Source organism: Paenibacillus selenitireducens (genome assembly GCF_002021565.1).
GTDB lineage: Bacteria > Bacillota > Bacilli > Paenibacillales > Paenibacillaceae > Paenibacillus_K > Paenibacillus_K selenitireducens.
In genome coordinates this window covers 230687-288357 of record NZ_MSZX01000007.1, presented here as the reverse complement: position 1 = coordinate 288357, position 57671 = coordinate 230687, and the positions used below count along the sequence as shown (strand labels likewise).

Annotated in this window: 49 protein-coding genes and 2 pseudogenes (2 of these 51 running past the window's edge); 30 read left to right on the top strand and 21 right to left on the bottom strand. The window is 44.7% G+C overall.

The window, feature by feature from the left end; genetic code table 11:
• On the top strand, positions 1-322 hold the 3' portion of the coding sequence (locus tag BVG16_RS18995; RefSeq protein WP_144027420.1) for a hypothetical protein. Its footprint begins 50 nt before the window's first position; 322 of the gene's 372 nt are visible here — the last part of the coding sequence; its start codon lies off the left edge, out of view; the stop codon is at positions 320-322.
• 478 nt (positions 323-800) lie between these two features.
• Here the strand turns inward: BVG16_RS18995 and BVG16_RS18990 are convergent, their stop codons facing one another.
• Positions 801-1790 carry a zinc-binding dehydrogenase gene (locus BVG16_RS18990; RefSeq protein ID WP_078500554.1) on the bottom strand — a complete coding sequence of 330 codons (990 nt, stop codon included), beginning with the start codon at positions 1788-1790 and terminating at the stop codon, positions 801-803.
• A gap of 129 nt (positions 1791-1919) precedes the next feature.
• Between BVG16_RS18990 and BVG16_RS18985 the strand changes: the two genes are divergently transcribed.
• From BVG16_RS18985 to BVG16_RS18965, 5 genes are all read left to right on the top strand, one after another.
• A complete protein-coding gene (locus BVG16_RS18985) occupies positions 1920-2777 on the top strand; it encodes a LysR family transcriptional regulator (RefSeq protein WP_078500553.1) in 858 nt (285 codons plus the stop codon).
• Between the two features lie 291 nt (positions 2778-3068).
• On the top strand, positions 3069-3767 hold the full coding sequence (locus BVG16_RS18980) for a PspA/IM30 family protein (RefSeq protein ID WP_078500552.1): 699 nt from the start codon (positions 3069-3071) through the stop codon (positions 3765-3767).
• 37 nt (positions 3768-3804) lie between these two features.
• Entirely contained in the window at positions 3805-4836 is a 1032-nt protein-coding gene (locus BVG16_RS18975; protein WP_078500551.1) for a TFIIB-type zinc ribbon-containing protein, read from the top strand.
• On the top strand, positions 4833-5621 hold the full coding sequence (locus BVG16_RS18970) for a TPM domain-containing protein (RefSeq protein WP_078500550.1): 789 nt from the start codon (positions 4833-4835) through the stop codon (positions 5619-5621). The genes BVG16_RS18975 and BVG16_RS18970 overlap by 4 nt, the downstream gene beginning before the upstream one ends.
• A 41-nt stretch (positions 5622-5662) precedes the next feature.
• Positions 5663-6658 carry an SPFH domain-containing protein gene (locus tag BVG16_RS18965; protein ID WP_078500549.1) on the top strand — a complete coding sequence of 332 codons (996 nt, stop codon included), beginning with the start codon at positions 5663-5665 and terminating at the stop codon, positions 6656-6658.
• Positions 6659-7145: 487 nt separating this feature from the next.
• On the opposite strand, the gene BVG16_RS18960 is transcribed toward BVG16_RS18965, so the two are convergent.
• Positions 7146-7763, bottom strand: a complete 618-nt coding sequence (locus BVG16_RS18960; RefSeq protein ID WP_078500548.1) for a TetR/AcrR family transcriptional regulator — start codon at positions 7761-7763, stop codon at positions 7146-7148.
• 190 nt (positions 7764-7953) lie between these two features.
• On the opposite strand from BVG16_RS18960, the gene BVG16_RS18955 reads away from it, so the two are divergent.
• Positions 7954-9498 (top strand): MDR family MFS transporter, encoded by a 1545-nt coding sequence (locus BVG16_RS18955; protein WP_078500547.1) that lies wholly within the window; start codon positions 7954-7956, stop codon positions 9496-9498.
• A 171-nt stretch (positions 9499-9669) separates the two neighbouring features.
• Here the strand turns inward: BVG16_RS18955 and BVG16_RS18950 are convergent.
• Together BVG16_RS18950 and BVG16_RS18945 are read right to left on the bottom strand one after the other, a co-directional pair.
• A pseudogene (locus BVG16_RS18950) lies at positions 9670-10131 on the bottom strand (YfbR-like 5'-deoxynucleotidase); the annotation flags it as partial.
• A 17-nt stretch (positions 10132-10148) separates the two neighbouring features.
• The gene (locus BVG16_RS18945) at positions 10149-10793 is read right to left on the bottom strand and encodes an SGNH/GDSL hydrolase family protein (RefSeq protein WP_078500546.1); all 645 of its coding nucleotides are present in this window, start codon (positions 10791-10793) and stop codon (positions 10149-10151) included.
• A gap of 309 nt (positions 10794-11102) precedes the next feature.
• Between BVG16_RS18945 and BVG16_RS18940 the strand changes: the two genes are divergently transcribed.
• Entirely contained in the window at positions 11103-13889 is a 2787-nt protein-coding gene (locus BVG16_RS18940) for a glycoside hydrolase family 3 C-terminal domain-containing protein (RefSeq protein ID WP_078500545.1), read from the top strand.
• Positions 13890-14125: 236 nt separating this feature from the next.
• On the opposite strand, the gene BVG16_RS18935 is transcribed toward BVG16_RS18940, so the two are convergent.
• Positions 14126-14755 (bottom strand): HD domain-containing protein, encoded by a 630-nt coding sequence (locus tag BVG16_RS18935; protein ID WP_078500544.1) that lies wholly within the window; start codon positions 14753-14755, stop codon positions 14126-14128.
• Between the two features lie 279 nt (positions 14756-15034).
• Here BVG16_RS18935 and BVG16_RS18930 point away from each other — a divergent pair, with 279 nt between their 5' ends.
• Positions 15035-15451, top strand: a complete 417-nt coding sequence (locus BVG16_RS18930; protein ID WP_078500543.1) for a hypothetical protein — start codon at positions 15035-15037, stop codon at positions 15449-15451.
• An 83-nt stretch (positions 15452-15534) separates the two neighbouring features.
• Positions 15535-16050, top strand: a complete 516-nt coding sequence (locus BVG16_RS18925) for a GNAT family N-acetyltransferase (RefSeq protein ID WP_078500542.1) — start codon at positions 15535-15537, stop codon at positions 16048-16050.
• A 51-nt stretch (positions 16051-16101) separates the two neighbouring features.
• Here BVG16_RS18925 and BVG16_RS18920 read toward each other — a convergent pair whose 3' ends face one another.
• The 3 genes and pseudogenes from BVG16_RS18920 to BVG16_RS18910 all read right to left on the bottom strand — a co-directional run bounded on the left by BVG16_RS18920 (position 16102) and on the right by BVG16_RS18910 (position 17679).
• Complete coding sequence (locus tag BVG16_RS18920) at positions 16102-16551, bottom strand: hypothetical protein (RefSeq protein ID WP_078500541.1); 450 nt, start codon at positions 16549-16551, stop codon at positions 16102-16104.
• A 471-nt stretch (positions 16552-17022) separates the two neighbouring features.
• Positions 17023-17415: pseudogene (locus BVG16_RS18915) on the bottom strand (type II toxin-antitoxin system death-on-curing family toxin); the annotation flags it as partial.
• A 9-nt stretch (positions 17416-17424) separates the two neighbouring features.
• Positions 17425-17679 carry an AbrB/MazE/SpoVT family DNA-binding domain-containing protein gene (locus BVG16_RS18910; RefSeq protein WP_198957500.1) on the bottom strand — a complete coding sequence of 85 codons (255 nt, stop codon included), beginning with the start codon at positions 17677-17679 and terminating at the stop codon, positions 17425-17427.
• A gap of 218 nt (positions 17680-17897) precedes the next feature.
• On the opposite strand from BVG16_RS18910, the gene BVG16_RS18905 reads away from it, so the two are divergent.
• Both BVG16_RS18905 and BVG16_RS18900 read left to right on the top strand, forming a co-directional pair.
• Positions 17898-18197 (top strand): AraC family ligand binding domain-containing protein, encoded by a 300-nt coding sequence (locus BVG16_RS18905; RefSeq protein WP_078500538.1) that lies wholly within the window; start codon positions 17898-17900, stop codon positions 18195-18197.
• Positions 18197-18982 (top strand): Crp/Fnr family transcriptional regulator, encoded by a 786-nt coding sequence (locus BVG16_RS18900; protein WP_078500537.1) that lies wholly within the window; start codon positions 18197-18199, stop codon positions 18980-18982. Before BVG16_RS18905 ends, BVG16_RS18900 begins: the two co-directional genes overlap by 1 nt.
• A 169-nt stretch (positions 18983-19151) precedes the next feature.
• Here BVG16_RS18900 and BVG16_RS18895 read toward each other — a convergent pair whose 3' ends face one another.
• The 4 genes from BVG16_RS18895 to BVG16_RS18880 all read right to left on the bottom strand — a co-directional run bounded on the left by BVG16_RS18895 (position 19152) and on the right by BVG16_RS18880 (position 22776).
• Complete coding sequence (locus tag BVG16_RS18895) at positions 19152-19871, bottom strand: Crp/Fnr family transcriptional regulator (RefSeq protein WP_078500536.1); 720 nt, start codon at positions 19869-19871, stop codon at positions 19152-19154.
• Positions 19872-20137: 266 nt separating this feature from the next.
• Entirely contained in the window at positions 20138-20302 is a 165-nt protein-coding gene (rd, locus tag BVG16_RS18890) for a rubredoxin (RefSeq protein WP_078500535.1), read from the bottom strand.
• A complete protein-coding gene (locus BVG16_RS18885) occupies positions 20302-21522 on the bottom strand; it encodes an NAD(P)/FAD-dependent oxidoreductase (protein ID WP_078500534.1) in 1221 nt (406 codons plus the stop codon). The genes rd and BVG16_RS18885 overlap by 1 nt, the downstream gene beginning before the upstream one ends.
• Positions 21523-21546: 24 nt before the next feature.
• Positions 21547-22776, bottom strand: coding sequence for an FprA family A-type flavoprotein (locus tag BVG16_RS18880; RefSeq protein WP_078500533.1), 1230 nt, complete (start codon positions 22774-22776; stop codon positions 21547-21549).
• 235 nt (positions 22777-23011) lie between these two features.
• Between BVG16_RS18880 and BVG16_RS18875 the strand changes: the two genes are divergently transcribed.
• Positions 23012-23218: a helix-turn-helix transcriptional regulator gene (locus BVG16_RS18875; protein WP_078500532.1), complete on the top strand. Its 207-nt coding sequence runs from the start codon at positions 23012-23014 to the stop codon at positions 23216-23218.
• Positions 23215-23646: a hypothetical protein gene (locus BVG16_RS18870; RefSeq protein ID WP_078500530.1), complete on the top strand. Its 432-nt coding sequence runs from the start codon at positions 23215-23217 to the stop codon at positions 23644-23646. The genes BVG16_RS18875 and BVG16_RS18870 overlap by 4 nt, the downstream gene beginning before the upstream one ends.
• A 190-nt stretch (positions 23647-23836) precedes the next feature.
• On the opposite strand, the gene BVG16_RS18865 is transcribed toward BVG16_RS18870, so the two are convergent.
• Positions 23837-24196: a group I truncated hemoglobin gene (locus tag BVG16_RS18865; RefSeq protein WP_078500528.1), complete on the bottom strand. Its 360-nt coding sequence runs from the start codon at positions 24194-24196 to the stop codon at positions 23837-23839.
• Positions 24197-24601: 405 nt separating this feature from the next.
• Here BVG16_RS18865 and BVG16_RS18860 point away from each other — a divergent pair, with 405 nt between their 5' ends.
• The 5 genes from BVG16_RS18860 to BVG16_RS33400 all read left to right on the top strand — a co-directional run bounded on the left by BVG16_RS18860 (position 24602) and on the right by BVG16_RS33400 (position 35343).
• Positions 24602-25156, top strand: coding sequence for a TetR/AcrR family transcriptional regulator (locus tag BVG16_RS18860; protein ID WP_078500526.1), 555 nt, complete (start codon positions 24602-24604; stop codon positions 25154-25156).
• Between the two features lie 11 nt (positions 25157-25167).
• The gene (locus BVG16_RS18855; protein ID WP_078500524.1) at positions 25168-25596 is read left to right on the top strand and encodes a DUF3995 domain-containing protein; all 429 of its coding nucleotides are present in this window, start codon (positions 25168-25170) and stop codon (positions 25594-25596) included.
• A gap of 421 nt (positions 25597-26017) precedes the next feature.
• Positions 26018-26527, top strand: coding sequence for a hypothetical protein (locus tag BVG16_RS18845; RefSeq protein ID WP_078500520.1), 510 nt, complete (start codon positions 26018-26020; stop codon positions 26525-26527).
• 2 nt (positions 26528-26529) lie between these two features.
• Positions 26530-27549 carry a carcinine hydrolase/isopenicillin-N N-acyltransferase family protein gene (locus BVG16_RS18840; RefSeq protein WP_078500518.1) on the top strand — a complete coding sequence of 340 codons (1020 nt, stop codon included), beginning with the start codon at positions 26530-26532 and terminating at the stop codon, positions 27547-27549.
• A gap of 438 nt (positions 27550-27987) precedes the next feature.
• A complete protein-coding gene (locus BVG16_RS33400) occupies positions 27988-35343 on the top strand; it encodes a DUF4855 domain-containing protein (protein ID WP_233147092.1) in 7356 nt (2451 codons plus the stop codon).
• Positions 35344-35513: 170 nt separating this feature from the next.
• On the opposite strand, the gene BVG16_RS18815 is transcribed toward BVG16_RS33400, so the two are convergent.
• From BVG16_RS18815 to BVG16_RS18790, 7 genes are all read right to left on the bottom strand, one after another.
• Entirely contained in the window at positions 35514-36302 is a 789-nt protein-coding gene (locus BVG16_RS18815; protein ID WP_078500516.1) for a response regulator transcription factor, read from the bottom strand.
• The gene (locus BVG16_RS18810) at positions 36295-37995 is read right to left on the bottom strand and encodes a cache domain-containing sensor histidine kinase (RefSeq protein WP_078500686.1); all 1701 of its coding nucleotides are present in this window, start codon (positions 37993-37995) and stop codon (positions 36295-36297) included. The genes BVG16_RS18815 and BVG16_RS18810 overlap by 8 nt, the downstream gene beginning before the upstream one ends.
• Positions 37996-38148: 153 nt before the next feature.
• The gene (locus BVG16_RS18805) at positions 38149-39804 is read right to left on the bottom strand and encodes an ABC transporter permease (protein WP_078500514.1); all 1656 of its coding nucleotides are present in this window, start codon (positions 39802-39804) and stop codon (positions 38149-38151) included.
• Positions 39801-40907, bottom strand: a complete 1107-nt coding sequence (locus tag BVG16_RS18800) for an ABC transporter ATP-binding protein (RefSeq protein ID WP_078500512.1) — start codon at positions 40905-40907, stop codon at positions 39801-39803. Before BVG16_RS18800 ends, BVG16_RS18805 begins: the two co-directional genes overlap by 4 nt.
• 24 nt (positions 40908-40931) lie before the next feature.
• Complete coding sequence (locus BVG16_RS18795) at positions 40932-41954, bottom strand: ABC transporter substrate-binding protein (RefSeq protein WP_078500510.1); 1023 nt, start codon at positions 41952-41954, stop codon at positions 40932-40934.
• A gap of 522 nt (positions 41955-42476) precedes the next feature.
• Positions 42477-42605: a hypothetical protein gene (locus BVG16_RS33745; protein WP_269845607.1), complete on the bottom strand. Its 129-nt coding sequence runs from the start codon at positions 42603-42605 to the stop codon at positions 42477-42479.
• A 73-nt stretch (positions 42606-42678) separates the two neighbouring features.
• On the bottom strand, positions 42679-43413 hold the full coding sequence (locus BVG16_RS18790; RefSeq protein ID WP_078500508.1) for an ArsR/SmtB family transcription factor: 735 nt from the start codon (positions 43411-43413) through the stop codon (positions 42679-42681).
• 73 nt (positions 43414-43486) lie between these two features.
• Between BVG16_RS18790 and BVG16_RS18785 the strand changes: the two genes are divergently transcribed.
• From BVG16_RS18785 to BVG16_RS18765, 5 genes are all read left to right on the top strand, one after another.
• A complete protein-coding gene (locus BVG16_RS18785; RefSeq protein ID WP_078500507.1) occupies positions 43487-43960 on the top strand; it encodes a DinB family protein in 474 nt (157 codons plus the stop codon).
• A 109-nt stretch (positions 43961-44069) separates the two neighbouring features.
• Positions 44070-45665, top strand: coding sequence for a spore germination protein (locus BVG16_RS18780; protein ID WP_078500505.1), 1596 nt, complete (start codon positions 44070-44072; stop codon positions 45663-45665).
• Positions 45666-45693: 28 nt separating this feature from the next.
• On the top strand, positions 45694-46887 hold the full coding sequence (locus tag BVG16_RS18775; RefSeq protein WP_078500502.1) for a Ger(x)C family spore germination protein: 1194 nt from the start codon (positions 45694-45696) through the stop codon (positions 46885-46887).
• A 7-nt stretch (positions 46888-46894) separates the two neighbouring features.
• Positions 46895-47128, top strand: a complete 234-nt coding sequence (locus tag BVG16_RS18770) for a hypothetical protein (RefSeq protein WP_078500500.1) — start codon at positions 46895-46897, stop codon at positions 47126-47128.
• A 13-nt stretch (positions 47129-47141) separates the two neighbouring features.
• Positions 47142-48254: a GerAB/ArcD/ProY family transporter gene (locus tag BVG16_RS18765; protein ID WP_078500498.1), complete on the top strand. Its 1113-nt coding sequence runs from the start codon at positions 47142-47144 to the stop codon at positions 48252-48254.
• Between the two features lie 463 nt (positions 48255-48717).
• On the opposite strand, the gene BVG16_RS18760 is transcribed toward BVG16_RS18765, so the two are convergent.
• On the bottom strand, positions 48718-50484 hold the full coding sequence (locus tag BVG16_RS18760; protein ID WP_078500497.1) for a sulfatase-like hydrolase/transferase: 1767 nt from the start codon (positions 50482-50484) through the stop codon (positions 48718-48720).
• Between the two features lie 258 nt (positions 50485-50742).
• On the opposite strand from BVG16_RS18760, the gene BVG16_RS18755 reads away from it, so the two are divergent.
• The 6 genes from BVG16_RS18755 to BVG16_RS18730 form a co-directional block, all read left to right on the top strand.
• On the top strand, positions 50743-52056 hold the full coding sequence (locus tag BVG16_RS18755) for a globin-coupled sensor protein (protein WP_078500495.1): 1314 nt from the start codon (positions 50743-50745) through the stop codon (positions 52054-52056).
• Positions 52057-52176: 120 nt separating this feature from the next.
• Positions 52177-53124, top strand: a complete 948-nt coding sequence (locus tag BVG16_RS18750) for a radical SAM protein (protein ID WP_078500493.1) — start codon at positions 52177-52179, stop codon at positions 53122-53124.
• A gap of 72 nt (positions 53125-53196) precedes the next feature.
• Complete coding sequence (locus BVG16_RS18745) at positions 53197-54294, top strand: threonine aldolase family protein (protein WP_078500491.1); 1098 nt, start codon at positions 53197-53199, stop codon at positions 54292-54294.
• A 696-nt stretch (positions 54295-54990) separates the two neighbouring features.
• On the top strand, positions 54991-56739 hold the full coding sequence (locus BVG16_RS18740) for a fibronectin type III domain-containing protein (protein WP_078500489.1): 1749 nt from the start codon (positions 54991-54993) through the stop codon (positions 56737-56739).
• A 133-nt stretch (positions 56740-56872) separates the two neighbouring features.
• Positions 56873-57316, top strand: coding sequence for a MarR family winged helix-turn-helix transcriptional regulator (locus BVG16_RS18735; RefSeq protein WP_078500487.1), 444 nt, complete (start codon positions 56873-56875; stop codon positions 57314-57316).
• A gap of 28 nt (positions 57317-57344) precedes the next feature.
• Positions 57345-57671 carry the 5' end (the start) of a class I SAM-dependent methyltransferase gene (locus tag BVG16_RS18730; RefSeq protein WP_078500485.1) on the top strand. 492 nt of this gene lie beyond the right edge of the window, so only the first 327 of its 819 coding nucleotides appear in the window; it begins with the start codon at positions 57345-57347; its stop codon lies off the right edge, out of view.

The following is a 57671-nucleotide window of genomic DNA, read 5'->3' as shown; positions in this document are numbered from 1 at the left end:
TCCGGGAGGACCGATTGAGAATAGGGATTTTTCAGAGTTAAAAGGAGTTGTATTTTGGGGGTTTAATCTGTTTCTTATCTTACTTGGAATTACGTCGTTTATCGCGTGTTATCTCTTGTTGATATCACATCCTCATGCCATTTTCATCACACAAATCATCGCTGTTTTATACTTTATCGTGTACATTATCGACTTAGCTGGTATTTTTCCAAAATCACCGACTAAAATGTCTAAGCCGCTTATGCTTTTCGAAGTAATTAACACATCCATGGCTGTATTCCTCTTCCTCTTTGTGACGGCGATTGGGCATGTCGTTTCGTGAGGACGAGAGTATATTATCAGATGTGCTTATTCAAGCCCAAATGCTTCAACATTTTATTCGACTGCGAACAAGTAGTTAGTATAGACGGTTACGGGGCGATACTAGGGTGACATCAAAACCGTGACTACACCCGTAGACACCGATGTGGTGTTGCCTTCGGACAGGGGTTTGTCCCCCCTCGCCTCTATACATAAAATCCACAACCGAATGAGGTTGTGGATTTTTGCTTTTATAGAAGATAGAAGAACAAGCTTACCCAAACGAAAGTGGAGATACATACCGTTACCTTCATGGGATTAAACTACGGAGTGTGTATTCAAGAAATTGGTGAACAATTTCCCGGAATGAATATCACACTCGATAAGTTCCATGTGATGAAGCTGTTGATGAAGTTCAGGTTCAGTTCCATCAGAGGCCTATCCACATTGCCTGTTTTGCAAATGAGGTTTAGAGATCAGCGATTACTACTCTCAGAGTCTCAATCTATTCTTATTCCAATATTCCCAGATTGCTCCCCCTGTTGCATTCGCTGAAAGGCTTGAAGGGTGTCTTGTAAAGGATACACACGATCAATGATAGGGCGGAGTGAATGGAGTTCCATAAATTCAAGCATAGCCGTAAACTCTTCACTGCTTCCCATTGAGGTGCCGATGATACTGATTTGGGGGTAAAATATGGATCGTGCCGCTAGTTCCATTCGATCTCCTGAGCTTGCTCCATACGTGACGATACGGCCATTCGGTTTAATGACATCAAAGTAGTGTTGGAACGTCGCTGGCCCGATACTGTCTAGGATGAGATCCACTGTTTCTCCTTTCATACTTTCCTTCCAATCGCTATGACTGTCAAAGGCATGATCTGCCCCATGTGCAAGAGCAGCTTGCCTTTTTGTTTCACTGCGTGATGTGACACTGACTCGTGCACCCGCTGCTGAAGCCATAAGCATGGCATAAGTCGCCACACCCCCACCAATACCAGGAATAAGGATATGTTCACCTTGCTTTAAGCTACCTCTCGTGAACAAAGCCCGATAAGCTGTCAAGGCAGACAAGGGCAACACGCCTGCTTCTTCCCAAGACAGGTAAGCTGGCTTGCTGACGGCATTTTGCGCAGGGATGATGATAGACTCGGCGAATGTACCATCCGAAGGGCCGCCCACTATGGCTGGAACGGTCGGGACATCGTGGGTGGTTTCCCATCCGATACACGGATTAATGATGACATCGGTACCTACTGTAAGGTTTGTTACGCCTTCACCTACCGCTTCAATTCTACCCGCGCCGTCAGAACCCATAATCAGGGGAGCATCCTTATTTGTTCGATCCGCCATGAGAAATAAGTCTCGATGATTCAACCCTGCAGTTTTCAGCCTTACTTTTACTTCGCCGAAGCCCGGCTGTTTGTCAATAACGTCTTCATATGTCAAGCCCTTCAAGCCGTTCATCCCAGCATGTACGATTGCTTTCATCCTAACTCCTCCAGTAATTCGTATTTCGATGAATCTATTGTGAATTGTACAGAGTGGGAATCATACAGTAAAATGAACAAAACCGAATGTGAGTATCATAAATGATCATACCAAGCAGGTGACTTAGAAATGGAAAGCGGAGATTTAAGAATATTTCAAGCTGTAGCTCGAGAGGGGAGCATTACCAGGGCTGCGCAAATGTTGAACTATGTACAGTCTAATGTGACGAACCGAATTCAGTATCTTGAGGCGCAGTTGAAAACCCCCCTTTTTCGGCGATCCAATCGAGGGATGACGCTAACTCCGGCTGGCGAGAATTTACTGGGATATGCGGATAAAATACTGATTCTGATAGACGAGGCAGTAAAATCTACACAATACTCGGACCATCCTTCAGGGCCTCTTAGGATAGGTTCCATTGAAACGACTGCGGTCATTCATCTGACGCCTCTATTGGCCGAATATCAATCACGATATCCAGATGTTAATGTATCCCTCATTACGGGTGTGACACATGCCCTCTTACAAAAGGTGCTGGATTACGAGCTTGATGGGGCTTTTGTCTATGGACCAATTGACCATCCAGACATAGAACATGTCGCGGCTTTTGAAGAGGAGTTGGTGCTGATCTCGGAGCCGGGAAAAAGCGACATGCACGAGTTGCTTTCGAAGCCGATGTTGTTTTTCGATGTTGGATGTACGCATCGGGCAAAAGCGGAGAGTTTTCTGAGAAGAACTGGCCTGACCACATATCAGATTATGGAATTTGGCACATTAGCCGTTATTCTAGATGGGGTTTCCGCTGGGCTCGGTGTGTCTATGCTACCACGATCATCGATTGCCAAGTCGGAAGAGAAGGGCATAATCGCTTCTCACCGCTTGCCTGAAGAGTACCGAGATTTGCAGGTATGGTTTGTGTATAGACATGACTCAATTTACTCAAGTGCGTTGACAAGGCTAATACAATTAGTTGAAGCTAAGCAATAATAGTTAGCCCGCAACGATCGATAGCGTCGAGTGTTAGTGCTAGACCATGTCAACAAACAATCTAAGCAACACGCGGCGGCGAATTGTGGATTTGCTCATCCGCGGTTCGCGACCATATGTAGGATTAAAAAGGGCACCTTGAGAGGTGTCCTTTTTGCGTTGAGTGAGAAAGGGGATCCTGTCAGGGGTAATATTCGAATCAAATAACAATTATCTATTTCAACGAAACCTTTTGCCAGAAATTAATGTATTATTAGGATAAAAGAACTAACGCGAAGGGAGTGGCACAGTATGGGAATCTTATCAAGATTGAGGGATATAATGAAGGTCAATGTTAACTCTTTAGTGGAGCGGAACGACGATCCAGAGAAGACGATTGATGAATATATGCGGATATTGAACAGTCACCTTGGGAAGGTAAAAGCCGAAACGGCTTCAGTGCTCGCGGATGAGCAAAGAGCAAAGACGCTGCTCGATGAGTGCAGTACCGAGATCAAGAAGCTGCAGCGATATGCAGAGAAATCTGTAGAAGCGGGTAATGAGGATGACGCCTTAAAATTCCTGGAGAGGAAAGCGAATTTTGGCGAGAAGTTAAGCGAATTACAAGCTGCTTATGATCTTGCTTCCTCAAATGCTGCCAGCATGAAACAAATGCAGGATAAGCTTGTATCGGACTTGGGGCAGCTGGAGGCTCGGAGGATTGAGCTTAAGGGGAAGCTTGCCGCTGCGAAGCTGCAGCAGGGATTGAACTCGGGCCGCTCCTCTTCGGGCGATGTTCAGGCTTCTTTTCAAGCGATGGAGGAACTGGCGGATCGGGCGTTGAATGAAGCTGAGGCACTGGCTGAACTGAGGGCTGGAGTGAAGGAAGATGATCTGGACACGCTGATTGCACAATTGGAGAAGAACTCGGAGGTACATGCAAATACGGCTAGTCCGTCGAATCCCGAGGATGAACTGGCGGCAATCCAAGCAAAAATAAAAAAGGAATAGAGTTCTTTGCTATTTATTATGTCATAGAGGTGAGCAGATGAACGTTATTGAATATAAATGTCCGAACTGTGGCAGCGGCATGGTCTTTGATTCAGAGACGGGGACGTTATCGTGTCATAGCTGTGGAAGAAAGGATAATATAGAGCAGATCCCTGATCCTCTTGGCCAGCAAGCCTTTTCAGCGGATGAGGTGCAGGAATATCACTGCACAAGCTGCGGATCTGTCATTATTGTCGAAGCGGAAACTACGGCAACCGTTTGCAGTTTTTGTGAGTCGGCCGTTGTTCTCGGCGATCGCTTGAGCGGGAGTCTGGCCCCAGGCTTAGTCATTCCTTTCTCAATCAGCAAGGAGAAGGCGATGAAGGCCTTTCGAAAATGGTGCAAAAACGGTCTTCTTACGCCGAGCGGGTTCATGACTGCGGATCGTATCAAAGGTATAACCGGAATGTATATACCCTTCTGGTTGTATGAATTGCATAACAAAGTGGAGGCATATGGTCATGCCACGAAAGTGAGAGCCTACACAAAAGGCGATTACCGGTATACTGAAACACAGCATTTTGACATATATCGCAAGCTTCAGCTGAATTATTTGAGGGTGCCGATTGACTCGTCGGAGAAGATGAATGATAAGCTGATGGATAAGCTGGAGCCTTTTCCTTATGATCTACTCAAGAGCTTTAGAACCCCTTATCTGGCAGGTTATGTTGCGGAGAAATACAGTTATACGGATACGGAGATGCTGCCGCGGGCGAAGGATAAAATCAGAGAGTATATTGAATCTGCTATTTCGTCAGCGGTGTCAGGATATTCTACTGTTAATTTTACGAATAAGGAAATTGATACTAGAGTAAAAAACGTAGACTATTGCTTGCTTCCGGTATGGGTGGTTCACTATGACTACAATAGATTAGAGTATACGTTTGCCATGAACGGCCAGACAGGCAAGGTCGTCGGCAAGCCTCCGATCAGCAAGGCGAAGGTGGCAGCGTGGTTTGCTGGTATTTCCAGCCTCTCTTTCCTGTCGCTCAAAATAATCTCATGGATGATGGGGGGAGGGTTCCTGTGAGAAGGCAAGGTGCGGTGCTGGCAGTTCTGTTCTTCTTCATGGTGTATCTTGTCGTTCCTGGCCAAATCATGGCAGCAGCAGTGGAAGAAAAAATATTGATCTATGATGAGGCGAAGCTGCTTACTCCCGAAGAATTCGATGAACTAAATACGATGGCTAATGAATACGGTGCTAAAAGAGAAACGGATATCATCATCATTACTTCTAAAAACGGCGAAAATGTAGATGTTCAGGATATGACGGAGGCATTTTATGATGAGCATGCACCCGGGTACGACAAGTCTCATGGCAATGCAGTCATTTTGACGATGGATATGAGAAATCGTGATGTGTATTTAGCCGGATTTTATAAGGCAGAGCAGTATCTGGATAATGGTAGGATTGATAAAATACGGGGCAAGATTACATCAGATCTATCAAGTGGCGATTACAAGCAGGCATTCGAAAAATATATTAAAACTTCCTATAAATATATGGGCTTCAAGCCTGGAGTGAATCCAGATAATATTTTGTTTAATATCTGGTTTCAATTGGGAGGAGCCTTGGCTATTGGAGGTATTGTCGTTGGTATGATGGTTTACCGCTCCGGCGGACGCGTCACAGTAAATCGGCAAACCTACGAGGATGCAAGCAATTCAGGGATTCTGGATCGGCAGGATCAGTACATTCGAACAACAGTAACGAAGCATAAAATTGAAAAGAGTTCTGGCAGCAGCAGCTCCGGCGGCGGTGGAGGTGTCACCGGAGGTGGGCATTCGCATAGCGGCAGTAGAGGAAAGTTTTAATCAAATGTTGGGTTTTAAAAATATAGGAATGGGGTATTCATATGGGATTTTTCAAAAATCAATTTTCGAACGTTGTGGAATGGGAAGAGTTTAGAGATGATATGATCTTTTGGAAGTGGAGCAATCGGGAGATTAAGAAAGGTAGTAAACTGATTATCCGCTCGGGTCAAGATGCCATTTTCGTAAATAATGGTAAGATTGAGGGGATTTTTCAGAATGACGGGGAATATAACATCGATTCTGACATCATTCCATTCTTATCCACTTTAAAAGGATTCAAATTTGGCTTCAACAGTGGCATGAGGGTGGAAGTTTTATTCGTGAACACAAAGGAGTTTACCGTCAAATGGGGGACGCAGAATCCTGTTCTGATCCCAACTCCGCAGCTTCCGGGCGGCATGCCGATACGTGCGAATGGAACGTTCAATTTTAAAGTGAATGATTATGTTATGCTGATCGATAAGATTGCCGGGATGAAAGACAGCTATCTTGTTGAGGATATTAAAATTCGTATCACTTCTGTGCTGGATCAGTTGTTAATGAAGTGGATCAGTAGAGAAGGAAAGGACATGTTCAATCTGCAGACGAATGCATCTGAAATTGCCAGAGGTATTCGCGAGGATCTGGATATGGAAGTATTGGATAAAGGGATGACAATTACGGGCTTTCAAGTGATGAGCTTTAATTATCCTCAAGAAATCCAGGATATGATCACGAAGACGGCTTCTCATGAAATGATAGGTAACTTGCAGAAATATCAACAGGTTAGTATGACCGATGCAATGGCTTCTGGCAAACTACATGGTGGTGGAACTGCTTCGGACATGGCGGGCATGATGATGGGGATGAATGTGGCTAATGAAATGATGAAAAATATGAATCAAAACCTGAATCAAAAGCCTGCGGTTGAGAGAGAGCCTGAGCCTGCTAATCCTTCTGCTTCTCAAGGGGGCAGCAAGCCTAAATTCTGCCCTAACTGTGGTACAAAAAACGAAGGAGCTAACTTCTGTCCGAATTGCGGCCAGAAGCTGAGCTAATTAGCTCGGATTAATGAATACAATTGAGGACTGAACATCCTACAGACTTGCAACCCCATCCGAATGAGGATGGGGTTGTAGTTCTTTATATCAGGGGGGCATCAAAACCGTGACTACACCCGTTAGAAGCTTACGTTGCGTTATCTTCGGACAGGGGATCGCCCCTGTCAGGGGTTCAGTCCGTGCGGAGGGAGCGAAAATATGGGGTCCCCGCAAAGTAATCGCAAATCGCAGCAAGACTAGGCTTCACTTTGTGGGGGTTAGCGAGTGAGCAAGGCGTTTATATCCTATCTCTAATATCGTTGGTAGAGGATGGGCATCGTGAGCAAGTAAGATGGAGATATGAACATTGCCCTCGCCTCCACTATGTAAATCCACAACCGCATGAGGTTGTGGATTTTTTTCATCTTCTCGGCATTAGTTGTCTCAGAATATCCTGTACAGTAGATGACTCATTTATTATTCACAAGTGAGAGAACGAGGTGGATCAAATATGTCCTTTAAAAAAATAAGTGGAGCCAAGCTCATGCAAACGGATCAGTTGCGTTGCCATATATTTAGGCGAATACTGCATATCATTTTCCAACCAATACATGATGATCCCTAGATGGGCTGACGTGACATAGCGAACAATAATATCTCTGGGCATCGTAACTTGATTGTCATTGGGCTGAGCAATAATCGAACGGTGGTATAAGGAATCTCGGATTATGTTTTCCATCCGTATGGACAAGCCAGGTAACCCATTCGGGCCAAGCATCACTCGATAAAATTGGGAATGTGCTGAGATATGCTCAAATTGGCGAATAAAAGAGTCAGGTGGTGTATCCGTATCCTTAACGAAGTCATTAACTTCAAACTCGGGAGGCAATTGAAACGCAGTTAAAAACTCATGCATCTCTTCATCAACTATTTTCTGTAAGAGATCGTGTTTGTCATGATAATGAAGGTAGAATGTGGCTCGATTGATTTCGGCACATTCAGTAATATCTCGAACAGTGATATGATCAAAGCCTTTCTTATCCATTAACGATATGAATGCATCTTTAATGAGATGAAGTGTTCGTTTAACACGCGGATCAAGCTGTGCATTCTTATTAGACATTTGAATCTCCTTTGTTTAATGTTGTGGCTTTGTGCAACAACATCTCGTCAGTTATCGATAATGCGACGCTTTCCCTACTATTGTTGGTTGCTGCTCTCCTTTCTTTATTTTAATATAAGCTACACATCAGCGTTAATACAACACTGTGTTGATTTGTGGTTATAAAATTATAAGATGGGAGTATGAAGGAATGCCAAGTGAGAAACCCAAAGTAGGATTAATTACGATTGCATTGTTACTGGGATTGTTTCTATCTTCATTAGACCAGACCATCGTTTCGACCGCCATGCCAACTGTAAGCAAAGAATTAGGCGGATTTTCTTTCTACAGCTGGATATTTACCGTCTATATGTTGGCTTCAACAGCGACCATGCCGATTTACGGGAAATTAGCAGATATCTTAGGTCGCAAGAAGGTCATCTTGAGTGGATTATCCTTGTTCCTTATAGGCTCCACTTTATGTGGGCTTGCGGGGAGTATGTCCGAACTAATCATTTTCAGAGGGATCCAAGGTCTGGGAGCGGGAGCGCTAATGCCAATATCCATGACAATCATTGCGGATATTTACCCTATTGACAAGCGCGGCAAATTCATGGGTTTGCTCGGGGCTGTGGTCGCTATCTCTAGCGTTTTCGGACCTACTTTAGGCGGAGTTATTGTAGAGCAATTGAACTGGGGATGGATTTTCTATGTAAATCTCCTCATCGGTATTCCTGCACTACTCTTACTAGCTGTGGCGATGAAAGAAAGTAAGAGTGCTGAGAAACGATCGATCGATTGGTTCGGAGCCATCACTTTGAGCCTTGCAATCGTATCTATCCTGCTTGCACTGGTGCTAGGCGGCGATGATACGGGAGTCGGAACGCGATATGCTTGGGCATCTCCTCAAATTGTTGGATTGCTTAGCATTGGAGCAGTTCTGCTTGTTCTATTCCTGTGGATAGAGACGAAGGTGAGGGAACCGATTATCCCCTTGTACCTCTTTAAAATTCGTACCATTGCCTCTGGAAACATCGTTGGATTTTTTATGAGTGCAGGCTTGTTCGGTGCGATTGTGTACATTCCGTTGTTCGTGCAGGGTGTTATCGGTGTAAAATCGTCCGTCGCTGGTTATGTATTAACGCCGCTCATGCTTTCTGTGACAATCACATCGATAGTTGGCGGACGTCTGATGAGCAAGCTTTCTTATCGTGCGATACTTGTCCCTAGCATGGCGCTTATGACCATCGGATTTTTTCTGCTTAGTCAAATAACGGTAGATACGACACAAACTCAAATGGTCATCTATATGATTGTTGCCGGACTCGGAATGGGCGCTGTCTATCCAACTGTCGGCACCGCTGCACAGAGCGCAGTCGGTAGCCAATCTCGCGGAGTCGCCACATCCTCATCCCAATTTTTCCGTTCTATTGGGGGGACAATTGGAGTTAGCGTATTAGGTAGTCTGCAATCCCAACAGATGTCATCAGGACTAATGGAACTCCAGAAGAAGGTGGATACATTTCCTGCAGACCTATTACAGCAATTTACCACTCCTCAAGTGCTCCTCGATTCCAGCGCCCGAGCTTCCTTGCCTCCTGAGGTGTTAAAAGGTCTTCAAAGCGTACTTAGCGATGCATTAGTACATGTATTCTTAGGCGGTATGGTCTTTGTCGTTATTGGTCTTATCGCGAGTTTCTTTATGGGTAATGCTCGATTGGTAGCGAAGGTTAAAGAGGTTCGCACGGTTGATTGAACTAATATACTCCGGCGAATTGTGGTTTTGTACAGCCACGGTTCGCCTCCACCAACACAAAAGCCAGCCGCAAGAGGCTGGCTTTTTAGCGTACAGAATAAAGGAAATAAGAGAAGGAATACTCGTTAAAATACTGGGGACTAACTTAGAGGTTGAGAGTCAGTGAAATAGCTATGACGCTAACGCTTCATTCGTAATGGTTTCAATATCGATCGGAGATCGTGATCCTTCGCTAACCAAATCGGGTAAAATATGTTGTAGAAAATAATCGACGCAATGAAGTTTGATTTGTTTAATTTTAATAAGAGCATTTCGATACATCACGATAAATTCTTTTTCTGTATTTCCTCGTTGCAGCTCCGCAAAGGCCTCATAGACCTGATCCATTTTATCAGCAACTTCTAAGATTTGTCCTTCTACGGAATCATCTTTGCCTTCGCGAAGTTGTCTGCGAAAGATGTGCTTGAATTCCTCTGGAATATGCTCACTAATGAAATGATCGACCATTCCTTCTTCTACTTGCTGCAGCATAGCTCGAAGTTCTAGGGAATAGTGCTTCACCGGTGTTTTAATATCTCCAATGAAAATTTCCCCGTAATCATGACTGCTTGTTATTTCATATAGCTTTTTCTGAGTTAATAGCTCCAGGTCTACTTGCGTGGGATCAGATATGGGGCCAATCCCGTTGCAATAACTCGATGTCCCCGATCATTTGGATGGATGGGCAGAGACCCGCTTAACGCATCTTCAATCTTTCCTTTTCGATATCCATATATAAGATCTGCCTGTTTTCCATCAAACCACCTATGAGCGGGAGCTACTGTTACACCATAACTATAGGCCAGTTCGTTTATCATATAATTTAATCGGCCTATCGACCCCACGGAAAGAGGGCTGTTCGGAAATGGATTGTATTGCGTGCAGCAAATGATCCGAGCACGGCTTTCTTTTTTTATTTGAGTAAAAATGGAACTTAAATTACGCCTATAGCCGGTTACAATTTGTTTTACAGCAAGTGTTTTCTTGGTTTTAATTGAAGCAAGTGCCGCGTTGGCTAAATCCACTCCTCCAATCCATACAGAAACAACAGAGGAATGACTAATTACGGAGGACCCTTGCCCTATCACGGCCTCCAATAGGTCATGGCTGGTCCAACCGGACCGAGCCAGAACAAACCCACGAACCTTGCGTGAGTCTGAATTTAAAATAGATACGGCCAATTGGGGATAAGCCCTTGCCAGAGAAGAGGCATTTTCCCCAAATGTAATGGAATCTCCAAGAGCTGTATAGATCATAAGAATATCACCAACTCCACTCTTAATCATATACATAACGTAAATAGTTCAAGAAAACCGATGTTAACGCACGACTCGACTGTTTGCTCGTGTATGTTCTCAAGTACATCTTAGAGATATTATATTGCACTTATGTACAGGTTGTGTGGACATTAACAACGAATGCTTCAATATGAGCGTTTATGGATACAAGCTAAGAAAAAATATTCCGGAAATTTTTCCATTTGTCTATAGATTTGTTACTATGATACTAGGACTAATGAAAGTAATCTAGAAACTGTAATGAACTAACATCGTGGAGGGAATATATTGAACACACAGAAAATAGGAGTTCCATTAGAAGGCTTTGCTGAATTCAGCAGAAAAGTGGCCGCAGAGGGCGCTGTACTGTTAAAGAACGATGGCCAAGTGCTTCCCATTGCAAAAAATAGAAACGTTTCGATTTTCGGCAGAACTCAGATTAACTATTACCGCAGCGGTACAGGTTCGGGCGGCAGCGTCCATGTATCCCATACAACGAATCTGTTAGACGGGCTTCGGAGTAAGAAGAATATCACAGTGAATGAAGAGTTAGCAGCGGTATATGAAAAATGGATCGAGCAAAACCCGTTTGATAATGGCGGGGGCGGTTGGGCGGCTGAGCCATGGCACCAGAAGGAAATGCCTTTAACCGATGCGTTGGTGAAGGAAGCAAGAACCAAATCCGACAAGGCGATCATTGTGATCGGACGTACAGCGGGAGAAGATCAGGATAATGCTGATGCGCCGGGAAGCTACCAGTTAACAGCAGAGGAAATAGCAATGCTGAAGCGGGTGACTACATATTTTGAACAAACTGCCGTTGTTCTAAACGTTTCGAATATTATTGATATGAGCTGGATGAACGATGAGAGCTACGTGCACCCGATTCCATGCGTGATTTACGCTTGGCATGGCGGCATGGAAGGCGGCAATGCCATTGCAGACGTGCTGGCTGGAGACGTGACACCGAGCGGTAAATTAACCGATACCATTGCCTATTCGATCGACGATTATCCTTCAACTCGCAATTACGGCAATGAGCTGAGAAGCGTTTATGAAGAAGATATCTATGTCGGTTACCGTTTTTTCGAAACGTTTCGACCGGATAAAGTCCAATTTGAATTCGGTTATGGTTTATCGTATACCCAATTTAGCATGGAATCTGAGGGAGCCAAACGGACTGTCAAAGAAGGAGAACCCTATGTTGAAATCGGTGTAACCGTAAAAAATACCGGAACAGACTTTGCAGGCAAAGAGGTCGTTCAAGTTTATTATGAAGCACCGCAAGGAAAGTTAGGCCAACCTGCTAAAGTTTTGGCAGCATTCGTGAAGACAAAAGAACTTCAGGCAGGTGAATCGCAACAACTCACGGTGAGCTTCCCTGTTCATTCTATGGCCTCATATGATGACGCCGGTGTGACAGGGCATCCTTACGCTTATGTCTTGGAAGCTGGAACGTACCGACTGTATGTAGGGAACAGTGTCAAAAATGTCGTGGAAATCGACGTTGAAGGACAAAAAGGTTACGTCGTGGAAACTCTTCAAGTCGTGGAGCAGCTGCAAGAGGCGATGGCGCCAACGGAAAGCTTTACACGTATGAAACCAGGCGCTCGGAAGGAAGATGGTACATACGAGCTTACCTCTGCAGAGGTGCCGACACGCAAGGTTTCGCTTGCAGAACGGATCGATAAGAACCTTCCTAGCACCCTGGAGCAAACAGGTAATCAGGGATATAAGTTAAGAGATGTATATGACCAAAAAGTTAGCATGGAAGCTTTTATTGCTCAGCTCAGCGATCAAGATCTGGCGGCGATTGTCAGAGGAGAAGGCATGAGCAGTCCGCTAGTTACTCCGGGTACGGCTTCGGCCTTCGGGGGTGTAAGCGATCCGTTGTTCAGTTACGGCATTCCGGTCGGTTGTACGGCGGATGGCCCGTCCGGTATTCGGATGGATAGCGGGCAGCAGGCAACTCAAGTGGCCATTGGGACCTTGCTTGCGGCAACATGGAACACCGAATTGGTCGAAGAACTTTACGTTATGGAAGGTCAGGAGTTATTAAGCAATAACATTGACGCCTTGCTTGGACCTGGGTTAAATATTCGGCGCAGTCCGCTTAATGGACGCAATTTTGAATATTTTTCGGAAGACCCGTTAATTTCCGGGATGTTCGCTGCAGCATGCACGCGCGGCATTATGAAAGGCGGCTCGAATGGCACGCTGAAGCATTTTGCTTGCAATAATCAGGAGAAACATCGCAGTAAGGTAAATGCTGTCGTGTCTGAGCGCGCCCTTCGGGAGATTTATCTGAAAGGATTTGAAATCGCGGTCAAACAGGGCGGTGCGAATTCGATTATGACCTCCTACAATCCCGTCAACGGGCATTGGGCGGCTTCGAATTATGATTTAAATACCACAATCCTTCGTGGGGAATGGGGCTTCAAAGGCATCGTGATGACGGACTGGTGGGCGATCATGAATGATGTTGTCCATGGGGGCCCTGCAGATCGGAAATATACGAACATGATGGTCCGTGCACAAAATGATCTTTATATGGTTGTGAGCAACTATGGGGCGGAAACCAATGTGTGGGGAGACAATACCATCGAATCCCTGGCTAACGGCTCCTTAACCCGCGGTGAGCTGCAGCGTTGTGCCATGAATATTTGTGAATTCTTGATGCAAGCACCGGTGTTCTCCAGAGAACAAGTGATTGAAGAAACGATCCTTACATTCAAGGCGAATCCATCTCTTTCAACGGAGCAAGTGCAAGCATTATCCCACAATGCGCAGGTTAAAATTTCCGCAGCCGGATCGACTTTTATGAACGTAGAACAGGCTGGCGTATACCGGATCTTTGCCCATGTGATGTCTCCAGATAACGAGTTGGCTCAGAGCGCATGTAATGTAACCTTCAATGACCAGACGGTGACGACGATTCAAACCAACGGAACAGAAGGCAATTGGATCCAGCTGAAGCTTGTGAAAATCGAACTGGAAGCAGGCCTTTATGAATTGAAGTTTGATTTTGTCAAACCGGGCATGCAGATCAATTGGATCGAATTTAAACAAGTGTAAAGGTAGACACGTAAATAAGACAGGCTATTGAGTTACTAGGCTGCCTCGCCATACAAATGAAGTCAACACGTGGAGGTGAACAGTGGATTTATCCCTACACTGTCCACCTCCACCTACACGAAAGCCAGCCGTAAGAGGCTGGCTCTTTGTGTACAAAATAACTGAAATAAGAGAGAGTTATACTGGGTAGGAAATATACTGGGGACAAACATAGAGGCTAAGAGTTAGCGAAATAGCTATGACGATAACGCTTCATTCGTAATGGTTTCAATATCAATCGGAGACCGCGTTCCTTCACGAACCAAATCGGGTAGAATGTGCTTCAGGAAATAATCCACGCAATGAAGCTTGATTTCTTTGATTTTAATCAGTGCAGTACGGTACATTACGATAAATTCTTTTTCGGTATTTCCTCGCTGCAGCTCCGCAAAGGCTTCATAGACCTGATCCATTTTATCGGCTACCTCTAGGATTAACCCTTCCACGGAATCGTCTTTGCCCTCACGCAGCTGTCTGCGGAAGATCGGCTTGAATTCATCCGGAATATGCTCGTCAATGAAATGCGCAACCATGCCTTCTTCCACTTGCTGCAGCATAGCCCGAAGCTCCAGGGAATGATGCTTTACAGGTGTTTTAATATCTCCAATGAAGATTTCTCCGTAATCATGACTGCTCGTGATTTCATACAGCTTTTTCCAATCGACAGTGACGCCGTTGCTCTCTTCAATATCCGCCAAGGTTTTGGCATATTGAACGACCTTCCAAGAATGCTCGGATACGCTATGCGCCTGAAACTTGAACTTACCCGGGCAGCGAATAATTCGCTCTAAATCCGTTAGTGATTGAAAATACGTATGAATCCCCATAGGGTGTGTTCCTTTCTTTGATGAATGAAGTGGATGTTGCTGTATGAATAGTATATCTCCCATTTGTTAATGGATGATTAAGTTGAGTAGGAAATTTCTGCATAATCAAATGTCAACTTCTTCTGTTCTTATATTTCTCGAAGAAACGCTTACCGTCCTTGAAAGGACGCCGTTGGCGTTTCTTCTTGATTCAAGAGGATATTTTTTACAAGATTAAGTACACTACATAGTGTACGTTGTGTACATATTCTTGTACAATGGAGGCGAGGAGGGGTGATTATGCAAACTGTTTTGAATGCAACGGATGTTCGAGCGAATTTTGGTGGATTCATTGATACCATTGTAAGAGAAAAACCGCAAGCTATTAAACGCAATAGAGATGTCATCATGGCGTTCTCCAAGCAGCAAATGAGAGAACTGTTGTCGGTATATGAATTGACATTTGAATATGAGCAGGACGAAGATGGACGGTATGCAGGATCCATAGAACAAATCGAGGACATTGTTGCAGACGGTGAGACAATCGATGAGCTTAGATTAGAATTAGCACGACAGTTAGTCGAATATGCAATCGATTACGAGAATAACTATTCCCGCTATTATAATACGCCCAATCGCCATAAACACGCGCCCTACATATTACGTGTCCTGCTGGAAGATGATATTGAATCGGTTGCACAAATGTTTCATACCTAGTTGGAGTGATCTGGACAATTTCTTAAGACGTGATGGATGGGTTATGGAAGAAGTAATAAACATTTGAATGGCGGTCATTGAACATGGATATATTCATAGAGATATTGCGTACCACAGATGCAGAAGCATTATTGAAGTTTGAACTTGAGAACAGAGCTTTTTTCGAAGAAATGGTACCCACTCGTGGAGATGACTACTATAATCCTGAGATTTTTAACAAAAGGCATGAAGCCTTACTTGAAGAGCAAGCTCAAGGAGGCTCCTATTTCTATTTAATCAAAGCTCAAGAAGGTTCTATTCTAGGAAGAATAAATCTAGTCGATATCGATAAATCTCAAAAAATCGGCCACCTCGGTTATAGAGTGGGGCAAGCGCATACGGGGAAAGGTATTGCTCATCAAGCATTAAAATTACTATTAGAAACCGTAACGGATAAAGACATTCTAAAGATCCATGCGCAAACAACAACGAATAACATCGCGTCCCAAAAAGTTCTAGAGAAAAATGGATTTAAGAGTACAGAGACCGCTGATGAAGAGTTCGAGATGAATGGTCAGAAGTTTAAATTTGTTTATTATACTTGGACGAACGGGTTTTGATAAAAGATAACGGATGGAGAGCACCTTACGAGGTGCTCTTTTCGCTAGTATCTATATGTTATCTATCTTCTCCCCTGTTTCTGCGGATACTTCTATGGCACTTATCAATCTATGCAAATATGAAGCATCATGGAAATCCGGGGTTTCGTTCGTATTCCATTGAATATCTTTAGCAAAGGATTGGTGTGCTCTAAATACATTTGTGAAAGGTGCCTCTTTATTGTCCTCCATTAGAACAGTGAAATCACTATTTTGACTCGAGAATATATGATGTGTTGAATCATAATTAGCTATCGATACGTTCATACCGCCATATTGCGGATGTCCGATGGATTGATTTTGATAGAGTCTGATGACCCCTTTTTCTCCTTGTATTTCCAAAAGAAATTGAGGATAAGCTCCACCTTGCAGATGGACGATAATGGGGATATTGTTATTGATTTTTCCATGAATCAAATATTGATCCTCTATGCTTTTGCTGATCGTACTATCGTTATCCAAAATACGAGCTTCTGTATAATGCGTGTGGTAATTGGCTTGAAGTTCAGTGAAATGTCCGAAATCAAAGATTAAGATGTGTCAGCTTGGAATGGGCGTAACTTTGATTCCAGAATCGGATACTGCTGCATTCGGCGTAAGAAAGTATAAAGTGATAGATCATAGGTATTGCGAAATTGAAAAATTCATCTGTTATCGAAAAAACCATACAATTACAGGGATCGAACAGCAATTAATGAATAGGATCGTAACTGCGAAAGATTAAAGTCGAGTCAATTGTTGCGACAAAGCTATTGGAAGCTTCTTCAATGAAAAATAAGCTGACGCTGGTTGAGGACCGACATCAGCTTGCTGTCTAATTTTTTTTTTTAGTGTTCACTAAATTAGGACTTTGACCACTGTATGAGATCGAATTTTTGCTACCACATAAGAAAGTATATGTTTTTCGGTATACAGGCCTCGATAGAGGTTTTCTCATGCCTTCCTATCTATACAATTCTCTTGGATAATTGAAGAGAGTTCTTGAAAAGAATATTTATGATTCACCATATGAACCGCCATGTCTTCGGCATCTTTCTGATTCATCACAAAGCTATATCCGTTCAACTGAAGGAAGATCACAAGGGCAGCAAAGGCCGTTCTTTTATTAGCATTTTGGAATGGATGGTTCTTTCCTAATGATTCAAAGAGAGCAGCGGCTTTTCCAAATATGAATGGATAGGCATCTTCACCAAAGGCGGATGAACGTGCACGCAGAACAGCGGATTCCAACAAGCCGCTATCTTTGACACCAATGTGTTCACCAGGACTATATTTTTGGATCATTGCTACATTAATCGCAATTACTTCTGGAACAGATAGATAGCGAACACCATACTAACGATCCTTTAGTCCTTTTAGAGTATCGTTATATTGTTCCATCACTTGTGAGAGGGTTTCTAAGAAATCGGGGCCGATACCATTAGGTACATTAGGTAATTCAACTTTATTTGCTTTGCGAATAATGATTTCTCCATCTAGTTCTTTTACGTCAATATGAACAGTATCACCAAGTTCAAGACCGATTTGTTTTAATGCTTCTGTCATTGTAATGCCGAGACTATTGCCGAACTTTGTAACCTTACGTTCCATCTCCATCACCCTTACCCATACGATTCACTCCTTATTATACTATTCAACTGTTACATATAATTTTACAAATGTACACGAACTCAATTTACTTGTGTTAGAAGTGATTCGAATCACAGGTCATGTATGATGGATTGGGTATACTTTTATCATTGATAATCATTATCATAATGAGATCCGAAATTATTCATAATTTTTCTGGATGAAAGGGAGTTATTTCAATGAAGTTATTCAACCTTGAAAGTCATTTGCATGAGAAAGACAAATACATGGCCCCACTCACCGCTTTTGAGAAAACAAAGGTTGTTCAGATTCAATTAACGGCGGGAAACGGTATCCCGGACCATATGGCGAATGCGGATCTGCTCATTGTTGTTCAGAAGGGAATCGTCGTCTTTGAGGTTGCAGGTGAACGCGTGGAATTGACGCCTAGTCAAATGCTATACATGGAGCCAAAGGAGCAGCACAGCCTTCAAGCTGTGGACGATGTTGAGCTGTTACTCATCCGAGTAGAAAGATAATGGAGATCGAAACCTCAATCATTACATTTTTGCGGTCGGTTAAATTATTCAGCAATCTGACAGAGGAAGAGCTTGAAGTTGTTGCGGGCATTTGTCACAAGGAGTATTTCGCCAAAGGAGACCCTCTCTTTCTTCAGTCGGAGAAGCTTGAGAACGTTTATATTATCGCCCAGGGCCGTGTTCGTCTGTACGGGATGAGTGAGACAGGTATGGAGCAGACGTTCCAACTGATTGATCGTGGTGAAATGTGCCCGCATGTCGGCTTTTTCCGCTCAGGTAACTATCCTCACCATGCAATGGCGGCAATGTTGGTGCAATGCATCGTGATTAAGGTGAAAGACTTTGAGCAGCTGTTGCTCACTTATCCAGATATAAGTTTGAAGATGATGCAATTATTAGCGGATAAAATCATAGATTTACAGCACCGGCTTGAGGTGAAAACGTTCTATCCGATTGAGGTTCAGTTCATTTCTTTGCTGCTTCGACTAAGCGAGGTGCATAGTGAGCAGCTTGATGACCAGTGGAGGCAGTTCACTACGATGTTCACAAATGCTGAACTAGCCGGCATGCTTGGTTCCACGCGTGAGACGATTAATCGCGTCATTAATAAGTTAAAGAAGCAGCAAATTGTCCATATCAATAATAGCGGACTTCTTCAGATTCAGACGGAGGGGCTGAGAAGTATGCTGTCGCCTGCGCTTATCAAATCGATGGATCAACCCAAAAAATACGTAGTTTCATCTCTGGCCAAGGTCTGCTGTATAAGGGGAGGGCATGAGGTATGAAGTATGAAGAGTCCAGGTGGGAAGCGAGGCGAGGAGCATACAGGGCTGCCCGATGCTACGGCTTCTGTTATCTATGGTGAAGCGACATTCCCCTTGCCTCCACCAACATGAAAAGGACACCTCAGAGGTGTCCTTTTTGCGCTGTATTACAAAACCTATTCCTATGAAATTATTGAATGTACTCTCTTAACGCATGTTGATTTTTAACTAAAAGCTGCTTATTGCCAGACAAGGAAATGAGGCCCATTCTTTCGAATTTGCTGAACTTCCGGCTGATAGTTTCTCGAGTAACTCCTACATAACTTGCTATCTCTTCTCGCGAGATTGGCAATTTTATTAGAATACCTTCCTGATGTTTGCTGCCAAACTTTCGACAAAATTCCAAAATCATATATGCTACACGAACATCCGGGTCTTTGGTGGCCAAATTTTGCGCTAAATTCTCTGTATGTGCTAATCGTTTGGTTAACGCTGCTAATAATTTCATTGAGATCCCAGGATTATTCTGCATAATCTGGTCTATTGCCTCTTTGGTTAGCAGGCATATCTCAGTATCTTCAATTGCATATACGCTGAAATTATGTGTTTCATCCGGATTGAACAGATGCAATTCCCCAAAGAATTCCCCGCTCGTAAGAAGATATAGAATTTGCTCTTTTCCATCCATTGTGAATTTAGAAACTTTAACCTGTCCACTATTGACAATAAACAATTTATCCGATTTCTCACCCTCGTTAAGCAGCATCTGCCCCTTATTGTACTGAATATGCCTTGTCATCCGGGATATCTTCACAATCTCTTCATCGGATAACGACTGAAAAATCGGAACCTTCTTCGGGCAGGGTACCTTAACCTGACCTTTATCATCGTTACAAGAATGTTCGTTCATAGATTCATCACCTAGTCAAAAATTATTCTATATCGCTTGACGTCAACGATAATGAATATCGATGAGAATAGTATAGCATGAGGGTTGGGCGAAACATTGTGTTTTCAAGCACAAACCTCGGTGTGAAGAACCCATCCAAACTAGATAAACCGCCTCCATACACCTGTTCAAGCATGAACAAGCGGGAGGCGGTTTGGGTGAGGGTATTAGAAAATTATTCATTTATTTGTAGTAATGCTAAGTTATGTTGTATAGGGTTCCTCTAACTATTCTGTTACTTTGGCAAATTGATCCTTGCCTTCACCGCATACTGGACAAAGCCAATCTTCAGGCAAATCCTCGAATGCAGTACCCGGTTCAATATCTTCATCCGGATCACCTACAGCAGGGTTGTAAATGTACCCGCATGGTATGCATATATATTTATCCATTACTCATTTCCTCCTTGTTTAACCGAGTCCATGACCTCCTGGATCGACAGTTCGTTCAGGTTAAGCTCGGCGACAGAAGCTTGGTTCTCGATAGCGGCTTTATAAGGTGCCGCAGCTATGACACTTTCTAATGAAATGACACCAACAATCTGATTATCTTTTAAAAATAATCTTGTATACTTTCCTGCACCGTCTTCTTCCGTCAGCGTAGTATCGCATTGAGCCTCATCCACAAGACCCATGGAGAACAAGGAAAGATCGAATGCATTAAATACGGTTAATGGGATCGTCTTCTGATATACCTCTGTTCCCATGGAGGCCATATTCTTACCGGCGATCTTTCCTTGATCCATGGCACGATCCCACAGACCTTCAACTACGCCATTCAACTCTGTAACATCTCCGGCAGCATAGACATCGGCAATGCTTGTCTCCATTCTATCGTTAACCACAATACCTCTGCATGTCTTCATGGCAGTGTTTTCTACAAGATCCATATTTGGAATTACACCGATGGCATAGGTGATACTGTCACACGGAATTGTATTATCATTCACTAGAATCCCTGTAACCTGATCTTCCCCAATAATTTGCTGAATGTTAGCCTGCAAATGAACCTGTACACCCGCGTCTTCGATCTTTTTTTTCAGCAGCTCGCTAGTATGCTCATCTAATTGTCTGGCCATTAATCGCGGAGCGACTTCAAGGATCGTCACCTTCTTGCCTGCCTTCACAAGGGACCATACGGTCTCTACGCCTTGAATCCCGCCGCCAATGTTGACAATACTTGATTTATCCTCGATATATGCCTTGAATTCTTCGGCTTCATGTCTTTCTCGAATGCTATATACGCCTTGTTTATCAATACCGTCAACCATCAGCTTTCGATTATTTGCCCCAGTACAAATCAGCAGCTTATCATAAGCAATACATTCGCCGGCTGAGGTCACTAGAGTATGTTGATCGAAATCGATGCGCTCGACTCTTGTATTCGGGAACGTCTGAATCTGCTGCTTCTCATACCATTTTTCCTTCTTGATTAATACTTTGTCACTGCGTAAATCAGAGAATAAATCCTTGGACAATTTAATTCGATTATAAGGTAAGGCATCCTCTGCACCGAATACCATTATGTTTCCTTCTGGATCCTGATCTCGAATGGCTTTCGCTGCGTTGACTGCCGCAACTCCAGTACCGATGATACAATAGTTCTTTTTCATGGCTTCACCTGCTTTATCAATGATTTAGATGGCGCTTTGCAATAAGTCGGCAACAAAGGCTGCTGCGTGTTCAATCTTCTTCAATTGTTCGTTCTTAGGAGCAAATCGAATGCGGACAGGGAATTCAACATGCAGCATACCCGTTGTCTTAATGACTTGTGATGTGCTTTGAACATTCATATTCGTCTGCATGAGATAATCTTGAATGACTTCAATCGCTTCCCCACTCCAACCATAGGAACCAAAGGCTGCCGCAATTTTTCCTTCCAGATTCATTTCCTTCAAGTCGATAAGCAGGTCTTCCAGATTCCCAATCATATCGGCATATTTGGTTGAGCTTCCGATCCATACCGCATCCGCTTCTTTAATGCTTGCGATAATCTCATCCTTATCTGTTTTATCCGCATTGAACACGGAGGCTTCAATCTGATTCTCCTCAAAGATACGTTTGATCTGCTCAGCTACTTTCTTGGTATTGTTCTTGATCGTGGTGTAGACAATCGTGACTCGTTTATCTTCAACCGTATTCGCGCTTAATTGGGCATAAAGATCAATGTACTTCTGAATATCCGTCCGCAGAATAAATCCGTGCGAAGGAGCAATCATCTGCACATCTAGTTCTTCTAAGGCTTTAAGCAACGTTCTTACATATCTGCGATGCGGATGAATAATGGCATTATAGTAGCCAATAAAATCCTCTGTAATATCAAAGCCTGCTTCATCTGCAAAGAAGGACTGTGCAGCCATATGCGTACTAAAAATATCGCAAGGGAACAAAATTTTATCTTCCACACAATAGGTAATCATTGTTTCCGCGGTATGCAGGTATGGAGTTTCTTTGAATTTTAAGGTTTTTCCGCCAATATCCAGCGTATCTCCATCCTTTACGACCAAGAAATTCCTCGAGTGAAGCTTATACATTTCTTTCAGATCATCAACGGCCAATTCCGTACATACGATCGTGGCATTTGGCGCTCTTCCTGCCAAGGCAGCTAAACCGCCGGAATGGTCCGGCTCGGTATGGTTAATTACGATATATTGAATCTCACTGGGATCAATAAGCTGACTTAAATATTCAACAAATTCTCTACCAAACTCCAAATCTACGGTATCGATTACAGTTGGTTTAGCCGTGTGCAGCAAGTATGCGTTGTACGTCGTTCCTTTTGCTAGAATTAAGCGGTGAAACGGTACCTCTCGATTATCAATCTTTCCTACCCAGTATGTGTCCTCGGCTAACTTAATTTTATTCATCTATCTTGTCCTCCTATCGAGTGTGTTGTTGTTTACTGATTGCCTTCATCCTATACGAAATTTTAAAATCCAATCAGGATTTGAATCACAATCGAGAAAAGTTCTCACAAATCCTTCGAAAGCAAGCAACTTAAAGAAGACATTAAAAAAGTCATAAACCTTGTCCTGTAGGCGGTATGTAACATATATTTTACATAAAGTAATATATATGTTACAATACCAATGGAGGGGTTATATGAAAAATCACGTAAAGGTTGCTCGTGTGAAAGCAGATTTAACACAACAACAGCTTGCTGATGCGGTTGGTATTACAAGACAAACGATCAGTCATATTGAAAAAGGGAAATATAATCCGTCATTAAAGCTATGCTTACAAATTTGCTATGCTGTAAACGCGAAATTAGATGAAATATTTTGGGTGAATCAGGAGGATTTTGAATGAAGAAAATTACAGATGAACGACTCATTCTAAGGAATTTACAGAATATTAAAATTGCGTATATTGTCCAAACCATTGGGGTTTTATGCATTCTTGGGTACGAATTCTTTAAAGGTGGACTTGAGGGGATGCGTGAGAACCCACTTTGGATGGTATTTATGTTAACGTCTGTTGTATCTGGCTATTTATCGATGAGTGTTAGCGTAGAACATGAAAAAGAACTTAAAAATTCTAAGAAATCATTTATTGTTAGTTTGATAGTACTAACTGTTATTGTAGTAGCTGTTACTTATCTGACTTCCATTACACCAAACTCTGGCTGGATAGATGGCCTATTAATAGGAGTTATCCTATTTATCTGCGGTTTCATCCCAATGTATTATGTATATCGTTTGAGAGCGAAGCAAGAGCAGGATCTAGAAGATGAGTAGAGGGTTGTGAGTTAAGAGTCTGTGAGTATGCGAGTAACCTGGATACAAAACGATATTGAGTTGATAATTACGTCGAAGAGCCGAGAAGAGTGCAGGAGCCTAATTCCGCAATCTCTCGGTTTCTGTGTGTAAAGGAGTAACAAACCTTTCTTTAACCCGATTGAACCCAATCTCAATTGTTCTTAAACATTTACTTGTTAATCACATCGTCCCTCAACGTTGCGACTGTACTAAGTGCTTGATTGATATCGGCTTCTTGTACTCCGAAATGTTCTAAAGCATCATGCAAATGCTTTACAATCGCATCAAAGTGTACGGGTTGCAGGTTCATGCCTGTGTGTACTTTCGCCATAGATTGCCCTGTATATTGATTCGGACCGCCTATGGCAAAGCTGATGAATTTAGTTTGGTGACGGCGTTGTTTGTCCATGTCTGTGTTAGCAAAAAAGTGATTGACGGTATCATCGGCTAATACGAGGTCGTAAAAGTAATCAACAACTTTGCCAATGGTTTCTTCACCGCCAAGTTTGTCGTAAAGTTCCGTAGTCATGTAATCCTCCGTTTCTGTTATGAACGTAGACAGAGTAATTATTCCCAGGAATGGATGGATTATGTGAGTAGAACCGTATAACTATATTTATAAAGAAAACAGCATGAATGAATTCCAATTAGATGCCAATGGACATGTAAAAGTAGAGTATATTCCCGAGTTAGAGATCACCTTGCCAGTAACCCCGAAATAGCTGCTGGTGAGTGACAACTCAGAGCAGTACCAGCTCCCCCCAAGTCTATAAGACACTGGCCTTGATCGGTCAGTGTTTTTGGGTATGAATTGTGACGTAGGAGTCGAGTCTCCGAATATTTTGTGTACGCAACCGTACAGATATTTACAGCCGCCGGATTTCCGTTTACAATAGATCTATCTAGACGGTACCGTACATAAAGAGGTGATGAAATGCCAAAGATCGTTGCTTCGGAAGAGCAATGGATTGAAATTGGACTACAATGCTTCGCACAAGGTGGGGCGGAGGCGCTTGTCATTGAGAAAATGGCAGCATCTTTAGGATGCAGCAAGAGCAGCTTTTATTGGTATTTCAAAAATCGGGATACCTTTCAGAAGCGAATCGTGGATAAATGGAGGGAGCGTACGACAGATCAAGTCATTGTTTCTTCCTCCGAAGAATCGAGTGTGGATGAGCAGATTTTATCGGTGTTGCGGCAGATGTTTGCGGATACGAATCGAGGCGAATTTCTTTTTTATTTACGAAAGCTTTCGTTAAAGGAGCCGGCTTATTGCTCGGTACTGAATGAAGTCGAGCAGCTGCGAATCGAGTACGCGAAAGGATTGTTCCTACGCAAGGGCTTCCCCGAAGAGCGTGCAACCCATGTCTCGTGGATGTTATACCATTACTACTTGGGTTGGTACGAGCGACATAAGCATGAATCGATCAGCGAGCAGGAAGTCGAACATCATATTCAAATGCTGTGGTCTAAATGGATGAATTCCTAAGGAGGCGGAACATGGTAATTATACTTGCATGGGGTGTTGGCGGAATCTTGTTTGTCATAAGCGGCTTGCATTTCTATTGGGTATGGGGAGGTAGCGGGGGATACAGGGCAGTGATTCCGAGCATGGAAACAGGACCGATTTTTCGGCCATCCAAACTCGGAACGGGAGTCGTTGCTGTACTTCTCGCATTAGCGGCATGGTTGGCCTTGGAATGGGGAGGCATTCAACGAGGGCTGTTCTCGGATATTCTGCTGAAGTATGGCGGTTGGTTACTAACTGTCGTGTTCCTAGTTCGCGCAATCGGCGACTTCAAATGGGTAGGATTTTTTAAGAAGAAGCGGGGAACGGTGTTCGCCAAATGGGATAGCCTGCTCTATTCGCCGCTCTGCCTTTTGTTAGGTACCGCACTGCTTATGATCGGACTTTTGCGAATGGATTGAGTTCTAAGTTGAATGGCGAAGCTGCGGATCAGTATGCACGAGGACATTTTCGTCTGAAAGAATTAGGCAATTCCAGGTTGTATATTTTCAAAAATAACCCTCCATATATCCGAATCAATTTGGAGAATGGTTATATTTTCTATAACGAAAAGGAGTCGAGTAAGACAGCTCAGGTGTTTGAGCAGCTGCAAAAACAGGTGGTACGTAAGTAGAGATTCGATCTTTCGGATGTAAGAGTTTGAGGTGTTCATGAATTGGAAAAGGTAAGACGCGAATCCACAACCGGTGAAGGTTGTGGATTTTTGTACGATCAAAATACGATGAGCAAGTCGTGGTGACATAAAATATGCCAAAAACTATTGCCATTAAATATGTCTGAAGTTATAGTATTGACATAAAATACGTCAAGGAGGGGATCCCGGTGAATAAGCAAGAGATGGCTCGTTCCACAACGGTGTTGGAATACATGGTCATGATCAATGAGCAGTCCTATTCGGGTATAGGTCGCGAACTCAACATTACACCGCAACAGTTCTCAGATTGGATTAAGAAGCGAAGACCCATACCGTATGAGCGGCTGCAGGCTCTCGCTGATTATTTCGGCATAGAGGGCGGCTTGCTTATCGATCATGATCACTATGCGAAACTGCTGACACCGCTTGCCAAGAACGAACTTCACATTCTTCTCGTCGACCAGAAGGTAGGAGCGCTGGAAGCGGAGGGAGCGGCAGAGGTAGATATTGAGCCTTATCGGTTGAAAAAAGGGAAGCTCCAGCAGGAGCGGGTAGATGAACTGCGTCTTGCGAGGGTGGCTGATGTCCTGAAGCAGAAAGACGAACGGATTGATGCCATTCTCGATATCGTGCTGGATGAGATTGATGCTGGACGGTTAGATGAACTAGATAATAAACTGCGGAAGGGAGATGAATAGGGATGAGTACGGCCATGCACATCGGTCAGGCAGGAATAAATCTGCTGGGCAAAAATCAAGACGTTCCTTACGATGGAACGTACCTTTTCACAAATAAGCGTGGAGTTGCGAAAAGAGCGATGGTGATGCCACCGGATCAGCCGGTTGAATGGGTGTCTCGTTATGGGAGCATCACCGTCTCACAGGTGGGGAAGGAAATGCCTAACGGTGGGATGAACGAAGCTGGTCTCGTGGTGGAACAGACCACCTTATGGCAGTCTTCCTATCCAGAAAGCAGTAGCTTGCCTGCCATTGGCGAGCTTCCATGGATCCAGCTCCTGCTTGATACCTGCGCAGTGGTTCAGGAAGCTATTGAAGCGGCTTCTATAGTCCGTATTATTCAGCCAATGTCACGCCTTCACTACATGGTCGCTGATCGCGCAGGTCAGTGTGCAGTTATTGAATTTTTACATGGAAAGATGAACGTATACAGCGGCGAAGACCTACCAATATCGGTTCTGGCGAATACACCTTATCTCGAGGCAGTCAAAGACTTGGGAGATGGGGAAGCAACTATGTCTAATGTTGATGATGACTATTGCAGAAATTCGATGAAACGCTTTGCGATTGCGGCTGCGACAGTTACCCAACCCGTCCTATCTAAAGCGGAGGATCCATTGGATTTCATGTTCGAAGTGCTGCGGGCTGCAGAACGGGAGGATACTGCCTATAGCCTGGTTTACGATTTGGAAAAAATAGAACTGCATTTTCTATCGAATCGATATCGGGAAAGGAAAACCGTTCGACTTAGCGAGTTGGATGTTTCTTTGGACTCGGAGGCCATGGCACTTCATCTGCAACAATCGGCAAGGGGAGACTGTAAGGACCTTTTTGTTGCTTATAATTCGAGCATCAACCGCATGATCGTGGAATCGTTTTTTCGGGACCCCGTATTAACAAAAGCATTCCGCTGGACGATTACAGAAGAAATGATAGATTTCGTAGCGTCATTTCCAGATGGTTATCCGTGTATAGAATCATGATGAGTTAGGTCCGAGTGAAGTCACAATTGTGATTATGAATACCGCTGTCAATGAGATCTTCGGAAGAGGGGGTTTTCTTTGCTGTTACATAGAAGTATTTTTGAATCGTTCCTTAAGACTCATAGGATTCTATAAAACATAGATTCTCGTAGGTCATCTAGTCTTATAGTCGTAGTAGGTTCGGAGGAGGTTTGCAGCTCGATCCGTTTCTCCGAAGGACATGTAAACAAATGTATACGAAAGGTAATCATTTATCTCTTTGAATCAGGGGTTAAGTTTCATACTGTTACAGTAAGCCATCGCTTAGGCTTCTCAATTTTGCGGTGGGATCACGGAAAGGAGGAAAGAACATCGAATTCAGATTGAAATGAAAAATATGTTTTTAAACGTATGATGATGTTTCTTGACTCAACAAAGAAAAGAAAGGGGCTAGCATGTATGAAATGGAATAAAAGATGGATTTCTATCGCCATGATTGCAGTTATATTGTTCACGCTGGTTCCGGCCGTGCAAGCGGAAGAAGCACCTCCGCCAACACAAACGGAAGAGCAGGTAACGGTAAACCCACCGGGTGAGACCGACCCGGCAAATTCAGGCGAGGTGCCAGATCCGACAACGCCACCTGAAGAGCAGGTGCCGGCAAAGGAGGAGGGGGTTGTCTCCGCCGTATATGGCATTCATAATTTGGCCTTGGGCCTTCCTTATGAATGGTCAGAAGAGCCAGAATCGTCATATCCTGATGACGGTACGAAGCTTACCGATGGTAAATACGGAAAATTGGATAAGTCAGATCCAGCGTGGGTAGGGCATGTCAAGAAGAAAACCCGCGAGGTCGTGTTCGATTTAGGCGAGGCTAAGTCGATCTCGTCGATTAATGCTCATTTTTTACAGGATTGGCCAACCAACAATGTACTTATGCCGCTGACGGTCTCGATGTATGTCTCCGATGACAAGCAGAATTGGGGATTTCTCTCACATAATGCAACCCAGACGCTTTGGAAAGATGGACAATACGGGGAGACCTATACATGGGATGGAAGTAAGGATGGCATCAAGAGCGTAGGTCCGGAAGCGAAGATAGCCTATGCTCAATATGTGAAGGTAACCTTTACAATGCATACCAGAGCGATGAGCTTCGTGGATGAAATTGAAATTCTGGGTGAAGATGGGCAAAGCGATGGGGCGGTAACCGTTCCAGCGGAACAACCGCAGTTCTTAGCACCGGGCGAAGCCACAGCAGGCATTAAAAATCTTGGATTGCTCTATAATGGTCAATATGCGAATGATAAGGGAACTTGGATGAAGGATCGAATCATTCCTAACATCAGTTATGTTGATAAGACAGGGAAGCCGACCGATTGGCTCTTTGACGGTGTCCTTTATCTCGGACTAAATCCTCCAACAGCGGGCCGTGATTTTGGCGGTAACGCGTACCTGGAGGACTGGAAATGGTATCTTGAGAAAACATTTGATCCTACAGGAGATATGTATCAGCTGAATGAAGCGACCAAGGAAGTCGGGATCGCCTTGAATCAGCCTACGCAAAAGGAAAAGGTTGTCTTGATGATTCCGGACCCAGGTGAATCTATAACGAATTTCGGAACCATTGACGGTGAAAATTTAAGCTTCAGTGCTTCAGATGTCGGAAAAGAGAAAGCGCTTGCAAACCGAGAAAAAGCGGTTCAGTGGTATTTAAATGAAGTGAAGCAAAAGTGGGAAGCAGCGAATTATTCCCATCTTGATCTCGTGGGCATGTACTGGCTGGAAGAGCAAATCAGTACCAGTGCGGATGGACCGGCTTTGATTCGTTCTGTAAGCGATAAAGTCCATACTATGAATGTTTCCGGCAATAACAGCATGAAGTTTTTCTGGATCCCTCACTCCTTGGCATACAAGAGCTATATGTGGAAAGATGTCGGGTTTGACGCTGCTGCTTTCCAGCCGAACTATTTCTTCGAGCCGATGGATTATGACCGTCTGGAAGATACAGCGAATTTAGCGAAGCAGTACGGGATGACGAATGAAATGGAGTTCGACGACCGTATGCTGACCGATGGCGTATTCCGCGAGCGGTATATTGATTATTTGAATAGCGGTGTTGAGACAGGTCTGATGACAAATGGCTTTCATGTCTACTATCAAGGTAACAATGCCGTGTATGATTCAGCGGTAAGCAAGGATCCTGCAACACGTATTTTGTATGATTGGCTGTACGAATATGTGAAAGGAACATACACCGTCAACAATGCTGCCCCTCCAGAGGTAGAGGTGCAAATGAACGGGCAACTGTACCAAAATGGAATCATCCTGCCGGACAGTCAATCCGTTTCATTTACATGGAAATTAAAAGAAGATGATGGAATTACAAAAGTAACGGCTACGTATGATGGGAAGCCTTATACCGCAGGGACCGTTATGCCTCTGACTGGCAAGTTAGGCAAGCATGAGCTGGTCGTTACTGTAACATCGGGCAAATCGCAGAAGACGTCGTATGTCGTGGAAGCATCAACGAATGCAACGGGTATTCAAGCGGCAGTGGATAGCTTCGTGAAGAATGGCCAAATTACAGATGCTGGAGCGGCAAGTGCTCTGAACGACGTTCTAGATACGATGAAACCATTCGAAGGCGTAGATCAGGAGCAATATAACAAGCATCTTAAGAGTTTTAGTGCAAAGCTTGATCAATTCAAGAAAAGTAATGTCATGAAAGACGAAGCCTACAACACGCTGAAGGAAAGCGTCTATTACCTCATAGGCAATTTGGCGCAAAATAAAGCGGCAGAAGCTTCATCGATCGAAGGCAATAATCCGAATTACGCGCCGGCTAAAGCCGTCGACGGATTCCCTGCTTCAAGATGGGCGAGCGAATTAACGGATAATACTTGGTTCCTGGTTGATCTCGGTGAAGAGAAGGAAATGGATACGGTTCGAATCGATTGGGAATATGCTCGCGCCGATAAATACAAACTTCTTGTGTCGAACGACAAGCAGAACTGGGCCAATGTGATGCCAAATGACGGAATCATTACCGCGCATGATGGCAAAGAAATCGTGCAGTTTAGCCAGGTCAAGGCAAGATACATTAAATTCCAAGGAATAAGTAGAGCGACCTATTACGGATATTCCTTCTATGAATTTGGCGTCTATAACTTGTCAGAGAAAGCAGCAGTCAACGATCGTAATCTCGCACTAGGGCTCTCTTATACATGGTCCGAAGCACCGGAAGCTGCGTATCCGGATGATAATTATAAGCTTACAGATGGTAAATACGGCAAATTAGATGTCAAAGATCCAGCGTGGGTCGGACATCTCAAGAAGAAGACACGCGAAGTCGTGTTTGATTTAGGAGACAAGAAGTCAATCTCCAAAATTAAAGCTCATTTTCTGCAGGATTGGCCTACGAATAACGTGCTCTTACCTTTGACGGTCTCGATGTACGTCTCCGACGATAAGCAAAATTGGGGATTGCTCTCGGATAATGCAACCCAGGTTCTGTGGATCGATGGACTACACGATGAGACCTATACATGGGATGGAAGCAAAGACGGAATCAAAGCTGTAGGGCCTGAAGCGAAGATGGCCTATGCTCGTTATGTGAAAGTAACCTTTACAATGCATACCAGAGCGATGAGCTTTGTGGATGAAATTGAAATTCTCGGTACAGACGGAAAAGCTGCTGAAGCGGTATCCGTTCCAACGACGGAACCGCAGTTCTTAGCACCGGGCGAAGCTACAGCAGGCATTAAGAATCTTGGATTGCTCTATAACGGGAAATATGCGAATGATAAGGGAACTTGGATGAAGGATCGGATCATTCCGAACATCAGTTATGTCGATAAGACAGGGAAGCCGACCGATTGGCTCTTTGACGGTGTCCTTTATCTCGGAATAAATCCTCCAACAGCGGGCCGTGATTTTGGCGGTAACGCATACCTGGAGGACTGGAAATGGTATCTTGAGAAAACATTTGCTCCTACAGGAGATATGTATCAGCTGAATGAAGCGACCAAGGAAGTCGGGATCGCCTTGAAACAGCCTACACAAAAGGAAAAGGTTGTCTTGATGATTCCGGACCCAGGGGAGTCGATCAAGAATTTTGGTACCATTGATGGTGAGAATTTAAGCTTCAACGCTTCAGATGTTGGCAAAGAGAAAGCGCTTGCGAATCGGGAAAAAGCGGTTCAATGGTATTTAAATCAAGTGAAGCAAAAGTGGGAAGCAGCGAATTATTCCCATCTCGAGCTCGTGGGTATGTACTGGCTGGAAGAGCAAATCAGTACGAGTGCGGATGGACCGGCTTTAATCCGTTACGTAAGCGAGAAAGTCCACACGATGAATGTTGCAAACAATGAAAATATGAAATTTTTCTGGATACCTCACTTTTTTGCATACAAAGGCTTTATGTGGAAGGATGTCGGCTTTGATGCTGTAGCCTTCCAACCGAACTATTTCTTTGAGGAAATGGGCTATGACCGTCTGGCAGACGCAGCGAACCTAGCGAAGCAGTATGGCATGTCCAATGAGCTGGAGTTCGATGACCGTATGCTGACAGATGGCGTATTCCGCGAACGGTATATCGATTATCTGAACAGCGGCGTTGAGACAGGTCTGATGCAAGAGGGCTTCAGAGCTTACTACCAAGGCAACAATGCCGTGTACGATACGGCGGTAAGCAAAGACCCTGCAACACGGATTATGTATGATTGGCTGTACCAATTCGTGAAAGGAACGTATCAAGTCAACAATGCCCCTCCTCCAGAGGCGGAAGTACAAATGAATGGGCAACTGCTTCAAAGCGGAGTTACATTGCCTGATACGTCGTCCATCAAGTTTACATGGAAGCTTAAAGAGGATGACGGAAGCGGAATCACAAAGGTAACAGCTACGTATGATGGCAAATCGTATACCGAAGGAACGGTCATTGATCTGGCAGGCAAACTCGGGAAACATGAGCTGGTCATCACCGTGGCATCGGGTAAATCGAAGAAAACCACATATGTGATCGAAGCGTCCACGAATGCATCCGGGATCCAAGCGTTAGTCGATCGTTTCGAGAAAGCACAACAATTTACGAACGCTGAAGCGGCTCGTTCCTTGAACAACTACTTGGAAATGATGAAGCGCTTCGAGGGAGTAGATGCAGCACAAGCTGCCAAATACTTAAAAGCCTTCAATGCGAAGCTAGACCAACTCAAGAAAGATAATGTCATTAAAGATGGTGCTTACAATACGCTGAAGGAAAGCGTCTATCACCTCACGGGTAATATGGCGCAGAATAAAGCGGTAGAAGCCTCTTCGGTTGAAGGTAACAATGCGAATTATGCCGCTGCCAAAGCCGTCGACGGGTTCCCTGCTTCCAGATGGGCGAGTGAATATGTTGACAACACATGGTTCATGGTCGATCTTGGGGAAGAGAAAGTGATGGATACGGTCAGAATCGATTGGGAGACGGCTCGTGCTCAAACCTATAAGCTTCTCGTCTCTAACGATAAGCAGAATTGGACCAATGTGATGGCCAATGACGGAATCATTACGGCGCATGATGGCAAAGAAACGGTTCAGTTTAACCCGGTCAAAGCGAGATACATGAAATTCCAAGGGGTAAAAAGAGCGACAGATTACGGATACTCCTTCTATGAATTGGGTATCTATAACCTATCGGGAGCTGAGGAAGTCAAAGCCATTGACGGTGTAACAGCAACGGTAAACGGAGCAACGAAACAAGTAACGATTAATGGGCTTGTCATGAACGGCACCCTTGCCGATGTGAAACTGAAAGTACTTGATCCGACAGGCGAGGTCAATTACGAAGCACAGACGAAGGGCACCAAAGCGGGCAGCTTCGAATTTACCTTTACCCTCACGGGTGATGAAGAAGGAAGCTACGAGGCATACCTATCCACGGATGGTATGAATGAGCCTGTAAAAGTGACTTTCGATTACAAGAAAGGAATGCCAACCACAATCGAAGGTCTGGAGGCAACGATAGACGCAGCAACGAAAAAGGTAACGATTGCTGGGCAAGTGAAGAATAGCTCCGCTGCAGATGTGAGTTTGAAGGTACTTGATCCGACAGGCGAGGTCAATTACGAAGCGCAGACGAAGAGCACCGAAGCAGGCAGCTTCGAATTTACCTTCACGCTAACAGGCGATGATGAAGGAACCTACGAGGCATCTCTATCCACGAGTGATATGAGCGAGCCAGTGAAAGTGACCTTTGATTACAAGAAAGCAACCCCAGGAACTCCAACAACAATTGAAGGTCTGAAGGCAACTATAGACGCAGCTACGAAAAAAGTAACGATTGATGGGTTCGTGAAGAATAGTACCGCTGCCGATGTGAAATTGAAAGTACTCGATCCGAATAGCGCAGTTCATTATGAAGCGCAGACGAAGAGTACTGAAGCGGGCAGCTTCCAGTTTACATTCACGCTTACGGGTGATGTAGTAGGAACCTATGAGGCATCTCTATCCACGAGTGATATGAGCGAGCCAGTGAAAGTGAGCTTTGATTACAAGAAAGATAGCGGCAACCCTGGTAGTGGTAGCAGCGGTGGCGGAACGACCGTTCCAACACCAACACCAACGCCAACGCCTGCAGAAATTCAGCCGCAACCGGATGGATCCGTGAAAGCCGTCGTGAGCTCCAAGCTCCAATCCGATGGAAAAACGGCAGTCGGTGCGATAAGCGAGCAGGAAATGCGGAAAGCGATGTCGCAAGCGAAAGCCAATTCAGATGGCAAGCTGAAGGTAAACATTGAGCTGAAGAAAAACGGCGCGGCAACGAACTATGCGGTAGATCTTCCTGCAGCGTTCTTGTCCGAAAATCCTAACCTTCTGATTGAAGTGAGCACGCCAATAGCATCGTTCACGGTATCCGGACAAATGTTCGCGAAATCGGCTGAGCTCGGCAAGCAATTGCGCTTTGTTGTTCGTGAACAGGACAGAAAGGCATTGAGCCAAGCGGCACAAGCACAAGTAGGCAACAGACCAATTGTTGTGCTAGAGGTGCAAATGGATGGCAAGTCCATCGCATGGAAGAATGAGAAGGCGCCAATGACCGTTACGATTCCGTATTCGCTAGCTGGTCAAGAGACAGCAGCAAAAATCGGCATCCTATCGATCAATGACAAAGGCGAGACGACCGTGATTACGAATGCAGCCTATTCAGCGGCCGACAAGCACATCCGGTTCCAAACAGACCATGCAGGTACGTATGCGGTATTCTACCAGCAGCCTGTATCACAATTTACGGACTTAGGTAGTCATGGATGGGCACAAGAAGCCATTGAGAAGTTGGCCGCTTTAGGAATCGTGAACGGTACATCATCTACAGCATTCCAACCAGCTGAACAGGTGAGCAGAGCAGACTTCATTTTAATGCTCGTGCGAGCACTTGATTTGAAGGTGGAAGCAAGCGATGCATTCGCAGATGTTCAAGCGGGAGATTACTATTACGAGGCTGTCTCTATTGCGAAGCAGTTGGGTATCGTGACTGGCATCGATGGCGATCGGTTAGATCCGAAGGCTAAGATGACGCGTCAAGACATGATGGTCATGGTAGCGCGTGCGTTGAAGGCAGCCAAAGCAAAAGAAGTCGCGGGTGACATCGCGGCGCTTGAAGGCTTCAAAGATGCAGGAAATGTATCTGATTATGCGGCAGGCAGTATTGCAGGCATGATCGAACAAGGACTGATTCAAGGTGACGGGGGAATGATTCATCCACGCAATAATACGACCCGTGCTGAGACAGCCGTGTTCTTGTACCGTTTGTTGAACTTTCTATCCAAGTAATCGAGGATAGGCGTGATCTACGGTAGAGATGTCTAACCTCGGTCATACGTGACCGGCCGAAGGTGTAAGGAATCAAAAAGGAAGCCGATCGAGTGCCAGACCAAGCGTCTTGGATTCGATCGGCTTTTTATTTTTCATCAACCTAGCAGAATAATTAGGAGATCCCTATATTACATATCCTTATCCCCGAAATATTCTTGATATTGACTAGGCGTGCATTGGGCATATTTTTTGAAGATGCTAATGAAGTACTTGTAATCGCTAAAGCCGATATCATGGGCGATTGTATATACTTTGCCATCGCCTGCTTTTAATAATTCGATCGATTTATGAATGCGATAGCGGTTGAGGAATTCATTAAACGTATAGCTGGTCTCTGCCTTGAATTTCTGATTCATGTAATAGGCGCTTAAGCCAAGCTGTTCCACAAGGTCATGGATGCTAATTTTCTTCGCATAGTTCTCCTGCACATAGGCGATCATCTTGGACACATATTTCGATGTTTTTGTTTCCTTCTCTAAAAATTGACTATTAATAATTTCTTCTTTTTCTTGCGGATGATTGGAGATGATCTCGTATTTGCGTATTAAATCCACATGGGCTTTAGCAGATTCCAGTGCCGCGATCAACTGGTCATCCTCTAATGGCTTCACTAAAAACTCGGTTACGCCTAATTGAATGGCTTGCTTCGCCAAATGAAATTCATTATAGCCTGAGATAATGATACTGCTAAAGGTATGCTTCTGGAGACCTTCCCGAATCATTGAGATGCCATCCATAATGGGCATATTGATATCCGTAATGACAATATCCGGCTTGAGTTCGCAGATCTTCTCATAGCCATCCTGCCCATGAAGCCCCTCCTCAATCACGATACAATCGTATTGCAGCCAATCGATGCTAAATCGTATCCCCCTGCGGATCATATCTTCATCTTCGACGAGTAGAACCTTAAACATGATCATCACTCCATTCGTAAGGAATTGTAAGTGTAACACAGGTGCCTTCTCCTTGCGCACTGTCGATGTGGACACCGGATTCTTCCCCATACAACAGCACCAAGCGACGATGAACGTTATATAGTCCGATATGCGGCGTGGTGTTACTCTGGCTTTGCAAGATGTGGTTGACGTTCTCCAAAGTCTCTTCGTTTATGCCTTGACCGTTGTCGCGGACCTCGAGAATGAGCTTACCTCCAGATGTGTAGATCCGGATCTCAATCCGTACATTACTTTGATTCTGATAGCCATATTTGATAGCGTTTTCAATGAGCGGTTGAAGAAGAAGCTTCGGAACATATACCTCGTGGGTTTCCTCTGCGACCGAAATCCGATATTCCAGTCGTTCATTAAAACGAATATGCTGCAGCTTCAGATAATCTCGCACATAATTCATGTCATCCTTCAGCTTGACGCTGCGATCGTGTCCGATACTGTATCGAAGCAGTCTGGATAGAATCATGACAATATCCTGAGCTTGATTCGCGTCGATTTTAATCGCATAGCGCAGGGTTTCTAGTACATTAAATATAAAATGCGGATGGAACTGCGATTGCAGCTGCTTTACCTCAATAATGGTGCTGAGTGCTGACAACTCTTTATTCTTCTCTACCAAATGCTTCAATCGATCCAGCATCACATTATACTCATCGCCAAGAATTTCAAATTCATCATCCGTCTGAATGTCGACATACCCATTAAAATTCCCCTCACGCAGCTGCGCTAAGGCATGTATCAATTTGTCGATCGATTCGGAATTGCGCGTCGACATTTTGTTCGACAAGATTCGAATCATGATCCATAGGAGCACGCTGGCCGCAAGGACAAAGATCGACACTGTGTAGTAGGTGTATTGCTCGGATTTGTAAGAGTTAAGCGTGATGACTTGAATGGATGTGTCTGGTATCCGTTTGGAATACATATAATACGTGCCGTCGTTTAATAACACATGACCTTGATTATCGAGCTTAGGGCTAAATTTGTTCAGCACGCCTTTGGTTACATTGTTCGTCGTGGCAATAATAGTGTTATGTTCGTCGGTGATCATCGCAATTTCATTATTTTGTTCAAATATGATTTTCTGGATGTCGGCTTCATTCAGTTGAAAGATGATATAACCTAGCGTTTGATGGTCCTTTACGATCGCTTTGCCGAACGTATAGCAGGTATCGCGATCATGCGAGTAACGAAAGCTATTCATTTCGGTTAGCGTGTCGTTCGGTCGATGATCAATCCGGGTGATGAGATTGCTAAAGGCAAAGTTGGCATACAGGGTATCCGGTGGAGCGGAACTCGCCAGAAAGACGCCGTTCGTAGCGACGATATGAAATATGCTTTTGACCTGCTGCTGATTGTTGAAATCGTAAAATTCGGAGTACACTTTATCACTGTTCAAATGGGTGGTCACATAGTTCATCACGGCAGGAGAAACAGCCAGTTGATTGATTTCTTCGTAGTATTGCTGATGTACCGCTGCGATGGACTGGCTGATGGATTGCGCAGCCTCGGTAGTTTTTTGGGTTAAGTTCATTCTTCCGTTAATTAACGTGAATACCAAAAACAAAACGATTAAAATAGCAAACGGGATCACCGTATACAGTCGAAATAGGTGACGGGTTGATTCCTTAAAGTTACGTTTTTTTGTCTGTTTCATGATACCTCCCATCAACGATAGGCCCCTCTTCTTTAGTATACCTTACTCGTAGATCAGGCTGAACATCGCCGGTTATCATGAGGTCCATCCAAATACCACCAAATCGGCCCGCATGATGCCGGGCCGACTAGGTGGTTATGGAAGCTTATTGGATTATAGCGAAACTTCTTTTTGACCAGAGAGTTTGAGGAAGACCAGCAGCGATACGACCGTAATTACGGTAAGGATCGTGGACAATGCTGCAGCAACCCCATAGTTCCCGCGAATAACCTCGGTATAGATGGCAACCGTCACGGTTTTCGTCTTACCGGTATACAAGATGATCGAGGTACTTAATTCCGTAATAATGGTAATCCAGCTAAGGATCGCACCAGAGACGACGCCTGCAAGCATCATAGGAAGCGTAATCTTGAAGAACGTCTTCATCTGGGAAGCTCCCAGGCTGATTGCCGCTTCTTCAATCCCATCGTTAATCTGATGCAGAATCGCTGCGCTCGAACGAATCGTATAAGGCAGACGCCGGATGACGAATGAGATGATCATAATGATGGCTGTTCCACTCAGGGCCAGCGGCTTATTGTTGAATGTGATTAATAGGGCGATCCCTAGAATAGAGCCTGGAACGATATAAGGGAACATCGTAAAGATATCCAGCGTATTCGTCAAGGCATTTTTTCTTCGAACGGTAACATAAGCGATCAGAATCGCCAACAGGATAATGATGACAAGCGACACGATGGCTAGCATGAACGTGTTCGTGATGACGCCTCCAATATTATCGAATGCATCCTTATAGCTTTGGAGCGAAAATCCTTTAACGAAGATTCGGCCGTTCGTTTTGAGAAAAGAAGTATAGATGACGTATAGTTGCGGCATAAGTGCAATGAAAGTATACAGATAGATGACGATATGGGCCGCGATGTTGCCGATTCCTTTTTTCTTCTTAGCTTCAATGGGATGCAACGCACTCATCGTAAAGGATTTACGATTGGATACGAACTTTTGAAGCAGGAAGATCGCTGTTGCGAACAGGACGACAATGACACTGATCGCCGCTGCAAAGCCATCATCGCCGCCGACTTCACTAATAAATTCGGTAAAGATCAGTACCGGTACGGTCTTAAACCCTTCACCAATCAGCATCGGTGTACCGAAATCGGCGAGTGCGCGCATGAATACGAGTAGTCCGCCTGCGAGCAAGGTTGGCGTAATGAGCGGGAGCAGCACGCGGCGCATTTTGCTGAAGCCGCTATAGCCCATGCTTTCTGCGGCTTCCATGAGCGATTGGTCCACATTCTTAAGTGCTCCGGATACATACATAAAGATAAGAGGGACCATTTGCAAGGTTAAGACCACGAGAATACCCGTAAAACCATATATATCAGGCATCGTAATTCCAAATGTATTGCTCACGAATCTGGTAATGACACCGTTTCTGCCTAGCAGCAGGATCCAGGAGTAAGCTCCAATGAATGGGGCTGACATCGAGGAAATCAAAATCATAACTCGAATGGTTGAATTACCTTTAATTTTAACCGTTGCCATGATGTAAGCGAGCGGTGTTGCGATGATGGCAGCAAGGGCTGTCACACTAACGGTTACTTTAACACTATTGAATAATGCATTTAAATAATAGGGTTTACTGAAAAACTTCGTGAAATAGGCAAATGAAAAGTCCCCTGTGGTACCGTTATACACACTTTTGATGAGCATCGTAAATAAAGGTAGAGCTAGAAAAAGAATATAGAACATGAAGATCAATAACGAAATATTGGTCCAAATATCAAATCGTTTGCGCGTCCCCTTCATAGCTGACCGCTCCCTGTATAATTCAATTCACCTTCAGCATCGTACACATTGATTTTATCTTTTTTCACTTTTAAATAGATGGTGTGACCAGGATCTAAGATTTGTGTCGTTTTTGATTCCTGTGTGATTTCAACGCGTTGACCAGACTCCAAGTCCACAAAATAGTGTGTGTTTTGTCCCAAAAATACGCTGTGTACAATGGTCGCTTTCAGACCTGTCTGATCCTCGGTCATAACGAACTCTTCAGGTCGAACTGAAATTTGGACGTTAATAGCCTTCTGCGCATGCGATTTCGGAAGTTGAATGTTCGAGAGTTCTTCCGAATAGCTCTGTCCGATGTGCAGTCGATGGCCGCCTGCTTCCGGCGTTAAGCTTCCTTCGATAATGTTGGTTCGACCGATAAATGTAGCAACGAATACATTCGCAGGACGCTGATAGATTTCTTGAGGTGTACCCAGATGCTGAATCACGCCCGATTTCATAACGGCAATGCGATCGGATACAGCCATAGCTTCTTCTTGATCATGTGTGACGTATACGGTTGTGATCCCAACTTCTCTCTGAATATCTTTAATCGCGTTCCGCATGTCGACCCGAAGTTTGGCATCCAGGTTGGAGAGAGGTTCATCCATCAAGAGGACATCCGGTCGGATGACAATCGCTCTGGCTAAGGCAACCCGCTGCTGCTGGCCGCCGGATAGATTCTTGGGCATGCGGTCTTTGTATTGTTCGATTTGAACTACCTTTAAGATATCATCGACTTTGGAGGCAATTTCAGCTTTGGATAATCTGCGATTTTCAAGCCCAAAAGCAATATTCCCTTTGACAGTTAAATGCGGGAAGATAGCATAGCTCTGAAACACCATCCCGATATTCCGTTTGCCAGGTTCAACCTGATTAATAACACGGTCGTTAAATTGAATAGTTCCGCCTTCAATACTGTTAAAGCCGGCAATCATGCGCAGCAGCGTGGTCTTTCCGCACCCCGAAGGACCGAGGAGGGTGAAAAATTCACCCTTCTTAATCTCCAGGGACAACTCCGGAATGACGGTGGTATCATCATATTTTTTGACTAAGTCTTTAATAAATATAGTTACGCTCATCGTTGTCACCTAAATTCTTATAATTTATTTGATGCTTGTGAACAAATCAATGTAATGCTCCACGATTTTGGATTTATTCGCACTAACATAGTCTGTATCTTCATCAATCATGTTGATGTTGGCATAGGGCGTCATGTAGTCCCCAAGCTTTGTATCTTGACGAAGAGGACGATTTGTTAATTGCGTACCGAATGCATCTTGAGCTTCTTTGGAAAGAATAAAGTCGATGAATTTCTTGGCATTGTCCATGTGTGGAGCACCTTTGATCACAGCGGAAGCGGCGTCGAGGAACACTGCGCCTTCTTTCGGATATACAACTTCGACCGGGGCACCGTTTTTCACATAAGTGCTTGAAGGATCTTCATACGTTAATCCAACGACATATTCTCCGTCAGCTACACTCTTGTGAACCGCGCCGGAACCACTTGCAATTTTGCCGTTCAGGTTCTCGATCAATTTGCTGACATAGTCCCAACCTTTATCACTCTCATAGTCGCCGCCCATCGCTTTCAGCATATTAGTTAGTTGAGCAAAAGCGGAGCTTGAGCTTGCCGGGTCAGCAGAAGCAATTTTCCCTTTAAGTTTTGGGTTGAGCAAATCGGCATAACTTTCAATTTTGATATCGCCAATAAGGTTTTTGTTCACGAGGAGAACGCTTCCATCTGAAACGAAAGGAGTTGCGAATCCCGTCGTATTGCGATGGCCTTCAATTAAATTTTCGTCCTCGGGTGAAACATAAGGTTCATATAGATCGGCATGTTCACGATAACCAGCCATGGAACCACCGAACATCACATCAGCGTAAGGGTTTTGTTTCTCAGATTGTAAGCGCTTAACAATTTCGCCGGTTCCAGCCGTTACAAGTTCAACGGTAATCCCTGTTTGCTTTTCGAACATTGGAATAATCGTCTTGATGATTTCTTCGCTATTTGGACTGTAGACGACGAGTTTATTGGATGCAGCTGATTCTGACTCGCTGTTTCCGCAAGCGCTTAGTGCTCCCATGACCAACATACAAGCCAATAATAAAATAGAAAACCTTTTCATTTTTATTCCCCCTGAACTAAGATCTTTTAGTTGCATCTGTATTGTAACAAGAATGTTAACGGTTGCAGAATCCTATAATCCGCAAACATCGTCTAAAATTCGCAACCTATTTTTACGAATTCCTAATCACCTTTGATAGGGTCAAGCCCCGGATAGTATTCCCTTCAAGTAGCAAAAACTCCAACTGGATATATGGGCCTAAGTAAGAATAGATACAGAGAGAGACGACTATTCGTTCAAAATCGAACAAATAGTCGCCGAATGAGCTTTGTTACTCATCTATGTTGGATTTATGCAGGATAGCCGCCAGAATGAGCTTTGTTAGCCACCTATATTGGATTTATGTAGGATAAGAGCCATGAATGGAGCATTGTTGGCGTTTTACATCCTTTTTTAATGAAAATATACAATATAGACGCTTAAACGTAGGCAAATCCGTTAAAGTTATTGGATTTATCCAACATAGCAATCTTCATTTTTATTTCATCATGTTCTGCATCATCGGTATTTTAACAGAAGCAATCAGGTGTCGTATCTTGTAGGTCTGTTGTCTTGCGAGACAGCTGTTAAAAAGGAAGCGGCGGTCTGCGGGGCCAGTTTCACGAGATCAGGTATTCGCTGTAGATTGGAACAATCGTAATAATGCGTCATTCTTCTACCTCCCATAATTAGTTCATGATTCATGATTGATTGTAGGGAAGATGGAATCGCGCTTCCGTGCTCCTTAAGCGTGGGCATTTTTGTAAAGATTGTCATGACCTTCTTGCGTATCTACGTCAATGCCATACCATTCTTGCAGTCGATTTCTCCCCTCTTCCGTAATCCGTACGGCTCTCGTTCCTTCGATACGCTCAATCCACTTGATCTCAAATAAATGCCGTGCGATCACGGATCCCAAAAAGCCCCCGATGTGGTGATATCGTTCGCTCCAATCAAGGCATCGTTTGGCAAATATGCGTCGATTCGATTTCATCGCAGCTAGATCGATGCCGAGCAACCGGAAATGTTCCATTCCTTCTGCGGTGACATCGAACTCCGTTTCCGAGACCATGGCAATAAACCCTTTATGTAGGAGAGCTTGAGTTAGCGCGACGCCTAGCTTCCCTGCTAAATGATCATAACAGGTACGTGCATGCCTCACTTTTTTCATTTCCTGCGATTGCCGTAAGGATCGTACCTGAACCGGCGGGGATATCACGGCGATCATTTCCATCAATTCTGCTACCTCCTTATTTGCAAGGCGATAGTAGCGATGTCTACCTTGTTGTTCGACGGCAATTACATTTCCTTTCACAAGTTTGGATAGATGAGAGCTTGCTGTTTGTGGAGATACGCCTGATATGTACGCCAATTCTCCAGCGGGCAGCATTTGCCCACTCATTAATGCGTCTAGCATGACTGCGCGAGTAGGATCAGCGATAAGGGAGGTTACGATTGAAATATTCGGATATGCATTCATATTTCGATGATAGTTTAAATGTGCCAGTTGTACAATACGGGAGGAGAATAATAGTGTAGGGAGAGATGGAAGTATGAATGCAAAAGAATTGATACTACTCGACTTAAAGGAGACACGTCGACGTTTTCTAAAAGCGGTAGACGGCATCCCAGACGAATATTTGCCTTGGAAACCAGACGCGGGCGCACTAAGTATTGGACATATGATTCGCCATGTACTGCTTCATGATTACTCGTGGTTTATGATTTTGACAGAGCAAAGGCTGCCAACCGAGGAGGAAAAAAATCCCCTTTGGGAGGTACCCTATACGAGTGTGCAGGATGAAATCACTCACTCTAGCATCTATCATGAGCAATTTATATCCTATGTTGAATCACTAGATATAGCGGATTTTGCAAGCAAGCTCATACAATGGCCTCATCGCCCCATTGAAAGGTACCTTGGTGATGCTTTAGAGCGGAAATCCTACCATGATGCCGTACATACAGGACAATTACTTCAGTACTTGCGAATGCTTCAGTTGGATCGACCCGATATATGGGATTAATGAATGTTAAAGCCGTTGCATAAGCAATGGCTTTACTTCATCCCCTCAGGTTTATGTTGGCATGTATTGGGCTACAATTGATCCATAGCAGACAAACGAGGGATCGCTCATGGAACATAACAATAACACGCCTGAAGAGGCGAAGGAACAGCAACCATCTGAACCATCGACTCAACAAGCGGCATCCGATACGAAGGAGCCAATCGCAGCCGATCTTCAGCAAAATATAAACACAGTAAAACAAGCATTAGGCAATAGTGACGACATCGTCGTTAGGGAAATCCGGATTGGGAAGGTTGGCAATGTCAAAGCCGCTATTTTCTACACGGACGGGCTAACCGGTTCGCAAGCTCTTGCGGATTTCGTCATGGAATCGCTGTTAATGGATATGAAAAACACCGAATTGGATCAGATGATATCCTTCGGGCAGGACGTATTGAATGTATTGAAGGAACGAGCCCTCACCGTAGGGGGAGTCAAGGAAGTGGCTGATTTTGACGTGTTATTTCATTCGTTATTATCTGGCGACGCCATCCTGCTGTTCGAAGGGCATACCCAAGGATTTGCCATTGGGGTGAGAGAATGGAACCAACGGAGTGTCACGGAGCCTGCGACGGAGACGATTGTTCGGGGACCCCGGGAGAGCTTTACAGAGAACATACGAACCAATACGGCGTTGATACGGCGGAAGATTAAAGATCGGAACCTATGGCTCGAGACGAGAACCATAGGTCGTGTCACCCAAACCGATGTGTCGATCATGTATATCAAAGGCATTGCGAGTGACAACGTGATTGACGAAGTACGTCAACGTCTGGATCGAATCGATATCGACGGGATTCTGGAAAGTGGATATATCGAAGAATTCATTCAGGATGAGACGTATACGCCGTTTCCAACGATATACAATACAGAGCGTCCCGACGTTGTCGCTGCAGATTTGTTAGAGGGGCGTGTGGCCATTCTCGTAGATGGAACGCCATTTGTCCTCACGGCTCCTGCGATGTTCACTCAATTTTTTCAGGCTGCCGAAGATTATTATCAACGGGCGGATGTCAGCAGCCTGCTCCGCGTGCTCCGATTCTTCAGTTTCTTCATCGCCCTCTTTGGTTCATCGACCTATATTGCAATTACCACGTTCCATCAGGAGATGTTACCGACCGCATTATTAATTAGCTTGGCGGCCCAAAGGGAAGGTGTGCCCTTTCCTGCGATTATCGAGGCTCTGATGATGGAAACCGCTCTAGAAATATTACGGGAAGCCAGCGTAAGGATGCCTCGTGCGGTGGGGCAAGCCGTATCCATTCTCGGAACACTGGTCATTGGGACAGCAGCCGTAGAGGCGGGAATTGTTTCAGCAGCGATGGTCATCGTGATATCGATTACGGCGATTTCCAGCTTTATTTTTCCAGCGCCCAATATGTCGATTGCTGTTCGCTTGATTCGTTTCCCGATGATGGTTCTGGCCGCTTCATTCGGTTTATACGGGATGATTGCCGGTTTTATTGCACTCGTCCTCCACTTGTGCAGCTTACGCTCCTTCGGCATTCCTTATACAAGTCCTCTGGCCCCGTACAATGCGAACGATCAGGAGGATACGATTTTTAGACTGCCTCATTGGAGAATGAGGACCCGCCCACGCCTCATTAGTCAGCAAAATGTGACCCGTGAGCAGCCGTCTACTAACCCCAGGTCTCGAACATAACTTTCAGCAGACGGAAAGGAAACATGCCATGTTACGAAAGATGCTTCTACTGTTGCTTCTAGGTGTCATGATATTTGTCACGGGCTGTTGGAATCGAAGGGAATTGAACGATCTTGCGATCGCGGTGGGGATGGGGATCGATAAACAGGACAAACAATACAAGGTTTCTATGCAGGTCGTAGTTCCAGGCGAAATCGCAGCCAAAAAAGGTCGCGGTGCTTCTCCGGTCACCCTGTACTCAGCCGTTGGAGACAGCGTGTTTGAAGCTATCCGCAAGATGACAACGAACAGTCCTCGAAAGATTTACATCTCGCATCTTCGCATTCTGATTCTTGGAGAGGCTTTAGCTCGAGAAGGAATCGGGAAATCGCTAGAATTTTTGACAAGAGATAATGAGGCGCGGTCTGATTTCTACATTGCGGTATCCAAGGGTTTAATGGCTGAGGATATATTGAAAGTTTTGACGTCACTGGATGCGATCCCTGCAAATATGCTCTACAATGCGCTCGAAACATCGCAGAAAGCATGGGCGCCTACAACCTCCGTCACATTAGATGAATTGATAAAAGATATAACTAGTGAGGGAAAACATCCCGTATTGACTGGAATCTTCATCAATGGCGAGCCGCAAATGGGAAACTCCAATAAAAATGTGCAAATGGTCGACAGTTCGGCTCAACTGCAATATACGTCTTTGGCCGTCTTCCGAGGAGACAAGCTGGTCGGTTGGCTCAATGAGAAGGAAAGCAAAGGGTATAACTATATTCGCGACAAAGTGACAAGTACAGCAGGCGTCATCCCATGTCCTAAGGGGGGGGAATTGACGTTAGAGATTATTCGTTCCAAAACAAAGGTCAAAGGCAGCGTGATCAAAGGAAAACCCCATATTGATATCGAAGTTCGCTCGCGAGCCAATGTGGATGAAGTCGAATGTCAGATCGATTTGACGAAGACGAAAACGATTGCCCAATTGGAGAGCCTTGGGGATGCAAGAGTCAAAGAACTGATTGATGAGGTTATTCACACGGTAAAGAAAGAATATAAGGCTGATATTTTCGGGTTTGGTGATGCCATCCGCCGATCGAACCCTAAATTTTGGAAGAAGGCTAAAGGGAGATGGGATCAGTATTTCGTCGATCTTGATGTGACGGTGAAGGTAGATGGTCAGATTCATCAATTAGGTACGGTGAGCAACTCATTTTTGGAGAGAATAAGGGAGTAGAACGGCCATGTTGGTGATTATAGGGTTTCTTGCAGTAGCCATTGTGTTCGCGTTCATTGAAGTACCTTCGTTAGTCAAAAGAAAATTACGCAAGGAGCTGTGGGCATTCTACATTCTCCTTACAGCGGGGATCTTGCTGAATATTGCAGAGGGGCTCCATTGGAAACTCCCGAATCCTTTATCCATTATTGTCGCGGTATACAAGCCAATCAGTAATATCATATTTAGGCTCTTAAAGTAAAAGGGTGAGAAACATGCTGGAGAACGGAAAGATATCCTTACGACAATTTACGATCTTGGTCACATTGTTTACGATTGGCGATTCGATCCTGGTGCTGCCTTCGGTCGCGACCTTTGAAGCCAAAGAGGATGCTTGGATTTCCGCGATCATAGGAATGGGTGTCGGTTGGCTTGTCGTGTGTTTACTCGTGGTTGTTAGCAAACTCAACCCCGATTTGACCTTTGTGGAATCCAATAAAAAAATACTTGGTTCAACGCTCGGTACGGCCGTATCGCTGTTGTTTATAGCCTATTTCCTGCTGTGCGCTTCCGCTAATGTCAGGGAAATCGGTGATTTTATGACCACGCAAAGCATGCCGGAAACACCAATCCAAGCGATCTACGTCGTGTTTTTGTGCATTGTCGTCATGGGGGTACGGCTTGGACTCGAGGCATTTGCGCGAGCAGGGGAGGTATTTTTTCCAGGGGTTATTCTGTTTTTTGTCACGTTCATCATTCTTCTATTACCCCAAGCGCATATGGAGAATATTCAACCGGTTCTGGCAGAAGGAATCAAACCTGTGCTTCGGGGATCGATTTCAACTTCCACATTTTCCTCGGGTCAACTTGTTGTGTTCCTCATGATCATGCCCTATGTCAATCAGCCGAAAAAAATCTTGAAAGGTTTTTTTACCGGTACGTTGATGGGTGGAGTTGCTTTGATTATTTTAATTATCATAACCATTCTCGTTCTAGGGGCGGATGCAACGTCTAGTAATATGTACCCTAGTTATTCGTTAGCCAAAAAGATCGACATTGGCAGGTTCCTAGAGAGAATCGAAGCCATTCTATCCTTGATGTGGTTCGTCACGATCTTTTTTAAGATTATTCTTTTTTTCTACGGTCTTGTTCTAGGTTTGAGTCAGGTGTTAAAGCTTAAGGAATATAAGTCGTTGACGTTACCTGCCGCTATGATTCTTATGGTGCTTTCCACCTTGATTGCCCCGAATATCACCTACTACAATAACGTAATCGCAAGATACTGGCCGTTTTATGATTATACCCTTAATGTGTTGTTTCCTTTGTTGTTATTAGGCGTGTATGGTCTTCGCCAGAAGCTATTCAGTCAGAGTTCAGACTTAGAATGATCTCTGAAATTATTCATCGTTAGCCTGGCCTTATGAGGTCAGGCTCAGGCTCTCGAGAAACCCCCGTTTTTTGGAGGGCACGTAAAAAAAGTACCTTCACCCTACACAAGCAAGTCTTCCTCGACTCCAATATAGCTTTGAAGCCAACACTAATTCGCGCACCTATACTGGACGTTTCCAATATAGAGGGGGAAAATCAGCATTTTAGAGGCATTTTCAGCACATTCTATTGGATTTATCCAGTATAGAGTGTGAAATCGTACTGAAAACAGCTAAGTTAGTGGATATATCCAATATAGCACCACCACAAATACTTTTCCCCACCTCCACCTGTACTGGAGTTTAAACAACATAGCAAACTTCATTCATCTTCATCATTGTACCGAAAAGTCCTCTGGACTTTATCGACACTCTGAGCCTGGCCTTATAAGGTCAGGCTTTTCTTTTATAGAGACGATTGTTCTCATTTGGCGCTTGGTTGATTGGGATATAGACGTTTGTGTACCCGTTGCTCCTCCAGCATCATCATCATCTGTTGCTGAATTCCGATACTGTACTGCGTAGCAAATGCGGGATGAGCTAGGTTACAGGTCTCTAGAGGATCCTTGGTTAAGTTATACATTTCATATTCATCTGGATACGGTACGGTTTTTACATGTGTCATGTTAATCGATTGTTGTCCATTGGCGGGATGTCCGATAGGTTGAACAGTTACGTCTTTCACGCCCGGTTCGCTCCAGAAATGAACGTTATCAAAATAGCGGGAGAGCTTCCATAATTCCTGTCCATCTTGTTGATCTATAGTCATCAGGACGGTCTCGATGTGGTTAGGCTGTACTACCGATGTATAGGCCTCTCCCAGCGGACTTATTTGATGTTGACCTCGGGTCACATCGTCATCTGTCATGAAGTATATTGGCTTATTGACGAAGGAAGTATCAGACACCTGCCCTAATATAAGTGGACTGAGGTCGCGTCCCACGAAGGGACGTACTTCACTAAATCTGTGTTGTAAGCGGTGTTGAATCTGTCCGATATCAGCATTCGCTAATTCGAGGAGGGTAGGCAGAAGATCAACATGGCTTGTAAGGGTATTGATTTGTTTAGCATGCGGGAAGAGATGCTTATTGTGAATTAGGAAGGGGACATGAAGCATTTCTTCATAGGCACAGTACCATTTTTGATGAAGATGCCCGTGTGACCCGAGGAGATCGCCATGGTCGGATGTGAAAATCACAATCGTATTGTCATAGAACGAAGAACAGGTAAGAGCTTCAAATACCTTCAACATTTGCTGGTCGGCATTTTTTTGCAGTTGATAATACAATTGACGGTAAAAGGATTGGTCAATAATGGGCTGAAGTGCTTTGGGATAGGTATCCCGATAGCTTGCCTGACACCGGGGCTTTGTGAATAACGATTCATGAAGGGTCGGAGGGGGCGCAACCCAAGGCATGGGCTCCACATCGAACCGGAACATCGGAAGCTGCGCTGTAATCGCCCCATAGAGGACAATGTCATGTGGGTTCACAAATGACGTTACGATAAGCCAAGGCTCGACATCCGCATCTCGACTTTTCTGATCTTCCAACGCTTCAAGGAGCTGAACGGTCTCATCCGCATAGAATTCATCTCTGCCGCTAACGCCGAACGCAGCGGATGAGCCGGAATTTCGGGGGTTTTTACCGTGGGGCTCAGGCCCGACCCATTCATTAAAGCCGAAATGACCTAATCGGTTGGCTCTTGTATATAATTCTTCTTTTTTCGGATCGGGCACTCCTGTCAAGGGATGATAGCTTGGGATGCTCTGATGCGTCCCTGGCGTGATGATATCTTCATCGGAGATATGCCATTTCCCTTTGTAATAGGTCTGGTACCCTGCCTCGCGAAAGTAGTCTCCCATCGTGGGTACTGTGTTGCGATCCAGCCAGAACATATCCGAGTCGAAAGCATGCTTCGCGATGCCATCCGTTTGACTGACGCCATGGAGGGAGGGGTAATGGCCGGTTAATAAGGTTGCTCGACTTGGGCAGCAGGCAGCACTGCCTATATAATGCCGATGGAATTCCACGCTATGCGATCGCAAAAGCTGCTGTGCTACAAGATTCTGCTTACGCCATTCCTTGATTTCTACATTTTCGTATACAGGGGGATATCGCTCCTCGTCGACGAGGAATACAAGGAAATTAGGTCTTTCAAGAGATCGTGACACCTGCGGTATATTGTTCAAAGCATACACATCCCGGGTTAAGTTTTTACTCTAAGTTATGTGATAAGGATCTGAAACAGTCGTGTTTGATCCAATCGGATCGGGTTCTTCGTGCAACATGGCAAAATAATCAGTCGGTGAACCTCAATTTTGAACAATAACAACAAAGGCTATCGATTTATCTGATAAACCTCCCAAAGCTATGAGATTTGACGCTGTGTATCAGGGGTTGTTACTATTATTCTTAACAGAATACTTTGGGCTAAGGGGAAGAGAGACATGTCTTTTTTGAGACGTAAGGACAAGATGTTGAATCGCAGCGAGATCGTTGTATTTAAAGAAAAGGCCATGGCAGAAGAGGTTGTTATTGCGATACATAACCCGGACATTTTGAAACAAATGGAAATGATTGAATTGCGAAAGGAAGATATTCAGCTTATCAAGGTGTTGCATCCTTTTGTGGAAGAACATATTGATGCCATCGTGGACTCTTTTTACAATTCGATCTTGCAGGTGGAAGCATTGAAAGCCATTATTTCGGATCATAGCACGGTAGAACGGTTACGCAAGACATTGCGGAATCATCTGATTGAACTATTCCACGGCAATATGGACGAAGCTTTTATTGAGAAGCGCAAGAAAGTTGCTGAAATCCACCAGTATATCGGACTGGAGCCGAAGTGGTATATTGCGGCGTTCCAAAACTTGCAACGATCTATAATCGACATTATATATGGACATTTCAAAGAGTATGAAACGGCTCGCCTGTTCACCACTGCGGTTGAAAAGATCCTGAATTTCGAGCAGCAGCTGGTGCTGGAATCTTATGAACAGCGGAATATTCGCGAGAAAGAGAAGCAATACAACGAAGTGAAACACCATATGAAAAACAGTATTTCATCGATCAGTGAGAAAGTAGCCGAGCTCTCGGAGGATACCAACTCATCTGTGGAAGCACTCGTGGCGAGCAGCCAGGAGGTGAATGACGTCGTCATTAGTACGGCGAAGCAATCGGAACAAACGAAAGGCTCGGCTTTCAACGGATTGCAGCGAATTCGTGATTTGAAATCATTAATTCATGACATTAAACAGAATACCGTCGAGATGAAGGGGACGCTTGCTAAGCTTGACGACTCCGGCAACCAGATTAAGAAGGTAAGCAGCCTTGTAAAAGAAATTGCAGATCAGACCCATTTGTTGGCGTTGAATTCCGCGATCGAAGCCGCCCGGGCGGGTGAGAATGGAAGGGGGTTCGCGGTGGTGGCTGGCGAGGTTCGTAAGCTATCGGCCGAAACCCAACAAGCTGTTCAAGAAATCGAATCGCTGATCAGCCAATCCAACGCACTGACCTTGGAAGCAACGGAATCGATTGAGAAAGTAGAGTTCCTCGTGTTGCAGGGGGAATTGGAGTCAGATAATACCTCAGAGTTATTTGCGCATATTCATGAATCCATTGACCAAAGCTTGCTTAACGTCAATTCGGTGCAAGATAAAATGAATAGCCTCGTTCATGTGATCCAGGATATTGGTGCCTCATCCCAACAGGTGGCCGGCGCAGCCGAGAGCTTGGACGATACGATCCGCAATATTTAGGCGTGGGGAAGAGCCTCGATTATATAGCAAATGTCATACCTGAAAAGTTCTAGCAATCGCTATAATTTCAAGGGTGATATGGAAAGCACAACCTATATAATTCAGGAGGCACAAGAAACCATGAAATATAAATCGCTTGAACTGCATAAACCGGATATCTACGAGCTAGAGGGACTGGAGGTCGGCGTCACCTCAAACTGCAATTTCAAGTGCAACTACTGCTGCGCCTATCAGCGTAACGACGGGCGATCGATTAACGGGCAAGAAATTATACGAATTCTGGAGGACATTCCGACGTTGAAGCGGGTCCGCTTATCCGGTGGTGAAGTAACGCTAAAGTATCGGGATTGTCTGGAAGTCGTGTCCTATTGTTCGTCGAGAGGGATATCTACGCAGTTAAATACGAATGCCAGCCTATTGAATGCAGAACGGGTTCAGCAGCTGCATGATGCAGGATTATCCAATATACATATTTCGTTCAATTTCACTTCTGCCGAGAAATTCGCAGCTTATTACAATCTTCATCCGAGCATTTACGACAAAATTACCGAAAACATCCGCTTATGCGTAGACACCGGGATCGATACCGTATTGGAGACGCTGCTCTTCGCCGAAACACAGCACAATATGAAGGCGATTAGTGAGCGGGTTTACGATTTAGGCGTTCGAATCCATGAAATCCAGAACAGCATTGTGATGGATCATACGGGATGGAATGCCATCTCCGCCAGGGAAGAATTGAAACGGGCTGTTCACGAATTGATCGCGATGAAGCAAGAAGACACCGTACTCTATTTCACGTGCATGGACCGTTTTGCGGAGGCTTTAGGGTTCCAGGAGCTACCGAACGTACACTTCTCACACTGCGTTGACGGGAAGAAACAGCTCCACCTCCACGGCAATGGGGATATCTTAATTTGTGAGTTATGCCATCCGGTGATCATCGGAAATATTTATCAAGGGGCATCGTTACGGGAGATCTATGCGAATCAGCCTGCACCGCTGGCAGATTTTCTTGAGAAGCTGCCATGTCCGGCGCTGGATGCGCTTTTCCCGCAAGGAATATAGCCATAGCGCGTGCGAAGGGATATACTTTGGTTATTCGACGTCAAGGTTCTATTCCGAAGGGAGTGTATCGAAATGACCCATATTACATTAGCAGAAGCATTTAATCAGACGACTTATCCTGTCGCAGGCCATGGTAAACGGAATGTTCAGGTTTTGCTAGACGCGCTGCAAGATATCGATGGAGCGCTAGATAGTGACATGTATGGTTCAGGCCAAGTCATGGAAGATTTCCAGCAGCAAATGGCGTCCTATTTGGGCAAAGAATCGGCGGTATTCTTCCCGAGCGGAACGATGGCACAGCAAATCGCTTTACGCATTTGGTGCGATCGGCTGGAATTGAAACGCGTAGCCTATCACCCGCTATGCCATTTAGAAATCCATGAGAAAGACGGGTTGAAGGAATTACACCATATTGAACCGATCCTGCTTGCGGACAAAGATCGATTGATTCAGCTGGATGATGTACTGAATATGCAGGAAGACATCGCGTGCCTACTGCTCGAATTGCCTCAGCGTGAGATTGGCGGGCAGTTGCCGGACTATGGCGATTTGGAGGCCATCTCAACCTATTGCCGCGAGAAAGGTATTAAGCTGCATCTGGATGGAGCAAGGCTGTTCGAGATTCTCCCGTATTACCAGAAGTCTGCGGCAGAAATTTGCGCATTGTTTGACAGTGTATATGTTTCCTTTTACAAAGGGATCGGGGGCATCGCCGGCGCGGTTCTAGCGGGAGATTCCGATTTTACGGAAGCGTCCAAGGTGTGGAAAAGACGGCACGGCGGCGACTTGATCAGCCTGTATCCTTATATCATTAGTTCGAAGCATTACTTCTCTGAGCGCATCGGCAAAATGGCACAGTATTACGAAGAGGCGAAGGAACTGGCTGGGTTCTATAATCAGTGTCAGGGGGTTGTTACTCAACCTGTAGAGCCCGTTTCGAATATGTTCCACGTCCATGTGGAGCTGCCTAGAGCACAGCTTGAGTCGATCTTAATTGCGATCTATGAGGCAACGGGGGTAGGCTTAACGGGGTATGTCCGCGAGGCCAGTGAAACGACGAGCTGCTACGAACTAAGTATTGGTGATCGGTATGTGAATGTGCCAAAAGAACCGTTGCGTGAAGCCTTCCGCATGTTGGATGCACAGATGAAGGAAGCGGTCCAAGGATAACATCATTCGCTCGATTATTCGAGATACGAGGGGCTCTATCACCACCAACCATGGGGATAGTGCTCTTTTTTACCACATTAGATTTATAAAGGTTCGACGGATCAATAGGTGGTACTATAGAACTACTGAGGGAGGTAGCGAATATTGTAACATCTGCTGAAGCCTGTCGAAAAAATAGCGCAGGGATGTATTCCGAATCATTCCTTTTACTTGTAAATATTGAAAATTTAATAGATTTATAGCCAAAAAGGTACAATGGACCAAATATCATGCTATAGTGCTATAGACAATAAAATAACAATTTATTACAATCAAAGAGAAATATTCCACTTAATGGTTATCCTACTCCTTTGTAAGCGATATCAACTTTGCCTCACGGCTATACGCCATCCGCATTTTTTCGTTAACCCACTCTTCAGCATCATTCCTAACATATCAAAAGCTTCAGCTTCTATCGTCAAACTGCCATCATCTTACTAGATTCCACTGTTTTTGTGATGCCATCTTTTAGCCTATCAGACGATTCATCTTTTCATGCGCAGTTGCTAGACTTTAACTCTATTCTACTTAGCGTTGATGCCAGTTCATAGGTACATCATGATGCCTAAGTTGAGTATTTGCATAGAAAAAGGAGGTGAAATCGGACAAGCGGTTGTTCATGGGGCGCATTTGCATTAAAAATAAGGAGGAGATTCTATGAAAAGAAGTTCGTTATGGAGAAGGTTGTCCATCGTCAAAAAAGTGTTACCGCAACTGGTCATTGTAGCGTTGTTCCTTGGATTGCTGCCAGCTATGGCCTCGGCTGCGGACCGCGGGGCTTGGGCGCCAAATGTAGCTTATGCCGTCAATGATACCGTGACATATAGCGGAAATAGCTACAAAACCATTCAGCCGCACACCTCGCTGCTAGGCTGGGAACCGCCGAATGTGCCTGCGCTGTGGCAGTTGGTTCAAGGGGGAGGCGGCGATAACCAAGCACCTACCGCGCCACTAAATCTTAGATCGACAGGTACGACGACATCAAGCATTACCTTAGCTTGGGATGCATCGACAGATAATGTCGGCGTGACGGGATATACCCTCTATCAAGGTTCAACGGAAGTGGGGAGCGTCTCGGGCAGTACACTTACTTATACACATACGGGATTGAGCAGCGATACGACGTACACGTATGCCGTGAAGGCGAAGGACGCCGCAGGGAATGTGTCTCCAGCCAGCAATCAAATTAGTGTCAAAACAAATGCTGGAAATACCGGGGATACTGAAGCGCCGACAACACCATCTAACGTGACGGTTGCAGGTGTTACTTCATCCAGTGTTTCCCTAACGTGGACCGCATCGACCGACAATGTTGGTGTCACGGGGTACGATGTCTATCAAGGCGCGACGTTAGCGCTGACGGTCACAGGCACGACAGCGACCGTAACCGGGCTTGCTGCGAGTACAGCCTACACGTTTACGGTAGCAGCGAAGGATGCCGCGGGGAATGTCTCTCCACAGAGCGCGGGCGTTACGGCAACGACGCAGGCGGCTAGCGGCGGCGGGCAATTGCCGAAGCATACGCTAACCGGGTACTGGCACAACTTTATTAACGGATCTACGAATTTGAAGCTGAGTGATGTACCAAGTCAATACGATATTATTGCTTTATCGTTCGCCGAGATGGACCCGACCAAACCGGGCGGTGTTACGTTCAATGTCGATACGCCATTATCCAACGCGCTTGGCGGTTATTCGAACGCTAATCTAATTCAAGATATTCAAGCCAAACGCGCACAAGGGAAAAAAGTCATTCTCTCGGTTGGTGGGGAGAAAGGCAATATTAATCTGAATAGCACTTCGCCGAATGTCACGAATTTCGTCGATAGTATGTATGGTCTCATCACGCAATTTGGATTGGACGGCATCGATATTGACCTCGAGAACGGGATGAACGTAGCCAACTTAACGAATGCGGTTCGTCAATTGCAACAAAAAGTCGGCTCCAGCTTTATTCTGACGATGGCTCCGCAGACCATTGATATGCAAAGCCAGAATACGACGTACATGCAGCTGTATAATAATCTGAAGGATATCACCACCGTGATGAATGTTCAGTATTACAATTCAGGCTGTATGTTAGGCCGTGACGGCAAGTGCTATACGCAGGGTACCATTGACTTCTTGACGGCATTGTCTGATTTGACTCTGCAATGGGTTGCACCTTCTCAATTAGGGATTGGCGTGCCTGCGACACCGTCTGCGGCGGGGGGTGGTTACGTAGCACCTAGCGTCGTGAACAACGCGATTAATTGTCTGGCGACAGGCAATGGCTGCGGAACCTATAAACCTGTAGCCAAGTATCCGGATTTCCGCGGTGCGATGACATGGTCTATTAACTGGGATAAGGCAACGAACTATAGCCTGGCGAATACCGTCAAACCATTCCTAGTTACGCTACCTTAATTAAAAAATGTAAACTCTCGGCGCCGTTTTGGTCGGGAGTTTTTGTTGAGAAACTATTTGCTTTGCGCAAACAAATAAAATATACTTAATTTACCACATAGAAGAAAATGACTTGGATAAAGGAGTGGGGTTTTTGGGTAAAGACCGAGATGAGCTTCGTAATTTGGCTTATGGTGTATTCAGGCTGGTTCAGGAATTTAAGCTTGCGCAGGAACAGAGAAAGGATCTAGATCGAGTGACGTTTGAGATCCTCATGCTGATCAAATCCAGAGAACAGATTCGCCCTTCCGACATCGCGCATGCATTGGACCTCAACCCCTCCTCCATTACCCGGCGTATTCCATCGTTGCAACAGGCCGGTTACATCTCGGTTGTTACAGATTCTAGTGATCTTCGCTCCAGTCTCATTCGTCTTACGGAGACAGGAGAGGAAGTATTGGCGCGTTTCCTGGAACGAAGCGTGGATGGGTTGGATATGATTTTGCAGGATTGGAGTGCCGAGGAAGCCCGTGAGTTGTCTATATTGCTGCCGCGTTTGGCAGATACGTTGCATACTTGGCGTCTTAAAGATTCTTAAGTCAAATTCAAAGGAGTGAGCTCCAACGATGACGGCAGAACATGAGAAATTAAAAGCGCAGCAGTACGTAAATTCGAGTAAATTTAATGCCCGTATCCATTTGCATGCCACTTATAGCACGAATATATATCCATGGCCTTGCTGGGTATGGGATCAGATTGAAGCCACAGATCATGCCAAAGTGCTTGAGTTAGGCGGCGGCAACGGGCTGCTGTGGATGGCGAATGCACCAAGAATTCCTCCGCATTGGGATATAACCGTTACGGATTTCTCGCCTGGGATGTTGGAGGATGCGCGTCTGAATTTGTCTAGCGTGAACCCACACATTCAATATGCGGTGGTGGATGCAATGCAC

What these genes read in the sequence shown, in the direction of transcription:
- rd (WP_078500535.1), bottom strand. Translation starts at nt 20,302, where the DNA reads ATGGATAAATATATATGCATACCATGCGGGTACATTTACAACCCTGCT.
- BVG16_RS33745 (WP_269845607.1), bottom strand. Translation starts at nt 42,605, where the DNA reads ATGACGCATTATTACGATTGTTCCAATCTACAGCGAATACCTGATCTC.
- BVG16_RS18865 (WP_078500528.1), bottom strand. Translation starts at nt 24,196, where the DNA reads ATGACTACGGAACTTTACGACAAACTTGGCGGTGAAGAAACCATTGGC.
- BVG16_RS18875 (WP_078500532.1), top strand. Translation starts at nt 23,012, where the DNA reads ATGAAAAATCACGTAAAGGTTGCTCGTGTGAAAGCAGATTTAACACAA.
- BVG16_RS18870 (WP_078500530.1), top strand. Translation starts at nt 23,215, where the DNA reads ATGAAGAAAATTACAGATGAACGACTCATTCTAAGGAATTTACAGAAT.
- BVG16_RS18775 (WP_078500502.1), top strand. Translation starts at nt 45,694, where the DNA reads ATGTTACGAAAGATGCTTCTACTGTTGCTTCTAGGTGTCATGATATTT.
- BVG16_RS33400 (WP_233147092.1), top strand. Translation starts at nt 27,988, where the DNA reads ATGAAATGGAATAAAAGATGGATTTCTATCGCCATGATTGCAGTTATA.
- BVG16_RS18895 (WP_078500536.1), bottom strand. Translation starts at nt 19,871, where the DNA reads ATGAACGAACATTCTTGTAACGATGATAAAGGTCAGGTTAAGGTACCC.
- BVG16_RS18795 (WP_078500510.1), bottom strand. Translation starts at nt 41,954, where the DNA reads ATGAAAAGGTTTTCTATTTTATTATTGGCTTGTATGTTGGTCATGGGA.
- BVG16_RS18975 (WP_078500551.1), top strand. Translation starts at nt 3,805, where the DNA reads ATGAACGTTATTGAATATAAATGTCCGAACTGTGGCAGCGGCATGGTC.
- BVG16_RS18750 (WP_078500493.1), top strand. Translation starts at nt 52,177, where the DNA reads ATGAAATATAAATCGCTTGAACTGCATAAACCGGATATCTACGAGCTA.
- BVG16_RS18780 (WP_078500505.1), top strand. Translation starts at nt 44,070, where the DNA reads ATGGAACATAACAATAACACGCCTGAAGAGGCGAAGGAACAGCAACCA.
- BVG16_RS18965 (WP_078500549.1), top strand. Translation starts at nt 5,663, where the DNA reads ATGGGATTTTTCAAAAATCAATTTTCGAACGTTGTGGAATGGGAAGAG.
- BVG16_RS18905 (WP_078500538.1), top strand. Translation starts at nt 17,898, where the DNA reads ATGAAGTTATTCAACCTTGAAAGTCATTTGCATGAGAAAGACAAATAC.
- BVG16_RS18785 (WP_078500507.1), top strand. Translation starts at nt 43,487, where the DNA reads ATGAATGCAAAAGAATTGATACTACTCGACTTAAAGGAGACACGTCGA.
- BVG16_RS18815 (WP_078500516.1), bottom strand. Translation starts at nt 36,302, where the DNA reads ATGTTTAAGGTTCTACTCGTCGAAGATGAAGATATGATCCGCAGGGGG.
- BVG16_RS18935 (WP_078500544.1), bottom strand. Translation starts at nt 14,755, where the DNA reads ATGGGGATTCATACGTATTTTCAATCACTAACGGATTTAGAGCGAATT.
- BVG16_RS18880 (WP_078500533.1), bottom strand. Translation starts at nt 22,776, where the DNA reads ATGAATAAAATTAAGTTAGCCGAGGACACATACTGGGTAGGAAAGATT.
- BVG16_RS18805 (WP_078500514.1), bottom strand. Translation starts at nt 39,804, where the DNA reads ATGAAGGGGACGCGCAAACGATTTGATATTTGGACCAATATTTCGTTA.
- BVG16_RS18960 (WP_078500548.1), bottom strand. Translation starts at nt 7,763, where the DNA reads ATGTCTAATAAGAATGCACAGCTTGATCCGCGTGTTAAACGAACACTT.
- BVG16_RS18765 (WP_078500498.1), top strand. Translation starts at nt 47,142, where the DNA reads ATGCTGGAGAACGGAAAGATATCCTTACGACAATTTACGATCTTGGTC.
- BVG16_RS18745 (WP_078500491.1), top strand. Translation starts at nt 53,197, where the DNA reads ATGACCCATATTACATTAGCAGAAGCATTTAATCAGACGACTTATCCT.
- BVG16_RS18900 (WP_078500537.1), top strand. Translation starts at nt 18,197, where the DNA reads ATGGAGATCGAAACCTCAATCATTACATTTTTGCGGTCGGTTAAATTA.
- BVG16_RS18755 (WP_078500495.1), top strand. Translation starts at nt 50,743, where the DNA reads ATGTCTTTTTTGAGACGTAAGGACAAGATGTTGAATCGCAGCGAGATC.
- BVG16_RS18860 (WP_078500526.1), top strand. Translation starts at nt 24,602, where the DNA reads ATGCCAAAGATCGTTGCTTCGGAAGAGCAATGGATTGAAATTGGACTA.
- BVG16_RS18810 (WP_078500686.1), bottom strand. Translation starts at nt 37,995, where the DNA reads ATGAAACAGACAAAAAAACGTAACTTTAAGGAATCAACCCGTCACCTA.
- BVG16_RS18930 (WP_078500543.1), top strand. Translation starts at nt 15,035, where the DNA reads ATGCAAACTGTTTTGAATGCAACGGATGTTCGAGCGAATTTTGGTGGA.
- BVG16_RS18955 (WP_078500547.1), top strand. Translation starts at nt 7,954, where the DNA reads ATGCCAAGTGAGAAACCCAAAGTAGGATTAATTACGATTGCATTGTTA.
- BVG16_RS18740 (WP_078500489.1), top strand. Translation starts at nt 54,991, where the DNA reads ATGAAAAGAAGTTCGTTATGGAGAAGGTTGTCCATCGTCAAAAAAGTG.
- BVG16_RS18985 (WP_078500553.1), top strand. Translation starts at nt 1,920, where the DNA reads ATGGAAAGCGGAGATTTAAGAATATTTCAAGCTGTAGCTCGAGAGGGG.
- BVG16_RS18980 (WP_078500552.1), top strand. Translation starts at nt 3,069, where the DNA reads ATGGGAATCTTATCAAGATTGAGGGATATAATGAAGGTCAATGTTAAC.
- BVG16_RS18990 (WP_078500554.1), bottom strand. Translation starts at nt 1,790, where the DNA reads ATGAAAGCAATCGTACATGCTGGGATGAACGGCTTGAAGGGCTTGACA.
- BVG16_RS18945 (WP_078500546.1), bottom strand. Translation starts at nt 10,793, where the DNA reads ATGATCTATACAGCTCTTGGAGATTCCATTACATTTGGGGAAAATGCC.
- BVG16_RS18840 (WP_078500518.1), top strand. Translation starts at nt 26,530, where the DNA reads ATGAGTACGGCCATGCACATCGGTCAGGCAGGAATAAATCTGCTGGGC.
- BVG16_RS18855 (WP_078500524.1), top strand. Translation starts at nt 25,168, where the DNA reads ATGGTAATTATACTTGCATGGGGTGTTGGCGGAATCTTGTTTGTCATA.
- BVG16_RS18770 (WP_078500500.1), top strand. Translation starts at nt 46,895, where the DNA reads ATGTTGGTGATTATAGGGTTTCTTGCAGTAGCCATTGTGTTCGCGTTC.
- BVG16_RS18885 (WP_078500534.1), bottom strand. Translation starts at nt 21,522, where the DNA reads ATGAAAAAGAACTATTGTATCATCGGTACTGGAGTTGCGGCAGTCAAC.
- BVG16_RS18800 (WP_078500512.1), bottom strand. Translation starts at nt 40,907, where the DNA reads ATGAGCGTAACTATATTTATTAAAGACTTAGTCAAAAAATATGATGAT.
- BVG16_RS18790 (WP_078500508.1), bottom strand. Translation starts at nt 43,413, where the DNA reads ATGAATGCATATCCGAATATTTCAATCGTAACCTCCCTTATCGCTGAT.
- BVG16_RS18925 (WP_078500542.1), top strand. Translation starts at nt 15,535, where the DNA reads ATGGATATATTCATAGAGATATTGCGTACCACAGATGCAGAAGCATTA.
- BVG16_RS18910 (WP_198957500.1), bottom strand. Translation starts at nt 17,679, where the DNA reads ATGGAACGTAAGGTTACAAAGTTCGGCAATAGTCTCGGCATTACAATG.